Annotated in this window: 61 protein-coding genes and 1 pseudogene (2 of these 62 running past the window's edge); 6 read left to right on the forward strand and 56 right to left on the reverse strand. The window is 53.5% G+C overall.

The window, feature by feature from the left end; translation table 11 throughout:
• The 8 genes from MGLY_RS17140 to MGLY_RS17170 form a co-directional block, all read right to left on the reverse strand.
• Positions 1-405: the beginning of a molybdopterin-dependent oxidoreductase gene (locus MGLY_RS17140; RefSeq protein WP_211661965.1), read on the reverse strand. 1824 nt of this gene lie to the left of the window's left edge; the window shows 405 of its 2229 coding nt (coding positions 1-405); its start codon is at positions 403-405; the stop codon falls past the left edge of the window.
• A gap of 69 nt (positions 406-474) precedes the next feature.
• Positions 475-1224: a molybdopterin-binding domain-containing protein gene (locus MGLY_RS18080; protein ID WP_211661966.1), complete on the reverse strand. Its 750-nt coding sequence runs from the start codon at positions 1222-1224 to the stop codon at positions 475-477.
• Positions 1225-1599: 375 nt separating this feature from the next.
• On the reverse strand, positions 1600-2370 hold the full coding sequence (locus tag MGLY_RS17145) for a fumarylacetoacetate hydrolase family protein (protein WP_156275942.1): 771 nt from the start codon (positions 2368-2370) through the stop codon (positions 1600-1602).
• A 33-nt stretch (positions 2371-2403) separates the two neighbouring features.
• Positions 2404-3369 carry a fumarylacetoacetate hydrolase family protein gene (locus MGLY_RS17150; RefSeq protein WP_156275944.1) on the reverse strand — a complete coding sequence of 322 codons (966 nt, stop codon included), beginning with the start codon at positions 3367-3369 and terminating at the stop codon, positions 2404-2406.
• A gap of 30 nt (positions 3370-3399) precedes the next feature.
• Positions 3400-4401 (reverse strand): isocitrate/isopropylmalate dehydrogenase family protein, encoded by a 1002-nt coding sequence (locus tag MGLY_RS17155; protein ID WP_156275946.1) that lies wholly within the window; start codon positions 4399-4401, stop codon positions 3400-3402.
• A gap of 14 nt (positions 4402-4415) precedes the next feature.
• The gene (locus MGLY_RS17160) at positions 4416-4853 is read right to left on the reverse strand and encodes a tripartite tricarboxylate transporter TctB family protein (RefSeq protein WP_156275948.1); all 438 of its coding nucleotides are present in this window, start codon (positions 4851-4853) and stop codon (positions 4416-4418) included.
• A gap of 61 nt (positions 4854-4914) precedes the next feature.
• Positions 4915-5934 carry a tripartite tricarboxylate transporter substrate binding protein gene (locus tag MGLY_RS17165; RefSeq protein WP_156275950.1) on the reverse strand — a complete coding sequence of 340 codons (1020 nt, stop codon included), beginning with the start codon at positions 5932-5934 and terminating at the stop codon, positions 4915-4917.
• Between the two features lie 102 nt (positions 5935-6036).
• Entirely contained in the window at positions 6037-6930 is an 894-nt protein-coding gene (locus MGLY_RS17170) for a tripartite tricarboxylate transporter permease (protein WP_170291163.1), read from the reverse strand.
• A 271-nt stretch (positions 6931-7201) separates the two neighbouring features.
• Between MGLY_RS17170 and MGLY_RS17175 the strand changes: the two are divergent.
• Positions 7202-8448 (forward strand): annotated as a pseudogene (locus MGLY_RS17175) (IS110 family RNA-guided transposase).
• A 115-nt stretch (positions 8449-8563) separates the two neighbouring features.
• Here the strand turns inward: MGLY_RS17175 and MGLY_RS17180 are convergent.
• From MGLY_RS17180 to nadA, 5 genes are all read right to left on the reverse strand, one after another.
• Positions 8564-9127: a tripartite tricarboxylate transporter permease gene (locus MGLY_RS17180; protein ID WP_170291164.1), complete on the reverse strand. Its 564-nt coding sequence runs from the start codon at positions 9125-9127 to the stop codon at positions 8564-8566.
• A gap of 37 nt (positions 9128-9164) precedes the next feature.
• On the reverse strand, positions 9165-10142 hold the full coding sequence (locus MGLY_RS17185) for a GntR family transcriptional regulator (protein ID WP_156275956.1): 978 nt from the start codon (positions 10140-10142) through the stop codon (positions 9165-9167).
• A 267-nt stretch (positions 10143-10409) separates the two neighbouring features.
• Positions 10410-11243: a carboxylating nicotinate-nucleotide diphosphorylase gene (nadC, locus tag MGLY_RS17190; RefSeq protein ID WP_156275958.1), complete on the reverse strand. Its 834-nt coding sequence runs from the start codon at positions 11241-11243 to the stop codon at positions 10410-10412.
• A gap of 49 nt (positions 11244-11292) precedes the next feature.
• A complete protein-coding gene (gene nadB / locus MGLY_RS17195) occupies positions 11293-12918 on the reverse strand; it encodes an L-aspartate oxidase (protein ID WP_156275960.1) in 1626 nt (541 codons plus the stop codon).
• A 17-nt stretch (positions 12919-12935) separates the two neighbouring features.
• Positions 12936-13838, reverse strand: a complete 903-nt coding sequence (nadA, locus tag MGLY_RS17200) for a quinolinate synthase NadA (RefSeq protein WP_156275962.1) — start codon at positions 13836-13838, stop codon at positions 12936-12938.
• Positions 13839-13993: 155 nt separating this feature from the next.
• Here nadA and MGLY_RS17205 point away from each other — a divergent pair, with 155 nt between their 5' ends.
• Positions 13994-14203: a dodecin family protein gene (locus MGLY_RS17205; protein ID WP_083476461.1), complete on the forward strand. Its 210-nt coding sequence runs from the start codon at positions 13994-13996 to the stop codon at positions 14201-14203.
• Between the two features lie 38 nt (positions 14204-14241).
• Here the strand turns inward: MGLY_RS17205 and hepT are convergent, their stop codons facing one another.
• From hepT to MGLY_RS17265, 12 genes are all read right to left on the reverse strand, one after another.
• Positions 14242-14664, reverse strand: a complete 423-nt coding sequence (hepT, locus tag MGLY_RS17210) for a type VII toxin-antitoxin system HepT family RNase toxin (protein WP_156275964.1) — start codon at positions 14662-14664, stop codon at positions 14242-14244.
• Positions 14657-15103 carry a type VII toxin-antitoxin system MntA family adenylyltransferase antitoxin gene (gene mntA, locus MGLY_RS17215; protein ID WP_156275966.1) on the reverse strand — a complete coding sequence of 149 codons (447 nt, stop codon included), beginning with the start codon at positions 15101-15103 and terminating at the stop codon, positions 14657-14659. The genes hepT and mntA overlap by 8 nt, the downstream gene beginning before the upstream one ends.
• 87 nt (positions 15104-15190) lie before the next feature.
• Positions 15191-15586: a secondary thiamine-phosphate synthase enzyme YjbQ gene (locus tag MGLY_RS17220; protein WP_156275968.1), complete on the reverse strand. Its 396-nt coding sequence runs from the start codon at positions 15584-15586 to the stop codon at positions 15191-15193.
• A gap of 115 nt (positions 15587-15701) precedes the next feature.
• Complete coding sequence (locus tag MGLY_RS17225) at positions 15702-16382, reverse strand: helix-turn-helix transcriptional regulator (protein ID WP_156275970.1); 681 nt, start codon at positions 16380-16382, stop codon at positions 15702-15704.
• A gap of 147 nt (positions 16383-16529) precedes the next feature.
• Positions 16530-17585 carry an Ldh family oxidoreductase gene (locus tag MGLY_RS17230; RefSeq protein WP_156275972.1) on the reverse strand — a complete coding sequence of 352 codons (1056 nt, stop codon included), beginning with the start codon at positions 17583-17585 and terminating at the stop codon, positions 16530-16532.
• Between the two features lie 16 nt (positions 17586-17601).
• On the reverse strand, positions 17602-18879 hold the full coding sequence (locus MGLY_RS17235) for a TRAP transporter large permease (protein WP_156275974.1): 1278 nt from the start codon (positions 18877-18879) through the stop codon (positions 17602-17604).
• 17 nt (positions 18880-18896) lie between these two features.
• A complete protein-coding gene (locus MGLY_RS17240; RefSeq protein WP_156275976.1) occupies positions 18897-19400 on the reverse strand; it encodes a TRAP transporter small permease in 504 nt (167 codons plus the stop codon).
• A 74-nt stretch (positions 19401-19474) separates the two neighbouring features.
• Positions 19475-20521 carry a TRAP transporter substrate-binding protein gene (locus tag MGLY_RS17245; RefSeq protein WP_156275978.1) on the reverse strand — a complete coding sequence of 349 codons (1047 nt, stop codon included), beginning with the start codon at positions 20519-20521 and terminating at the stop codon, positions 19475-19477.
• 173 nt (positions 20522-20694) lie between these two features.
• The gene (locus MGLY_RS17250; protein ID WP_156275980.1) at positions 20695-21864 is read right to left on the reverse strand and encodes a UxaA family hydrolase; all 1170 of its coding nucleotides are present in this window, start codon (positions 21862-21864) and stop codon (positions 20695-20697) included.
• Positions 21865-21881: 17 nt separating this feature from the next.
• A complete protein-coding gene (locus MGLY_RS17255; RefSeq protein ID WP_156275982.1) occupies positions 21882-22169 on the reverse strand; it encodes a UxaA family hydrolase in 288 nt (95 codons plus the stop codon).
• 164 nt (positions 22170-22333) lie between these two features.
• Positions 22334-23533, reverse strand: coding sequence for a threonine synthase (locus MGLY_RS17260; protein WP_156275984.1), 1200 nt, complete (start codon positions 23531-23533; stop codon positions 22334-22336).
• Positions 23534-23625: 92 nt separating this feature from the next.
• Positions 23626-24015 carry a RidA family protein gene (locus MGLY_RS17265; protein ID WP_156275986.1) on the reverse strand — a complete coding sequence of 130 codons (390 nt, stop codon included), beginning with the start codon at positions 24013-24015 and terminating at the stop codon, positions 23626-23628.
• 261 nt (positions 24016-24276) lie between these two features.
• On the opposite strand from MGLY_RS17265, the gene MGLY_RS17270 reads away from it, so the two are divergent.
• Together MGLY_RS17270 and MGLY_RS17275 are read left to right on the forward strand one after the other, a co-directional pair.
• Positions 24277-24555, forward strand: a complete 279-nt coding sequence (locus MGLY_RS17270; RefSeq protein ID WP_246187378.1) for a UxaA family hydrolase — start codon at positions 24277-24279, stop codon at positions 24553-24555.
• 2 nt (positions 24556-24557) lie between these two features.
• Positions 24558-25718 (forward strand): UxaA family hydrolase, encoded by a 1161-nt coding sequence (locus MGLY_RS17275; protein WP_156275988.1) that lies wholly within the window; start codon positions 24558-24560, stop codon positions 25716-25718.
• Positions 25719-25808: 90 nt separating this feature from the next.
• Here MGLY_RS17275 and sigF read toward each other — a convergent pair whose 3' ends face one another.
• The 23 genes from sigF to MGLY_RS17390 form a co-directional block, all read right to left on the reverse strand.
• A complete protein-coding gene (sigF, locus tag MGLY_RS17280) occupies positions 25809-26615 on the reverse strand; it encodes an RNA polymerase sporulation sigma factor SigF (protein ID WP_156275990.1) in 807 nt (268 codons plus the stop codon).
• Positions 26616-26634: 19 nt separating this feature from the next.
• The gene (gene spoIIAB, locus MGLY_RS17285) at positions 26635-27081 is read right to left on the reverse strand and encodes an anti-sigma F factor (protein ID WP_156275992.1); all 447 of its coding nucleotides are present in this window, start codon (positions 27079-27081) and stop codon (positions 26635-26637) included.
• Positions 27081-27470 carry an STAS domain-containing protein gene (locus MGLY_RS17290; RefSeq protein WP_246187379.1) on the reverse strand — a complete coding sequence of 130 codons (390 nt, stop codon included), beginning with the start codon at positions 27468-27470 and terminating at the stop codon, positions 27081-27083. The genes spoIIAB and MGLY_RS17290 overlap by 1 nt, the downstream gene beginning before the upstream one ends.
• Before the next feature lie 30 nt (positions 27471-27500).
• A complete protein-coding gene (locus MGLY_RS17295; protein WP_156275994.1) occupies positions 27501-28736 on the reverse strand; it encodes a D-alanyl-D-alanine carboxypeptidase family protein in 1236 nt (411 codons plus the stop codon).
• A gap of 68 nt (positions 28737-28804) precedes the next feature.
• Positions 28805-29968, reverse strand: a complete 1164-nt coding sequence (locus MGLY_RS17300) for a phosphopentomutase (protein WP_170291251.1) — start codon at positions 29966-29968, stop codon at positions 28805-28807.
• Positions 29969-30000: 32 nt separating this feature from the next.
• Positions 30001-30888 (reverse strand): site-specific tyrosine recombinase XerD, encoded by an 888-nt coding sequence (gene xerD / locus MGLY_RS17305; protein ID WP_156275998.1) that lies wholly within the window; start codon positions 30886-30888, stop codon positions 30001-30003.
• 119 nt (positions 30889-31007) lie between these two features.
• Positions 31008-31250 carry a hypothetical protein gene (locus MGLY_RS17310; RefSeq protein ID WP_156276000.1) on the reverse strand — a complete coding sequence of 81 codons (243 nt, stop codon included), beginning with the start codon at positions 31248-31250 and terminating at the stop codon, positions 31008-31010.
• A 20-nt stretch (positions 31251-31270) separates the two neighbouring features.
• Entirely contained in the window at positions 31271-31885 is a 615-nt protein-coding gene (gene spoIIM / locus MGLY_RS17315) for a stage II sporulation protein M (protein ID WP_156276002.1), read from the reverse strand.
• 65 nt (positions 31886-31950) lie between these two features.
• On the reverse strand, positions 31951-32487 hold the full coding sequence (locus MGLY_RS17320) for an NUDIX domain-containing protein (RefSeq protein ID WP_156276004.1): 537 nt from the start codon (positions 32485-32487) through the stop codon (positions 31951-31953).
• A gap of 123 nt (positions 32488-32610) precedes the next feature.
• Positions 32611-33384: a sporulation transcription factor Spo0A gene (gene spo0A, locus MGLY_RS17325; protein WP_156276006.1), complete on the reverse strand. Its 774-nt coding sequence runs from the start codon at positions 33382-33384 to the stop codon at positions 32611-32613.
• 108 nt (positions 33385-33492) lie between these two features.
• Entirely contained in the window at positions 33493-34815 is a 1323-nt protein-coding gene (gene spoIVB, locus MGLY_RS17330) for a SpoIVB peptidase (RefSeq protein WP_156276007.1), read from the reverse strand.
• Positions 34816-34974: 159 nt separating this feature from the next.
• Positions 34975-36651 (reverse strand): DNA repair protein RecN, encoded by a 1677-nt coding sequence (gene recN, locus MGLY_RS17335; protein WP_156276008.1) that lies wholly within the window; start codon positions 36649-36651, stop codon positions 34975-34977.
• Positions 36652-36655: 4 nt separating this feature from the next.
• The gene (gene argR / locus MGLY_RS17340; RefSeq protein ID WP_156276009.1) at positions 36656-37114 is read right to left on the reverse strand and encodes an arginine repressor; all 459 of its coding nucleotides are present in this window, start codon (positions 37112-37114) and stop codon (positions 36656-36658) included.
• Complete coding sequence (locus MGLY_RS17345; RefSeq protein WP_156276011.1) at positions 37011-37970, reverse strand: NAD(+)/NADH kinase; 960 nt, start codon at positions 37968-37970, stop codon at positions 37011-37013. The genes argR and MGLY_RS17345 overlap by 104 nt, the downstream gene beginning before the upstream one ends.
• 20 nt (positions 37971-37990) lie before the next feature.
• The gene (locus tag MGLY_RS17350; protein WP_156276012.1) at positions 37991-38800 is read right to left on the reverse strand and encodes a TlyA family RNA methyltransferase; all 810 of its coding nucleotides are present in this window, start codon (positions 38798-38800) and stop codon (positions 37991-37993) included.
• Positions 38793-40715, reverse strand: coding sequence for a 1-deoxy-D-xylulose-5-phosphate synthase (dxs, locus tag MGLY_RS17355; RefSeq protein ID WP_156276014.1), 1923 nt, complete (start codon positions 40713-40715; stop codon positions 38793-38795). Before dxs ends, MGLY_RS17350 begins: the two co-directional genes overlap by 8 nt.
• Entirely contained in the window at positions 40712-41299 is a 588-nt protein-coding gene (locus tag MGLY_RS17360) for a CNNM domain-containing protein (protein ID WP_156276016.1), read from the reverse strand. The genes dxs and MGLY_RS17360 overlap by 4 nt, the downstream gene beginning before the upstream one ends.
• 867 nt (positions 41300-42166) lie before the next feature.
• On the reverse strand, positions 42167-43060 hold the full coding sequence (locus MGLY_RS17365; RefSeq protein WP_156276018.1) for a polyprenyl synthetase family protein: 894 nt from the start codon (positions 43058-43060) through the stop codon (positions 42167-42169).
• Positions 43041-43292 carry an exodeoxyribonuclease VII small subunit gene (gene xseB / locus MGLY_RS17370; RefSeq protein WP_156276020.1) on the reverse strand — a complete coding sequence of 84 codons (252 nt, stop codon included), beginning with the start codon at positions 43290-43292 and terminating at the stop codon, positions 43041-43043. Before xseB ends, MGLY_RS17365 begins: the two co-directional genes overlap by 20 nt.
• Positions 43293-43362: 70 nt before the next feature.
• Positions 43363-44574 carry an exodeoxyribonuclease VII large subunit gene (gene xseA / locus MGLY_RS17375; protein WP_156276022.1) on the reverse strand — a complete coding sequence of 404 codons (1212 nt, stop codon included), beginning with the start codon at positions 44572-44574 and terminating at the stop codon, positions 43363-43365.
• Positions 44574-45416 carry a bifunctional methylenetetrahydrofolate dehydrogenase/methenyltetrahydrofolate cyclohydrolase FolD gene (gene folD / locus MGLY_RS17380; RefSeq protein ID WP_156276024.1) on the reverse strand — a complete coding sequence of 281 codons (843 nt, stop codon included), beginning with the start codon at positions 45414-45416 and terminating at the stop codon, positions 44574-44576. The genes xseA and folD overlap by 1 nt, the downstream gene beginning before the upstream one ends.
• A gap of 330 nt (positions 45417-45746) precedes the next feature.
• A complete protein-coding gene (gltA, locus tag MGLY_RS17385) occupies positions 45747-47138 on the reverse strand; it encodes an NADPH-dependent glutamate synthase (protein ID WP_156276026.1) in 1392 nt (463 codons plus the stop codon).
• Positions 47129-47968 carry a sulfide/dihydroorotate dehydrogenase-like FAD/NAD-binding protein gene (locus MGLY_RS17390; RefSeq protein WP_156276028.1) on the reverse strand — a complete coding sequence of 280 codons (840 nt, stop codon included), beginning with the start codon at positions 47966-47968 and terminating at the stop codon, positions 47129-47131. Before MGLY_RS17390 ends, gltA begins: the two co-directional genes overlap by 10 nt.
• Positions 47969-48142: 174 nt before the next feature.
• Between MGLY_RS17390 and MGLY_RS17395 the strand changes: the two genes are divergently transcribed.
• Complete coding sequence (locus MGLY_RS17395) at positions 48143-48964, forward strand: MFS transporter (protein WP_170291165.1); 822 nt, start codon at positions 48143-48145, stop codon at positions 48962-48964.
• The gene (locus MGLY_RS17885) at positions 48961-49314 is read left to right on the forward strand and encodes an MFS transporter (RefSeq protein ID WP_170291166.1); all 354 of its coding nucleotides are present in this window, start codon (positions 48961-48963) and stop codon (positions 49312-49314) included. The genes MGLY_RS17395 and MGLY_RS17885 overlap by 4 nt, the downstream gene beginning before the upstream one ends.
• On the opposite strand, the gene MGLY_RS17400 is transcribed toward MGLY_RS17885, so the two are convergent.
• The 8 genes from MGLY_RS17400 to MGLY_RS17435 form a co-directional block, all read right to left on the reverse strand.
• The gene (locus MGLY_RS17400; protein ID WP_156276030.1) at positions 49311-50264 is read right to left on the reverse strand and encodes a Kae1-like domain-containing protein; all 954 of its coding nucleotides are present in this window, start codon (positions 50262-50264) and stop codon (positions 49311-49313) included. The genes MGLY_RS17885 and MGLY_RS17400 overlap by 4 nt on opposite strands.
• 3 nt (positions 50265-50267) lie before the next feature.
• Positions 50268-50672 (reverse strand): transcription antitermination factor NusB, encoded by a 405-nt coding sequence (gene nusB / locus MGLY_RS17405; RefSeq protein WP_156276032.1) that lies wholly within the window; start codon positions 50670-50672, stop codon positions 50268-50270.
• Positions 50673-50688: 16 nt separating this feature from the next.
• Entirely contained in the window at positions 50689-50916 is a 228-nt protein-coding gene (locus tag MGLY_RS17410; protein WP_054935380.1) for a DUF2273 domain-containing protein, read from the reverse strand.
• A 13-nt stretch (positions 50917-50929) separates the two neighbouring features.
• Positions 50930-51466 carry an alkaline shock response membrane anchor protein AmaP gene (gene amaP / locus MGLY_RS17415; protein WP_246187518.1) on the reverse strand — a complete coding sequence of 179 codons (537 nt, stop codon included), beginning with the start codon at positions 51464-51466 and terminating at the stop codon, positions 50930-50932.
• 18 nt (positions 51467-51484) lie between these two features.
• Complete coding sequence (locus MGLY_RS17420) at positions 51485-51898, reverse strand: Asp23/Gls24 family envelope stress response protein (RefSeq protein ID WP_062284865.1); 414 nt, start codon at positions 51896-51898, stop codon at positions 51485-51487.
• A 93-nt stretch (positions 51899-51991) separates the two neighbouring features.
• Positions 51992-53338, reverse strand: a complete 1347-nt coding sequence (accC, locus tag MGLY_RS17425; RefSeq protein ID WP_156276036.1) for an acetyl-CoA carboxylase biotin carboxylase subunit — start codon at positions 53336-53338, stop codon at positions 51992-51994.
• Between the two features lie 93 nt (positions 53339-53431).
• Entirely contained in the window at positions 53432-55285 is a 1854-nt protein-coding gene (accB, locus tag MGLY_RS17430; RefSeq protein WP_246187381.1) for an acetyl-CoA carboxylase biotin carboxyl carrier protein, read from the reverse strand.
• Positions 55286-55570: 285 nt separating this feature from the next.
• A protein-coding gene (locus MGLY_RS17435) for an HD domain-containing phosphohydrolase (protein WP_156276038.1) crosses the window boundary here: on the reverse strand, positions 55571-57671 show its 3' portion. The gene runs 89 nt beyond the window's last position; the window shows 2101 of its 2190 coding nt (coding positions 90-2190); its start codon lies beyond the right edge, outside the window; it ends in the stop codon at positions 55571-55573.

The raw sequence follows: 57671 nt of genomic DNA on the forward strand, positions 1-57671 counted from the left end.
GCCGTCATTGGTCCACCCCAGGTCTTCCGGGCGCAGTAGTTTACGATAATTAGGGTGCCCCGGATCGATGATTACCAGGTAAGTGCTGTTGGTATAGCTATAATAACCTTCTTTTTGCGCCGCAGCCATATTGGGTATGGCCAGGTATTTATAATCCAGACTATTGTTGGCAAACATCCAGCAGATCATGGCCATGATCAAAGCGCCGTCAGTAGTAGGCTTAATGGGCACCCATTCCGCCTTTTCTCCCGGCCCTACCGCACCGCCAGACATCACCGGGTCGACCACCGCAAATTTTAATTTCCCCTTAACTTTTGCAGCTGTTGTTCTCCTAGCGATAAGCTGCATCGGCCTGCCGCTAAACCCCGGAGAAGCTCCTATAAATAAGACAAATTCGCTGTTCAAAACATCGGGCTTGAAAAACGCCCCGCTATTGTTTGCTACTGCCTTCCAGGCAGGACTTTTGGCCCCGCCTCAGGTAGAACCATGGGTAAAATAGTTGATAGAGCCAAAAGCCCTCATAAATCTTGAGGCGAAGACCATCCTACCATCATCCCTGCCGCCAAAAAACACCAGCTGGTTAACTTTAGGGCCCAGTTCCGGCCGGTTGGGATCAATCAGGGTATTAAAATCCCTGACATGCCTCAAGCCTTCAATTTCCTGATTCTCGCCGATTTCGCTAAATAACTTCCCTCCTTCAATAGTTTCGTTAACAGCCTCTTCCCAGGTAATTGGTTGCCATTTACCTTCACCCCTTTTGCCGGCCCTTTTGAGTGGTACTAACAAACGCATGGGATCTTGATGGGCCTGAAGAGTCGCTAATCCTCTAGCACATAAAGTGGCCCTCGCGGTATTACCTTTTCCCTGATAATTGCTGAAGGCCAGATATGCTTCGGTAAGGGGAGCTTCGTATGGCAGATGTGGTTCACTATTAAGGGGATTATAAGGGTTGCCAAATACCTGTAAAATCTCACCCGTGCTGGCATCAATTTTCACTCTATTTCCGCAACAACTATAACACCCCAGGCACGCACTGTGACGCATAATTATACCTGCTGCCGGCATAACCTGGCCGTTCTTGGTGTTTATTAAAGCTTCCGGCTTCTGGCCGCTCTGTTTTTGCGGCAGTTCCGGGAAGGGCTCGGGCCTTCCAGCTGCACGAGCAGCCTGCTCCAGCCCTAATCCTCCTGCCCCGGTAATTCCCGCCGCTAATAATAATTTCAAAAACTCGCGCCGTCGCAATCGGACTTACACCTCACCAACTATAATTCATATTTTGAACAATCTTGCTGACTTGGTACTGATTATTAGGGGGCTCCGTTTTTTATACTTAAAATTTTCTATGGTATTTTTAACCACATAATAGACATCTTTAATTACACATCTAGTTTATGCTTGTAGTTACTAAAGATAATACATCCATATACCCCTAGATGGTAGTTATTTCTTTCACTATCCATGGTTAATTATAGCAATAACGTAACAGGAAGTCAATGATGAAAAGATAGCTATCGAAGGGATTTTGCAGTAGAATTCATATAAATAAAAAGACGAGAAGGTAATATACCTCAGGTTAGCAACCTTCCCGCCTTTTTATCATTACGGCGCAGCAACCTTATTAACCAGGCTCCCTATATTTTCCACCCTGATCTCAATGGTATCGCCTACCTCCATGGGGCCTACTCCTTCCGGAGTACCGGTCATGATTATATCTCCGGGTAAAAGGGTCATCACCTGGGAGATAAAACTCACCAGGAAGGGCACAGAAAAGATCAGCTGGGAGGTGCGGCCGTCCTGCTTCAGTTCGCCGTTTAAAAAAGACTGGACGCGGAAGTCAGAGACGTCTATCCCCCGCACAATATAAGGCCCAAGGGGTAAAAAAGTATCGAAGCTTTTGGCCCTGGTCCACTGGCCGTCTTTCTGCTGCAGGTCCCGGGCCGTAACGTCATTCCCAACGGTATAACCGAAGATATACTCCCCAGCTTCTTCTTCCTTAACATTATGGGCCTCCCGGCCGATGACCACTACCAGCTCCGCTTCGTAATCAAGGCGTTTGACCATGGGCCAGTAAATTATATTTTCATTAGGGCCAATAACGCTTGTCGGCGGTTTAATAAAGATAACCGGTTCTCCCGGCACCTCCATAGTCAATTCGGCAGCATGGCGCCGGTAGTTCAAACCCACGCAAACGGCCTTGCTGGGCTGGCAGGGTGACAGCAGCCTGACTTCGTTTAAATTATATTGCTGTCCATTTTCCCGGTACGCCCCAAAAATATCGCCTTCCAGGGCGATAATCATGTCCCCTTCTAAGCGACCATAGAAGACTCCTTCACCCACAGTAAAGCGGACAAATTTCTCGACTTTTTCCATATATGTTGCCTCCTCTAAGCTTTAAACCTTATTTTAAAAAGAAATATCTTCTTCGGCTACAATTTTGTTGCTTAAGCGTCCAAGGCCAGTAATTTCAATAGTGCAAATATCCCCTACTTGCATATAGGTTGGAGGTTTACGATCTTTTGCCAGTCCACCCGGCGTGCCAGTGGCTACAATATCTCCCGGTTGCAACGTAAAGATCCGGGAGAGGAAAGATACCAGGGTAGGTACATCATAAATAAGTTCTCGTGTATTGGAATCCTGCAGTAAACGCCCGTTGACCCAAAGTTTAACATCTAGGTTGCCCGGGTCAGGTATTTCATCCCTGGAAACAAGGTAGGGGCCACAGGGGGCAAAATTATCAAAGGTTTTACCCCTGACTACCTGTTTGTCCAGGGCCGTTAAGTCACTGGCGCTGACATCGTTAAAGATCATATAGCCAGCTACATAATCAAAAGCCTTTTCAACAGGTACGTTGCGGCCTTTTTTGCCGATGACGAAAGCCAGCTCTGCTTCGTAGCCCAGGCACTGGGTCATTCTCGGGTAGATGATCGGGTCATCCGGCCCGCAAAGGGCATTTTTGTATTTGGCAAAGATCCGCGGCTCAGGGGGGATCGGCAGGCCTGTCTCCCGGATAAAATCATGATAATTATGGCTCAGGCACACTATGCGCATGGGGTTCTGCACCGGTGCCCCCAGTTTAACTTCGCTGCGCTGGAAGATCAGGCGTTTACCAGAAGAGCTTAGATCCTCCAAACTAAAATCCTGGACCTCATCAAGGGCAGCCCGGGCAGCTTCCCAGGAGCGGCCACCGCCACTTAAAAATTCAACGCTATCGGGAGGAACAAGGGCCTGGGCCAGTTCTTTAGCGCGTTGTACTCCCTTACGGGTCAGATGGGTTTCATAGGCGTAGTTCAGATCTACTACCCGTTCCTCATTGGTCACGGCCCCTAAGCGGTAATCCCGCTCACCAAATTGATACATTACTAGCTTCATTACATATTTCCTCCTTATGAATAAAAATAATTAATTTAGCGCTGCAATGATAGCCGCGGTCATCTCTGCCGTCGTGGCCCTTCCGCCCAGGTCCCCGGTAAGAACCTTACCTTCCCTGAGGACCTTTGCGACGGCCATTTCAATAGCCCTTGCTGCTTGAGTTTCGCCTAAGTAATTAAGCATCATTGAGGCTGTAAGAATTTCCCCCAGCGGGTTGGCTATACCGCGGCCGGCTATATCAGGAGCAGTGCCATGAACAGCCTCGAAAAGGGCTACCTCCGGACCAAAATTACCGCCAAAGCCCAAACCCAAACTACCTGCCACCCCGGCAGCCAGGTCAGCAAGAATATCGCCGTAAACATTAGGAGCTAAGATAACATCATAATCCAGTGGAGCTTTAACAAGCTGAAAACACATATTATCGATCATCCGGTCGTTAAATTCTAGTTCAGGAAACTCCGCCGCCACCCGTCGCGCACTCTCCAGGAAAAGACCATCGGTAAGCTTAAGGATGTTAGCCTTGTGAGCCACTGTAACTTTGCGCCTGCCCATCCGGCGGGCATAGTCCATGGTAAAGCGGGCAACTTGCTCCGAAGTAGCCCTGGTAACAAATTTGAGGGCTACAGCCGCATCAGGGCCGACTTTCTGCTCTGCTCCTGCAAAAGTATCCTCTGTTGCTTCACGGACAACGATTATATCCACCCCTTTATAGGGAGAAGGAACGCCGTCAAAATAGCGGGCCCGCCGCACCTGGGCAAAAAGTCCCAGTTTACTGCGCAAGGTTACGTTAGGACTTGCCCACCCCCTGGCAACCAGATTGGTTAGCGGTCCCTTAATGGCTACTTTGTTGCGCTTAATTGAAGCAATGGTATCTTCCGGTACTGCCTCACCCACCATTTCTACTGCCATTTCTCCGGCCAGCATTTCTTCCCACTCGATGGCTATCCCTGTCGCCTCAACCACTTGGCGTGCTGCCGGAATCACTTCCCGACCAATGCCGTCACCAGTAATCAACGTTACCCGATGAGCCATAATTTTACCTCCCCTTACGGTAATGGAACCTTTAAGACCTGGCCAAATAAATAATAGGTAGCTAGAGAATAACCTGCTGCTGCGCTAATTAAAACCCACCAGTTGCGTACACCCCCCAGAAGCATTAAGGCTATAAGAAAGAAAGTAGTAGTTAAGAGATAACTGGTCGCATCAAAAAGCAGGATATAAATAATACTAAAAGCCAAGGTTCCAATAATGTACAAAAGCATTTTGCCTGCTTCTTTTTTATTTTCTTTTTTTATTTCCCCCTTTCGCCAGGACAATATTAATTGAGCAACGGCAAAAGCAAAAAGCAGGACACTGACAAGGCGGGGATAGAAAGCAGGCCCGGGATCAACGGGATTTATTTCTTGTTTAAAGGTTGCCAGGGAATAAAAAATTATCGCCAGTATAGCCATTCCCGCGCTAATACCCATTTCGCCATAACGCATTTTGATACCACCTGCCTTATCCAGGCCGGCAGCCAGTCAAGCTGCCGGCCTTTAGCAACTTTTACTTTTCCTTAACTTTTTGCAGTAACTGGCCAATTAGTTCATAGTCCTTGCGAGCGTAAGCTGCAAAGTCATCGGGACCCATAAAACCATCAGGCTGCTTATTTTTGGCCATGTACTCTTTAAAACCGGGTTCAGCCACTGCTTTCTTTATAGCATCAACTATTTTGGCTTTAACATCGGAAGGTAACCCTTTTTTTGCTATAAAACCACGGTATTGGGTCATGGTAATATCGTAGCCTAACTCCTTAAGTGTAGGCACTTCCTTCATGTGTTCCATACGCTGGTCACCGCTTATGGCCAGAACCTTTATCTGACCTGCTTCGACATATTGATTTACCGTGGCTGGAGCCGTACTGATTACCTGAACGTTGTTGCCTAACAGGTTAGTTACCGATTCCGATCCTCCTCCAAACGGAACCCATGTTATCTCGATACCGGCTTGTTCCGCTAACTGCAAAATCATTAAATGTAAAGCCGAACCTGTTCCCTGGCCGCCTATTTTAAGCTTGCCAGGATTTTTCTTGGCAAAATCAATTACATCATGCATTGTTTTAAATGAACTATTCGCTTTAACTGCTATGGCGTAAGGCTCTTTCTGGACGTTGGCTATGAACTCAAAATCGTCAATAGAGAAATCCTTTTTGAGTTCCGATTGTAATGCTGCTATCTGGGAAGCTGTAACTGAAGCTATAGTATAACCGTCTGCAGGTTCAGCTTTCAGAGCAGCAAACATCACTCCACCCCCGCCGCCTGGCTTATTAACAACAACCATGGGTTGACCCAGATATTTTTCGGCATAACGTGCCACTTCCCGGGCCATAACGTCGGCGGGAGAACCCGCGGTGGAAGAGTTAAGTACGGTTATAGGTTTGTTGGGGAAGGTAGAGGCAATTTTTCCAGTTTCTTTGGATGCTTCTTTAGGCGCCTCGGCAGGTTTGGAACCAGATGAACAACCTGCCAGTAAACTTGCAGCCAGTACCAAAGAAACAGTCAATCCCAGCCATCGCTTTTTTAACATGTTCTATTCCCTCCTCTAGTTTTTTAACCACGCTTTATCTTATTTTTTACTTAATTTCATAATTTATTTCATGTCCCCCACCTCCCCTTTAATTGGCAAGCTTTAACGGCCTGCTTTCTTCATTCCGCGAAAGAATTGATAGCCTATTGAGATGACTGAAATCAATAAGATTATTGACGCTATAGGCCTGCTTATAAATATAGCTAAACTTCCATCAGAAATAATTAAAGCCCGACGAAAGGAGGTTTCGATCATCTCCCCCAGGACGACTGCGAGAACTACGGGAGCAACAGGAAAATCATACTTCCGCATGATATACCCTATAATTCCAAACAGTAACGCTAACCACACGGTAAAAAGGTTGTTTGATTCCGCATAAGCAGCAAAAATAACCATGGCTAAAACTATGGGAGTTAAAATATTTTTCGGAACGGTTACTACTTTTGCCCAAAGTTGCGTACCCATTAAACCCATAGCTAACATCACAATATTGCCTACAAGCAAACTGGCAAATAAGCCATAAACCAGATCAGGTTCTTTGACAAAGAGCAATGGTCCGGGCTGTAATCCCTGAATTGTAAAAGCGCCTATTAAAATAGCTGCTGCTGCCGAACCTGGTATACCTAAAGCCAGGAGGGGAACTAAAGCTCCACTGACAACAGCATTATTGGCCGCTTCCGGGGCGGCAACTCCTTCCAAAATGCCGGTACCAAACAGTTCTGGATGTTTAGAAGCCCGTTTTTCTTCGCTATAAGCGATGAAAGAAGCAACAGCTTTCCCAGCCCCGGGAACTATACCAATTAAAAAACCTATAACTGTTCCCCTCAACATAGCCATATGGGTACTTAAATATTCTTTGATAGTAGGCAGAGCTCCGGAAATTTTTTGATAGGTAACGCTTCCCTCACCTATTTCTTCCATGGTCATCAATACTTCAGAAATAGCGAACAGGCCAATTAAAACTGGTATCAGGGGAATACCCTCAAATAAATTCATACTAACCGGCCATGTCTGGAAGGCACAACCAATCATGAAAATAGAAAGAAGTGATTACAAACATCTGATTTTCTGCTACATTGGACTTATCAGGGACAAAGGTTGAGTACATTTTGATGGTATAACCTCGAGTACTAACCTAACCTGATTGCCTTTGAGCACAGCCAATTGTCGCCCCTTGTTCTTAAGGACTTGGGAACAGCACGGGTGTTAAACTTCTTACTTTCTCGGGCAATCATCCCTGAAATCCAATGAAGCAGGAGGAGTTCTTATGCAAGACATCTTGGAAACCTGCTGTGGTTTGGACGTCCATAAAGATACCGTGGTTGCCTGCCTATTAAAAGGCAATATTGGCGAGGAACCGACAAAAACCATCCGCACCTTTTCCACCCTTCTGCCCGGGCTTGATGAACTGAAAGCCTGGCTGGAAGCAGAGAACTGCCGCCATGTGGCCATGGAAAGCACCGGGGTTTATTGGCAGCCTGTATATAACGTCCTGGAAGAAGCCTTTGACGGCAGTATGGTTTTGATTGTTGCCAACGCCCGGCACATGAAAAACGTTCCCGGTAAAAAGACTGACATGAAGGACGCTGAATGGATAGCTACCCTTTTACGCGCCGGATTGTTGGAAGGAAGTTTTATCCCCTCCAAACCTATCCGGGAACTCCGTAATCTAACCCGGTACCGCAAAAGTATTATCGAAGAGATTGCGTCGCAAAAGAACCGCATCGAAAAGCACTTACAAAGCTGCGGTTTCAAGCTCTCCACCTTCCTCACCGATATCTTCGGGGTATCGGGCCGGGCGATTATGGATCACCTTTGCCGTCACGGGAAGATATCCGCCCGGGAAGTAGAGACTTTGGTAAAGGGTCGTGCCAAGAGTAAGCTTCAGGAAATCAAGCAGGCTGTCAATGGCAAAATGGATGTTCACCAAAGGGAGTTCCTCAAGCTTTTGCTGGGCTGGCTGGATCAGCACTACGAGCATCTTCGATTGGTAGAGCAAAAGCTGGAGGAAAAACTTAATCAATACCAAAGACAACTGGAACAACTGGACGGCATCCCGGGGATTGACAAAACCGCTGCCGCCGCTATTCTGGCGGAAATTGGCATCGATATGAGCCGCTTTAAAACTGCGGAACATATCTGTTCCTGGGCGGGCTTAAGCCCCGGCAATAATGAAAGTGCAGGAAAAAAAAGTCCACTCGCACCACCCACGGTAACACCTATCTAAAGCGAATTCTTTGCGAAGTTGCCTGGTCCATCACCCGGGTACGCGACAGCTATTTATCGTCCTGGTACTGGAAGGTCAAGCAACGCCGCGGGGCCAAGAAAGCCCTTATCGCTTTAGCCAGAAAGCTCCTGGTAATCATTTACAACTTACTAAAAAACGGTACAGACTACGACGAGACTGCATTTGAGAAAGCCAAACAAAAGCAAGAAAGGTTTCGGATCAAGAAAATTATTGCTGAGGCCCGGAAGCTGGGACTCGAGGTAAGGGAAGTCGCCCAGGTCGTTTAACACTATACCCTCAAAAAGGATTAACCTGGCTGATGCAAGTTCATGCATCTGCTAGCTTATTATTGCCTTTTTACGCCCTGCCTGGTAGGGTTATTTACTTGATGAAGATCATTTGTTAGGTTATTTTCGTGTTAAAAATATACCTGCTGGTCCCACTGACGGGGTCTATACCTATGGTGGTAATCAAAAGGCCAAAGAATACCGCAATAAAACCTTTAATCCAGGACTTCCCCCCCAAGCTAGCCACCATAGTAAGACCAAAAATACCCAGGGCAAAATATTCCGGAGGCCCAAAACTCAGAGCTATTCTAGCTAAAGGGATGGAAATTAATATCAGAGCTATTGTACTGGTGATTCCCGCATAGGCAGAAGCCACAATAGATACTCCTAGGGCCTTGGCAGGTAATCCTTTTTTAGTTAGCTGGTAACCATCGAACGTCGTCGGTGTAGAACCGGCTTCTCCAGGGACGTTAATAGTTACGGCTGTAATCGACCCACCGTACTCGGCCGCGCCATAGAGGGCTGTTAAGAGCACCAGGCTGGTCAAAGGAGGTAAATTGAAAGTAAAGGGTAAAAGAAGGGCTATTGCCATACCCGCACTCAAGCCAGGCAAAGCCCCGACCAGATAACCTATAATTGAGCCCGCTATAATTGCAACAATATTCTGCCACTGTGTCAACAGGCTAAAGCCTGTGATTAAATTGGCCAGCACCCTTTCACGCCTCCTTTATCGCATGTTCATTTGCTGCAAGCATGTTTTTCAACATATTTAAGCTGGCCCGGTCAAGAACATTTTCATAGATTAAAACCTTTTGTTCCGGTTTAAGCAGAGTTTCCACACTTTTGTAAGCAGCGCGGGAAATAATTAAATATTCGGCTTGCCTGATATAATTTTCATATTCAGGATCATCAAGGCCACAGGAAACGAGTTTTTCAAAGTTAATACCAGCATCAATGATTGATTGAGCAACTTCTAAAGCACCATGCCTGCGTACCATAACAACTGTTATTTTGGCCTTGGTCGGCCACCTGGAAACTGAGAGCATAAGGTCCATGTAGGGTCCGGCAGTTACCCCGACAATATCTACCGTTTGGTTGTGTAATAACTTTTTAACTTCATGCAAATGGGTAAAGGTGGTCACCACTAATGCAGCGCCTGCAATTACTCCTTGAACAGCAGGATTCCCTTCCCTGAGTTCCTCTAAAAGGTAGGGAATAACCTTTATGTTCACCTCCTTCTCGATATCGTTTTTGTAAGATTCCAGTACCGGTTGATTGCACTCGACAAAAACAAGGTAACGCCCGCTGGGCGGAAGGGGGGCAGCATCATGAGTATTACCGACAAGAGAAATGGCGGCAATCAAATCATCAGGTGAGTAACCCATTTCCCGGGCTTGTCGGACAGTATGGCGCGCCAAGTCCATTAGAGCTTCACTGGGTTGTGTAATTTGACTTGACCGGGTCTTAACAAAAATACCCGCGCCCTGTCTAATCTCAACCAGGCCATCTCGGGCCAGCATTTTAAGGGCATTATTAATCGTCTGGCGGTTAACATGTAAAAATTGGGCCAGTTGCCTGCTGCTGGGCAGCCTGGTGCCCGGGGCAAACTGTCCTGACAAGATTAAATAGCGAAGCTGTTGTTCGATCTGGAGGAAAAGGGGGATCTCGCTATCCCTGTTAACAACTAATTTCATGTTTGCTTTCCTCTGACATAGTGGTTTGCTGGTATATTGGTTTATTCTTGTGTACCAGTATACCACCAATATATTCTTCTGTCAAGATGGAATTCAAATAAATTGTGCCTATATTTTGTAACTAAAATCCATAACGCTTGTACTGCAACTAGTTTTCTGTAAAATCAATAGCCTGGTGATATGTTCTTCCCTGCATACCACCAGGCCTTTAAATATCATCAAAGAGATTAGTCGGGAATAATTATACTCTACTATAACTACTATACTCTAGCATAATTCCAAACTCACGTCCAGGGCAGCGACGCTATGGGTCAGGGCGCCAACGGAAATATAGTCGACGCCGGTAGCCGCTACTTTCGCTACCCGGTCCAGAGTTATGCCGCCGGAAGCCTCTACTAAGGCCCGGCCGCCAATCACTTCTACGGCCCGGCGCATCTCCGGGAGAGACATGTTGTCCAGCATAATCAGCTCCATCCCAGCGGCCAGGGCCTCTTCGACCTGGGCCAGGTTTTCAACTTCCACTTCAATTTTCGTCGTCAGGGGAATGGCCCGGCGGATCCTGGCCACCGCCGCGGTAATACTCCCGGCCGCTTTAATATGGTTATCCTTGAGCAGGACGGCATCCCCCAGGTCCAGGCGGTGGTTGACCCCGCCCCCCATGCGGACAGCGTATTTATCCAGGAGGCGCAGGCCGGGAACGGTCTTGCGGGTATCGCAAATTTTAGCTTTATAGGGCTTAACTTGCTCTACATAACGGGCCGTCAGGGTAGCGATGCCCGACAGGCGCTGGAGAAAATTTAAAGCCACCCTTTCAGCCCCCAGGATGGCCACCAGAGACCCCTCTACCCTGGCTACCCTTTGCCCGGCGGGAACCTGGCTACCATCGGTTACCAGGGGTGTAAAGGTACAGCCCGGGGGTATCATCTGGAAGGCCAGCCCGGCTACCGGCAGGCCGGCAATAATCCCCTCCTGGCGGGCGATGATTTCCCCCCGGCCGCGGTCGGCAGGGGTAAAAAGGGCGCTGCTGGTCAGGTCTCCCGCGCCCAGGTCTTCTTCCAGGGCTCTTTTGACTATTTCTGTAACTGCGAGCAAATTGAGCATATTAGAATCGCCTCCGGGGATAGGTGGAAAGTGATAATTGAGTTGCGCTTCAATTGCCAGGAAATTGTTGGAGCGGGACTTCCATAGCTTCCTTCTCCCTGGCCAGCACCAGCCGCTTGCGGTAGGCGGGATCGGTTTCCGGGAAGTCCTCGCGGTAATGAGCGCCCCGGCTTTCCCGGCGCCAGGTGGCGGCAGTAATAATTAAATGGGCCACAGTCAGCATATTGCGGATCTCTGCCGCTAGGCGGTCCCGGGCTGGATAACCCAGTAACGGCCACCAAGATTCCAGGGTGCTGGCAGCCTCTTGTAAGCCCTCCCCATTGCGAATTAAACCTACCCGCTGCTGCATAATTTTCTGGACGGCCAGCCAGTTGCCGGTATCCTCCCGGCCGCCCTCTTTTAGCGTGTTGTATTTTAGCCGTGGACAAGGGGATGGCTTGAGTTCCTGGTTTAAAAGTTCGGCGGCAATCCGCCCGCCAAAAACCAGGCCTTCTAGCAGGGAATTGCTGGCCAGGCGGTTGGCGCCGTGGACCCCGGTACAGGCCACTTCGCCGCCGGCATAAAGGCCGGTAATATTAGTCCGCCCGTTTAAGTCCGTCCGCACCCCGCCCATAAAGTAATGGGCCGCCGGTGCCACGGGCAACCATTCCTTTAGCGGGTCTAATCCCAACTCCCGGCAGGTGGAGGTGATGGTGGGAAAACGGCTTTCCACCAGTTCGCCCTCGAGGTGGGTCAGGTCCAAATAAACGTGGCCGGACCCGTGCCGGGCCATCTCGCTGGCTACCGACCGGGAGACGACATCCCGGGGGGCTAGCTCCCCCAAGGGGTGGTAGGCAGGCATAAACCTTTCGCCGGCTTGATTGCGTAAAATCGCCCCTTCGCCCCGGACGGCCTCAGAAATCAAGAAACCGGGTGCGCCGGGGTGCACCAGCACGGTAGGGTGAAACTGGTAGAACTCTACGTCCATGACCTCAGCCCCGGCGCGGTAGGCCATGGCCACGCCGTCGCCGGTAGCTACTGCCGGGTTGGTCGTAACGGGGTAAAGTCGCCCGGCGCCGCCGCAGGCCAGGACCACGGCACCGGCCATGACGGCTTTAATGTCCCCTTCCCCGGTTAACACCAGGGCGCCACAGCAACGGCCTTCAACAACCAGCAGGTCCAGGGCCATGGTCCCCGGCCACAGCTGAATGTTTCTGGCTCCTGCCGCTCTGGCAGCCAGGCCCTGCCAGATGATAGCCCCGGTGGCGTCGCCGCCGGCGTGGAGGATGCGCCGCCGGCTATGGGCTCCTTCCTTACCCAGGGCTACCTTATCGCCTTCACGATCGAAGGGTATACCCCATTCAATCAGCTCCTGCACTCGTCCAGGCCCTTCTGTTACCAGCACCCTGGCGGCAGCAGGGTCCCCCAGGCCGGCAGCCGCTGTTAAAGTATCTTCCAGGTGTAATGCGGCAGAATCTTCCTCATCAATGGCAGCGGCAATTCCCCCTTGCGCCAGGTCGGTAGCACATGCCGCCGGGTTATCTTTAGTTACCAGGACCACCCGAAAGCGTCCGGCTATCTTTAAAGCTGTATAAAGGCCGGCAATGCCGCTGCCGATAACCAAAATATCGGTCTCTTCCCGGGGTAAACCAGTAAGATTAAAATTGACGAGATAACGGGGAACTTCCCAGCCCATACAGTTACCAGCCTCGCCTATCTTATTGCCAGCATCCGCTCCAGGGCGCGGTAGGCCCGGCTGCGGGTGGTTTCCGGCACCTGGACTACCGGCTGCATCTCCCGTAAGCAGCGGGCTATCTTCTCCAGGGTGGTAAGCTTCATATTGGGGCAAACCAGCCCCGGGGACAAGAGATAAAATTTTTTCTCCGGATTATCTAGCTGTAGGCGGTGGAGAATGCCCATCTCCGTACCGATCAGAAACTCTTTCGCCCTGCTTTCCCGGGCATACTTGAGAATAGCTCCAGTACTACCCACAAAGTCGGCCGCCCGGGTGACTTCCGGCCGGCACTCGGGATGGACCAGGACTTCGGCCTCCGGGTGGGCCGCCCTGGCCCTTTCTAGCTCTTCGAGGGTCACCCGGTAATGGGTAAGGCAGCCGCCATCCCAGGGGATTATCTCTTTGTCGGTAAACCGGGCGACAAAACTGGCGAGATTCCGGTCCGGGACAAAAAGTATTCTCCGCTGGGGCAAGGACTGAACGACCGCCACGGCATTGCTGGAGGTACAGCAAATATCGCTTTCGCCCTTAACATCGGCTGCAGTATTCACGTAACAGACTACTGCGGCATCCGGATATCTGGCTTTAGTCTCCCGCAGGGCCTCGACATCAATGCTATCAGCCAGGGGACAGCCGGCCTGGCTATCCGGCAGGAGGATTATTTTTTCTGGTGCCAGAATGCTGGCACTTTCCGCCATAAAGCGTACCCCGGCTAAAACTACCACCTTTGCCCTGGTAGTGGCAGCATAACGGCTGAGGGCCAGAGAATCGCCCACAAAATCAGCTATATCCTGGACGGCATCCTGCTGGTAATTATGGGCCAGGATTACCGCCTGGCGTTCTTTTTTTAGTTTTTCTATTTCTTGCACCAGTTCCGACATGGGTTCTCCCCTCTTTTGTCTTATCAGCTGTCTTGTCATTTAAGATTATTATAAATCCCGTTTATTACCCCGTCAAGAAAGGGATTATTGTACCTGGCCGGGGAATAATAAAACTAACAGTAAATGATTTAAATTATAAGGAGGGAGGTTTTCCTTTGCACGTTAAAGTAGTAGAACTGGTGGGCGAATCGCCCCATAACTGGAAGGATGCTGTCCAGCAGGCAGTGGCTGAAGCCAGCCGGGAGGTAAAAAACATCTCTGGCGTCGAGGTTTATAACCTGACTGCCAATGTTAGAGACGGCAAACTAACCGAATTCAAAGCCAATGTGAAAATCGCTTATGCCGATCACAGCGCCGATCTATAAACATGGAAGCCCCGGGAATCGCCGGGGCTTTATATCAGCTAAAAACTCCAACCCAGGTACTTAACAATATAGCGGGCATACTGACGAAAATCATCAAGGTGGTGGTTCATGATATCGGCCACTTTTTCCATATCTACCTTGCCATATTCATGGACCAGAATTTTTCTAAATCCTGACATACCGGAAATATCCCGGGCGAATTTTTTAGGTAAAACCCCTAGTTCGGCAAGTTCACCAAAAATATTGCTGTATTCATCTACAATAATTCCTTCTTCAGCCAGGATATGCGTACCTATATCCAGTACAACCTGGATGCTGAGTTGCAAACCATGTTCTACGATCCAGGCTAGTTCCATATTTTTTCCCAGGTCAGGAGCCTTAACATGTTTATACTTCTCAAGTTGAGCTAGATAACTTTCCAACTGTTGCAATTTTCGATTGATAACGGCCGCATCAACCATCCCTTGCACCCCCAAAGCGTCCTTCGGCCAATCTCTTACGTAGGTACTGCTCCTGAATCTTCTGCACGGGCCGGAAATCAAGATAATCCCGCATGGTTTTTTCGTGGAAAGTTATCCGAACCCGGGTATCGCGGCATAATAGGAGTTTTCCATCCCGCAGGACACGAAAACGCAGGGGTAAAGGTGCTTCATTAAGGATAACAAAATCCAGCAGTTCCCGCAGCTCCTGCCTCATGGCAACAAGCAACTCACTTTTATAACCATAGTGACCCACCGGCGGTAAACGGAGTTCATCCAGAAAAACGGCCACGTCTACATCACTCAGTTTATTCGCCGTTCCCCGGGCGTGGGAACCAAAGAGATAAGCAAACATAATTTCTTTTCTCGTTATCAGGGCCTCCCGCAAGCGTTCTTCCAGCGAAAGGGAAGTATTCTCCATTTAGCTCACCGCTTCGTTCCTACTATTATCTTGCGTTACAGGTATATTATACCATCGGCCTTCCGAAATGTCGAGCAGTCTTTATCGCTATCCCTGCCATACCTTGATATGCACCTTGCGCCGGCGGGGACCGTCGAATTCGCAGAAATAAATGCCCTGCCAGGTACCGAGCACCAGGTTGCCGTTATGGACAATCACCGTCTTGCTGCTGCCCATGAGGGAGGTTTTGATGTGAGCCGGCGAGTTGCCTTCGCCGTGGCGGTATCCTCCCACTGGAACTATCCTGGCCAGAGCTGCCAGGATATCGGCCGCCACATCCGGGTCGGCATTTTCATTGATGGTCACCCCGGCCGTCGTGTGGGGTACGTAGACCATGCAGAGGCCTTCCTTTACACCCGCCTCCTGTACTGCTCTAGCTGCCAGGTGGGTAATATCAACCATGGCCTCTTTACTTGGCGTCTGGAGATCAAAGGTAAAAAGCATCCTGTCCTTCCTCCTGAAAATTGCTGCCGGAAACCATGCCGTCTTTTTCTTAAGGGCCTGATCCCCAGCCCGCACCCCCATCGCCACTATCCAGGTCAACCCTGGTTTTGTTGCCCTATAGCACGGCCCGCCGGTTACCTTTAAGGGCCCGGGCTTCCTCCAGGTAATTATAAATGGTATACTTGGAAACTGCCAGGGCCTGGGCGACCACATCCACCGCCCCCTTGACCAGGAAAATACCCCGGTCATCGAGCATTTCCACGGCCTTGACCTTTTCTTCCTTGGTCATGACCGGTACCGGTTTGCCCAGTTCCTGCAGGACGTTTTCCACTACGTTGTCAACCACTTCGTTAATGTCCCGGGCAAACTGCTCCTGGGTACGTTCAAAACCTGCTTCCGCCAGGTCCTTTAGCTGGCAGAAGTCTTCTAAAATATTTTTAGCCAGCTGGAACTCAGTAAGATCAAAGTTAATACAGAGGCAACCAATGATCTTGCCGCTGTTATCACGGATAAAAATGGTTGATGATTTCAATACCTTACCGTCCTTAGTCCGGTTAAGATAGCCGATTAAATCCTTGGTGGCGTCGCCGTAACGTTGCAGGGCTTCCAGCACCAGGTTGGTAACCGGGGCGCCGATTTCTCTATTAGTCACCGATCCGGCTTTGAAAATAAGGGAACTGGACGGCTCGCTGAGATCATGCAGAACAACTTCACAATTTTTACCAAAAGTTGCTGCTATACCCCTGGCTACAGGTTTCATGGCCTCCAGGGCCGGGTGAATTTGGTCGCTTGCCATGGTTACCCCCCTTGTTAACCTTTATGCTTAGTATTATACAAAAAAATACCTTATTTGTTGAGATGTTTAAGGAATAATTACTTGATGACTGCCAATAAGAAGAGCAATATTAGTTAAAAAAAAGCGGCTGACTCGCCATACCAGCCGTTATATAATACCGTACTCCTGGCCTAAGTGCTTCAACCCTTCTAAAGTTGTATCCTCCAGGTATACACCTTCTTTAAGGTGTTTTTCCCTCTCCCTAGCTCCTCTTTCTCCAGGAAGGAGTATTTTTTTAAAGCCAATAGCCAGGGGGGAATTTTTTATCATCCGAACAAACTCCTCTAAGCGCTCGTAAAATTCATCCAGGAGCATGAACTTAGTTATATCCAGTGCCATGACTAAATGCCCTGTATCCAAGGGCTTACTGAAGTCTGGTGGGACTAAAGAACCGACCTTTGTGGCAAAAGCAGCGCCGGTTAATACGCCCGCCAGAATATCTACCATTACTGCGAGACCGTATCCCTTATGTTCTGACATGGGCAGTACAGCACCGCGTAAAGCTTCAATAGGGTCCGTAGTAGGTTCGCCATGATCGTTTATCGCCCAGTCTCGCGGAATAGGTTTCCCCTCACGTGCCGCCAAAATAATGTTACCGCGGGCCGTCTTACTTAACGAGAGATCAAGTACTAACGGTTCTTCATCCTTGCGGGGTACGGCAATAGCAAACGGGTTGTTGCCCAGGATGGGCTTATAACCTCCCCAGGGTGCCATTACGGGTGAGGTATTCGTAAAAACTATACCGATCATGTGGTGGTAAGTTGCCTGTACAGCAATAACTCCTAGCGCTCCCAGATGGTTGCTATGCCTTACTCCAACTATGCCCACACCATAATCTTTAGCTTTAGTTATGGCTAGATTTAAAGCATGCCGGCCTACTACAGGCCCAAAGCCATTATCCCCATCAACCACAGCAACGGCACCTGCATCATTCAGTACTTTAACTTTTGCCGCCGGGTTCAATACTCCCTGCTTAACACGCTCCAGGTACATACCGAGCCGGGCGACACCGTGGGTATGGACACCGCGGAGATCGGCTTCGATTAAGGCCTCCACAAGTATCTGGGCATCTTTTCCTGGCACTCCCGCCTTTTCAACAATAGCCCGACAATAAAAATCTAAATACTGAGCCATCACCGGATTACTTAAGAACTCCCTAGCCACTAATATAACCACCCTCTTAATGCATTCCTAGCAAATTCGGGATTAACATTACGACACCAGGCATGTACGTCAAAATCAAAGCCCCTAAAATCATAATGAGTAAAAACGGCATGATGGCAGGTGTTAGTTTTTCAACAGAAACGTTGCTTAACCGGCTTGCCACAAATAGCGATAGGGCAACTGGCGGGGTTATCTGTCCAAGGCCTAATACCATTGTCATAACGACACCGTAAAAAACAGGATCAACTCCTAACTTTGTAATAACCGGCAAAAGAATCGGTGCCAGGATTAAAATAGCAGGTCCTTGGTTCATAAACAGTCCTGTAACTAAATAAATGATGTTTAATAACAGCAAGACAATAAACGCATTAGATGAGAAGGTCAATATCTGTTCAGTCAAAGCTTGAGGTATATTCTGGTTAGTCATAAACCAGCCAAAAATCGTAGCAGCTCCAGCGACTAACATAATAGTTGCGGTACTTTCGGCAACATCATAGGCAACTTTAATCAACCTTTTCAGGTCAAGCTCACGGTAAACAAACGCGCCTACAAATAAAGCATATACGGTCGCGACTACTCCAGCTTCTGTTGGAGTAAACACCCCGCCATAAATACCTCCCAGGATGATAACAGGAACTAAAAGGGCCCAAAAGGACTCTTTCAACGCTTGTAATAGTTCATTAAGGTCCGCTCGCTTCTCTGAACGATAACCTATCTTTTTAGCTATCAGGTAAGCAGCTACCATTAGAAGTAGCCCGAGAATAACCCCTGGCATAATTCCGCCCATGAAAAGTGTAGCTACCGAAACATTAGCCGTAACGCCATATAAAACCAGCGGGATGCTCGGCGGAATCAATATACCCAGAATTCCAGCAGCTGCAGCTAAGGCAGCAGAATATTTGACATCATACCCTCTTTTCGTCATCTCAGGTATAGTAACAGAACCTATGGCAGCTGTAGTAGCCGGGGCAGACCCTGAAAGAGCACCGAAAAACATACAGGCAAGTACTGTTACCAGAGCCAGACCGCCTGAAATATGACCGACTAATGCCGAAGCAAATCTAACCAGGCGTTTGGCCATTCCTCCATGTTGCATAACTGCCCCAGCCAAGATAAAGAAAGGAATGGCCAGTAAAGGATAACTATCCAGGCTGGTAAACATTTTTTGAGTAACTACCATCAAGGGAATGTCAGCCAGATAAAGACCCGCAATAACTCCAACAATCAGAGCTATAGCTATAGGAAGACCTATAATCAACCCTACAGCAAACGTAACAAGTAATGCTTCTACCATCGGTTTTCCTCCCCTGACTAGTTTGCTGCACTCTTCGTTTGTTCAGCATCTCGAGACTGCATAATTTCCATTACCTGTTCCAGGAGAAAAACTGCCATAAAAAACGCACCCAACGGTATTACGACATAAGGATAAGCCATAGGAACCTTTAAGGCATCCGATTTTTGCCCCATATTCATCACCATTAATTGCCATCCCTGGATTATTAGTAGTCCACAGAACGCTAAAAAGATTATATATGCTAATATGTTAACCAGTTTCCTAAATCTCACGGGTATGGCATTTATTACTAAGTCCATAATTATGTGGGCCTTCGTTCTTACAGCAGCAGCACTGCCTAAAAACGTTAACCACACAAATAGATACCTTGCTAATTCTTCCCCCCAAGGTAAGGGTAATTTTAATACATACCGAAGTACCACCTGGAGGAAAGTCACTCCTGTCAAGACCATAACAATGGCCACAAGAAGTAATCGTAGAATTTTAAAAACGTAATCGTTACATTTTTTAATCCAGTACAAAAATTATACCCTCCCTTTTGAACTTGCCACGGGCGGTGCAGAACTACTCTCTGTACCGCCCGTGGCAAACACTTTTAGCTGGCTTTTTGCGCAGCTTCAACCAGATCCTTGCCAATCTTTGGCACCCAGGCATCGTATATGGGCTTAACTGCTTCTATAAACTTGGATAAATCTTTTACTTCGTTAACCTTTACCCCATACTTTTCTTCCATGTTTTGGCGATATTCTTCAGCTTGCTTACGAGCCACTTCTCTCTGGTACTTCATAGCTTCCTGGGCACTTTCTTGTATAACCTTTTGCAGTTCAGGAGAAAGTTTATCAAACTTGGCTTTATTCATTATGAGCACCGCTGGAATATACGTATGTCGAGTAAGGGAAAAGTACTTCTGTCCGGCTTCGTAAAATTTTGCTGCCATGAAATGAGCCTCTGCAGCCTCAGCACCATCTACTGCCCCTTGAGCCAGAGCTGTATATAATTCACCCCAGTCAGTGGTCATGGGTAAGGCACCCAGGGCCTTAAAGGTTTCCGTATACACTTGATTCGGATAGACCCTTAATTTAAGTCCTTTTAGATCCTCTAAAGTATTAATAGGCTTGTACTTATTAAAGACGTGCCTGAAGCCGTTTTCTCCATAAGCAAGTAGCTTAAACCCTTTTTCTGCAGCCGCCTTCTTTATAGCATCGCCAACTGGTCCATCCATAATAGCGTCTGCCTGCTTGTAATCCTTGATTAAGAAGGGCAGGTCAAACAAGTAAGCTTGAGGAACCCACCTGGAAAGATCGGGGCTACCAACTAATTCCATATCCGCCGTACCAACTTTTACTCCTTCGGTTCTATCACGGGTCCCGCCGAGAACTCCGCTAGCATATACCTCGATCTTTATTTGCCCCTTGGATTTTTCCTGTACTAACTCAGCAAACTTCTTCAAACCAATCTGAAAAGGATGATTCTCAGGTTGACTATGCCCCACCTTAAAAACATAGGTAGCCTGTCCTCCATTTCCAGCTTTTGCGCTTTCTTGTGAGCTACTCTTTTTACCGCAGCCAGATATCAGTAAAACCATCAAAAGAAAGATGCTTATTAGCTTTCCAGCCAACGAAAAGGACTTTACTGATAACATTATACCTCTTCCTCCTCATTATAAATATTTCACAAACCTAAGATGTACAACGCGATGGGATAAGCTACTCAAAACTTAGCTTCACATCTCCCTCCTCTTTCCAAAAAACAAAGTTGGTCTACTAACTTGTCTTCACAGAAAATGCCAGCCCCCTTTCAAGAAAGTATTCCACCCTAAAGACTTATACCTATGCGGTGAATAGCAAAGCCTGTCATCTCTTTTAGAATTTCCGACTTTGTCATCTTACCCGAGAGCACTTCCAATACTTCGTTGTAAATAAGGTCTGCTGCCTCTTGAATGCCCATGGTACCCGACAAAATTCCGCTCAAATCCAAATCGACAGTGTCCTGCATTAGTTGGTACGAAGTGTTGTTACCCGTAATCTTAATTGTGGGCATGATAGGGTGAGATATAGTATGGCCACCACCAGTTGAAAATACCAAAACTTGCGCCCCGGCAGCAGCGATACCAGTAATCGACTCGCTACCATGGCCCGGGGTATACATAAGGTACACACCGGGAACCCTTCCCGGCCTTTCACCGTAGCCAATAACATCTTGAATGGGGGCAGAACCGCTCTTCTTGGCACCGCCAAGAGACTTTTCCTCGATGGTACTTATGCCACCAGCGATGTTGTCCCCAGTAGGCTGCGAGCCACGGATATCCTCTCCAGTAGCTAGAATACGTTCTTCATAGCTCTGGATAGCCTTATAAATCTTTTGCACTACTTCTGGAGAAACGGCTCTTGAGGCCAGCCATTCCTCGGCACCCATAAGTTCAGGAAGCTCCGCCAAAATGGAACGGCTACCCTCCCTAATAAAGCGATCAGAACAAATCCCCAAGGCCACATTGGAAGATAAGCCTGATGTAGTATCCGAGGTGCCGCAGTTAAGTCCCAAAATAAAATTTGACACCTCAGCTTTTTCTCTCGTCAGGGTAGAAAGTTTTCGCATGATATGCATGCCTTTACGCGTGGCTTCGGCTACTGCATTAATAGCACCCCCAACGGCCCGGATGTTCACTGTTTCTACTGGTTTACCAGTCTTGGAAATTTCGTGTGCTATATCATGAATGTTACAAAGTTCTTCCCTGAAATGAACTATTACTACTACTCCGCCAACATTCGGATTTTTTCCCATACCACAAAGAATATCAAAAGTCATTTTCAGATCGCTTTTCGTCTGGGAACGTCCAAGAGGATGGGTAATAGGAATGGCTCCATAGAGAGAATTAGCTACCCGTTCGACTACACTGTTGGCATAAATTGTAGCCGACAAAATTAACAGATAATTTCTTGCCCCTACTGTCCCATCAGGACGAACATATCCCATAAAACTACCCATGGCACCACCTCCTCTTCTTAACCAAAATCGCCTCTCCCTCTCATAGATTCGATATTATGTACATGAACATGTTGCCCAATCTCTATATCTTGTGTAGCCCGGCCAATACTCAGGCCGTACTTCACGCCCTTCCTTATGGGCTTAATAGCAATTTTGTGCCCATAAGGAATATCTGCTTGGACTGTGATTTCTTTAATTTTTCTATATGTTTCCACCTGTATTGCCGCGCCTTTCTTTACTCCGTGGCTTAAAATAGTTGCTACATTATCTTTTTCCTCATCAATAACCCATGCTATTTTTGTCATTCTCTTATCCTCTTTTCTTCTAGATAACACTTAGACGTAGCAACATGTATGTGGTCCGACCTATGATGATGAGAAAAGTATTCGACATTTTTTCCATTTTTCCTCTCGATTATATTAAATTTTTTTGTATGATATACTTATTTTTTTGGAATAATATCTCCTTACTAAATCTCAGCTTCTTTCTCCAATACCGGCAGGTCTAACTCTACCATCTCCGGGTACTTCAGGCCACTACCGGTGTTTAGAACGACCACCTTTTCATCGGGCTTCAGGAAGCCGCTGGCCAGCAGCTGCTGCGCCCCGGCTACGGCGGCAGCACCTTCGGGACAAATAAACATACCCTCGGTCCTGGCGACAAGTTTTACCGCTGCCAGGATCTCATCGTCGCTAACACTTACCGCCGTACCACCGCTTTCGTAAACCGCCTCTAGTACCAGAAAATCACCTAAAGCCTTGGGCACCCGGATACCGCCAGCAATAGTCTGCGCACCGTGGAAAAACTCCGACTCCTTCTTGCCTTCCTGGAAAGCCTTAACAATAGGAGAACACCCTTCTGCCTGGACGGAAATCATCTTGGGTAAGGGTCCTTTAATCCAGCCAATGGCCTGGAGTTCTTGCAGGGCTTTCCAGATGCCGATGATACCCACCCCGCCGCCGGTAGGATAAAGGACGGCATCGGGTAGCTCCCAGTTAAATTGCTCGGCAATTTCTAAACCCATAGTCTTCTTGCCTTCTATGCGGTAGGGCTCTTTTAAAGTCGAAGCATCAAACCAATCGTATTTCTTCACCCCCTGAGCAATAATTTTTCCGGCATCGGATATGAGGCCTTTAACTAGATAAGTCCGAGCACCGCTGACAACGCATTCTTTTTTGGCCAGGTCTGGGGCATCAACCGGCATCACTATAATCATTTCCATACCAGCTTTAGCGCCATAAGACGACCAGGCGCCCCCGGCGTTGCCTGCCGTGGGCATGGCAATTGTTTTTATACCCAATTCCTTAGCTCTGGAAACGCCGACGGCGGCACCCCGGGCCTTAAAAGTCCCGGTTGGATTTAAGCCTTCATCTTTGATATAAAGTTGCTTAAATCCAAGCTCCCGCCCCAGGTTGTTGGCAGCAAAGATAGGAGTAAAACCCTCTCCCAGGGAAATGATATTTTCTTCCCGCTCCAGGGGCAAAAACTCCCAGTAACGCCAGAGGTCGGCCCGCCGGCCTTTTAAGTCTTCTTTTTTCACTTCCTTCCCCAAACGTTCCATTTCATAGCGCACCAGCAATGGTGAACCACACTGGCAAAGATTATGAATCTCCGTTGCTGAATAAGTACTATGGCACTTCGGGCATTCCAGGCAACGAACAAAGCCCATTATTTTTCCTCCTCCTTGACCGGCTATACATTTTTCCAAATAAACTAGTGGCTATTATAGCCAGGCAATATTCTCATCCACCTCCATCTCACTTATTTTTCAACCACCGCCACTGCTTCAATTTCCACCAGCACATCTTTGGGTAAGCGGGCCACTTCCACGCAGGAACGGGCCGGGGGTTCCTTGGTAAAATAGCGGCTGTAAACCTCATTAATCGTACCGAAATCATTCATATCTTTAATGTACAGGGTTGTTTTGACAACGTCATCCAGACCGGCGCCGGCTGCGGCTAAAACTGCTTGTAAATTAGCCATCACCCTGGCCGTCTGCTCTGCGGCCCCGCCACCTACAATCTGGCCGTTGGCTGGGTCAATGGGGATCTGGCCGGAAGTAAAAATAAAATTACCAGCTTTAATGGCCTGGGAATAGGGGCCAATTGCTTGCGGCGCCTCATCAGTTGCAATAACATTTTTAAGCGGCATAAACATCATCCTTTCAAGTCTGCTCAGTGTATCTTTGGTTGGTAATTATTATTCGCCATTACTATAAATTTTCCTGCTGCAACTTAAAATTTTTTTGTTATATTTACTTGTATTTTTTATGGATATCTACTCTTAAATTTTGCCTTGACACTATTAAGGGGAGGTCGTACAATAAAAGTGGTCCTACCACAGACCTCACACTTAATGCCTTCCAGGTGAGGCCTATTATATCATTACATTTCCAGAGAGGGGGAACCTGTAGTGGAAAAATTCTTTGTCCATGACATGCGGGATACCGTTGGCGTGGCCGTGGCCGATATCCAGGCCGGCGAAACGGTAACCGGGTGGGTAATGGAGGACAACTCCATTGTCAGCGTCAAGGCCCTGAGCGACATCAAACTCGGCCACAAGATTGCCCTCAAGGACATCGCCAAAGGTGAGACGGTAATTAAGTACGGCGAACCCATCGGCAAAACCGTAGCCCCCATAGCGAAAGGTGAGCATGTCCACGTCCATAATTTAAAGACTACGAGGTGGTAAAAATGACCAGCGCCAAATTCATGGGCTATCGCCGGGAAAACGGCAGTGTCGGCGTCCGTAACCGGGTAGTTATTTTACCATTAGATGACCTTTCCAATGCTGCCGCCGAAGGGGTAGCCAAACTCATTGATGGTACCATCGCCCTGCCCCACCCCTATGGCCGTCTCCAGTTCGGCGAAGACCTGGAACTCTTCTTCCGCACCTTAATCGGCACCGGCTCTAACCCCAATGTGGCGGCCTGCATCGTTATCGGCATTGAACCCAACTGGACTAATCGCGTGGTGGAAGGCATCGCTAAAACGGGAAAACCCGTAGCCGGCTTTGCCATTGAACGCTACGGCGACCTGAAGGTCATCGAAATGGCCTCCCGTAAAGCCATTGAATTTGTCCAGTATGCTACCGAATTGCAAAAAGAGGAATGCGATATCTCCGAACTGGTCGTCAGCATCAAGTGCGGCGAGTCCGACACCACCTCTGGATTAGCCTCCAATCCTTCCATAGGTAACGCTGTCGATCGCCTGGTCGATATGGGTGCCACCGTTCTCTTCGGCGAGACTTCCGAGCTTACCGGTGGCGAGCACCTGGTAGCCGCCCGTTGCGCCACCCCGGAGATCCGTGAACAGTTCATGCAGAGCTTTAAATCCTACAATGACTTTATTATTTCCCAGGGCGTCGACCTCTGCGGCTCCCAGCCCACCGAAGGCAATATCGCCGGCGGCCTGACCACCATCGAAGAGAAGGCCCTCGGTAACATTCAGAAAATCGGCAAACGGGCCCTGATCCAGGGTGTCCTGCAGCCGGCCGAAGCCCCCAAAGGAAAAGGTTTGTGGTACATGGAGACCTCTTCTGCCGGCGCCGAAGCCATTACCCTTTTCGCTGCCGGCGGCTCGGTCCTGCACTTCTTCACCACCGGCCAGGGCAACATCGTCGGCAATCCCATCATCCCAGTAATTAAGATTTCGGCGAACCCGGTAACGGTCAGCACCATGAGCGAGCACATTGACGTCGACCTGACAGGTCTTCTGCGCCGGGAAATGGACCTCGACGGTGCCGGCACCGCCATCCTGGACATGTTTATCCGTACCCTGAACGGCCGCTATACCTGTGCCGAAGCCCTGAGCCATAAGGAATTTATCCTCACCAAGCTTTACCGTAGCGCGTAGTTTGTCAGGTTTAAATTTGCAAAGGCAAATTTCCGGCCTGAAAAGAAAAAGTGGGGGGCTTGTTCATGCCTCCCACTTTTTCTTCTACCTTCATTCGTTTTCTTGATCCCCTGCTTGCAAGCTACTGTTTCCCTCCGCCTGCAACAGTTCCCTGATTTTCTGCAGGGCCTGGCGCTCAATACGGGAAATCTGCACCTGGGACAGCCCCATGCGGGCCGCCACTTCAGCCTGGGTTTTATCCTGGAAAAAGCGCAAGACCAGGACCCGCCGGTGTTTCTCCGGAATCTTACGCAGCACTTCCTTCAAGGCAATTTTATCCAGCCAGGCCGGCTCTTCTCCTTCTTCTGCGGCCAGCTGGTCCAGGACATAGATAGGGTCGCCGTCATCCTGGTAAATGGTATCGTGGATGGACCCCGGCATCTGGACGGCTTCCAGGGCAGCGACTATCTCCTCCCGGGATAGATCCAGGGCTTCGGCTATTTCGCCAATGGCCGGTTCCCGGCCCAGTTTTTTAGCCAGTTCCTCCCGGGTGCGGTTGACCTTAAAGGCCGTCTCCTTTAAAGAGCGGCTTACCTTGACGGTACTGTCATCGCGTAAAAATCGCCTGATTTCCCCCAAAATCATGGGCACAGCATAGGTGGAAAACCGCACCTGGTAGCTCAGGTCAAATTTATCAATGGCCTTGATCAGGCCAATGGTGCCGATCTGGAAGAGGTCTTCCAGTTCATAGTTGCGATTTTCGAAGCGCTGGACCAGGTTAAAAACCAGCTTGAGATTGCAATTAATCAACCGCTCCCGGGCTTCTTTGTCCCCTGCCTTGGCCCGGCGCAACAGCTCTTCCGTTTCAGCCTCGGACAGGAGGGGAAAGCGGGGCAGGTTCATTTCCGACAGGCGCATGCTTTTGTCGCCACCTTAACTACTTTCCAATCTCTCCCTTGAAGGCTTTAAACATTCTCACCCGCGTTCCCCGGTTGACCTCCGAGGTCACCTCCAGTTCATCCATAAAGGACTGCATAAAGGCGAAACCCAGGCCCATCCGCTCGGGATCGGTGGAGTAGGCCGGCTGCATGGCCAGGGCAACATCGGGGATACCGCAACCCTTATCCTCCACGGTAATTACCAGCCCTGCCTCCGTGCGTTCCACAGCCACCCGCACTATGCCCCGGGGTTCTCCATTATAGCCATGGATGATGGCATTGGACACCGCCTCGGAAACGGCAACTTTAATCTCTTCCAGTTCATTCAGGGTCATGTCCACCTGGGCGGCAAAGGTAGCCACAGCTACCCTGGCCAGCCCGACATTTTCCGGTAGGCTTAAAAACTCAAGGGCCATGCTGTTTTTAACTTGCGCCTCACCAGCCATCAGTCAACCCCTCCCGCAGTTTCCGGCCCATCGGGATGGATGGTCATAATTTTACTAAGGCCGGATATTTCCAGCAACCGCCTTACCTGGGGTTGGGGCCGGCAAATGACCACCCTGCCCCCCTGCTTCTTTAAACGCCGGTAACGGCCCAGGATTACTCCCAGCCCTGAACTATCCATAAAGGTAACTCCTTCCAGATCCAGCAGCAATACTTCCGGACGGGCGTGATCCAGGCTGGCTTCCAGTTCCCGGCGCAAAGCGTCAGCGCTTTCCAGGTCAACCTCTCCCTTGACCCGCACCCAGAGTTCTTTACCTTCCATGCTAAAGAATACCTGCAAAGGAAAAACCCCCTCGTTACAGATCTCCGAAGGGGTTAATTCGCTCTTCACCGGCCTTCTTCCTGCTAAATAATGGTAAAATTATTGTCGAATGGTGAAAACAGCCCGGATTGCCCTGGTAATCTCCTGGCCCAGGGATGCCCTGGCTACCGCTTCGCCGGTCACCAGTTCGACGTGGTCGATCTCTTTACCATCCCTGCAGACCGTCACCTGGCCGATCTTCTGCCCCTCTTTTACGGGTGCATTTAAAAGTGGTGATAAATCTACGCTGGCAGTTACCTTTTCGGCCTTGCCCCGGATGCGGTTGACCCGCGCCCCAACTTTAGCCGTGGTGATGGTTTTGACCTGTTCCAGCCGGCCTTTGCCTACCGGTACGGTGGCTACTACCTGGCCGGGCCCGTAGAGCTGCTGGAAGGCCCACTGTTTATAGGCCCAGTTATAAAGCTTCATGGAATCGGTGAAATGACCATTAGGTGTCTCCACGCCCATGACTACGGCGATTAATCGCAGGCCGTCCCTTTCGACCGTTGATACCAGGTTCAAGCCGGCGGCGTCAGTAAAGCCGGTTTTAAAGCCGTCGGTCCCCGGGTACCAGTAGAGCATTTTATTGGTATTATCCAGGATCGACAGGGGCTCCTTGCGGAAGGTGTAACGCTTAATGGAGGTCCACTCCCTGATTTTGGGGTACTTCAAGGCATAACGGGCAATAACAGCCATATCGTAGGCGGAAGTATAGTTTTGCTCATCATGGAGGCCATGGCAGTTGGCAAAATGAGTATTTTTCAAGCCCAGTTCTTTGGCCTTAGCATTCATCATGGCCACAAAGGCCTCCTCCGAACCGGCCAGGTGTTCGGCCACGGCCACTGCCGCGTCGTTGGCCGAAGCCACGGCGATGGCAATGAGCATCTGCTCGAGGGGGAAAGTCTCCCCGGCAGCCAGGAAGACTTCCGAACCGCCAAAACTTTCGGCCCGCTCGCTGGTCTGTACCGGTTCATCCAGCCTGGCCTGGCCATTGGCCACCATATCCATGGCTACAACCATGGTCATCAACTTGGTCATGCTGGCCGGGTAGTAACGGGCATGGGCATTCTTCTCCCAGAGGACCTCTCCCGTCTGGGGGTCCATGAGGATGGCCCCCTTGGCGTCCAGGGTCAGGCCTGCTGCTGCCTGATTGCCTGCAGCAGCCTGCGCCGGTTGCGCATCCGCCGGCAGGGCCCCGGCCGCGTCTGTTGTCCCCGAACTTGCAGCCAGCAGCAACCCCGGTAGCAAGCTTAGTCCCAGGATGACCGCCAGTGATAGAATTCCTGTCCTACGCACCCCACCGCCCCCTCGCCAGGCCGGTTCTCATTTAACTTATATTAGCGATGGGGGGAAAATATGAGCATTTATTTCATCAACATAGAAGCAAAGCTCTCACCGGCCAGATCATACGGTACACCCAGTAGTTCAGCCACTGTGGCGCCCAGGTCGGCGAAGGTGGACCGGACACCCAGATCTACCGGCTGGATGCAGTTGCCGTAGACCAAAAGGGGTACATACTCCCGGGAGTGATCGGTGCTGGGGGTTGTGGGGTCGCAGCCGTGGTCGGCGGTAAGCACCAGGACATCTTTTTCATTTAAAGCCTCGAGCAACTCCGGCAGGCGCCGGTCAAAGGCTTCCAGGGCCGCGGCGTAGCCGGCCACGTCGTTGCGGTGGCCATAGCGCATATCAAAGTCCACCAGGTTGGTAAAGATGAGGCCGCGATTGCTTTCCCGGATAAAGTTACGGGTCTGGTCAACACCATCCATATTATCATGGGTATGAATCCAGCGGCTGATGCCCCGGCCGGCAAAGATGTCTTTTATTTTACCCACCGCCATAACCTGGAGGCCGGCGTTCATGACGGCATCCAGCAGGGTGGGCCGGGGCGGCTCCAGGGAAAAATCCTGCCGCCGGTCAGTGCGGAAGAAATGCCCCGGTTCCCCGACAAAGGGCCGGGCAATTACCCGGCCTACCGCATGTTCATCCGTCAGCAGTTGCCGGGCAATTTTACAGTAACGGTAGAGTTCCTGCACGGGGATGACGTCTTCATGGGCCGCAATCTGGAAGACACTGTCGGCCGAGGTGTAAACAATGGGATAACCGGTGCGTATATGTTCGGCGCCCAGTTCCTCAATAATAACCGTACCTGAGGCCGGTTTGTTGCCCAGGACCTTGCGGCCGATAGCCTTTTCAAAGGGCTCGATAATTTCCGGCGGGAAGCCGCGGGGATAAAGGGGGAAGGGCCGCTCTAAAATCAGGCCGGCCAGCTCCCAGTGGCCGCTGGTGGTGTCCTTGCCGGCCGTCCGGGAAGCCATTTTACCATAGGCGGCTGCCGGGGCGGCTACCGGGGCAATCCCCTTGAGGGGGAGAATATTGCCCAGCCCCAGCCGGGCCAGGTTGGGCAGGTGCATTTCTACCGCAGCGGCAATATTCCCCAGGGTATTGCTGCCTTCGTCGCCATATTTGGCGGCGTCAGGCAGTTCTCCTACACCAACGCTGTCCAGAACGATGACTATGACGCGATCAATGACCATTGCACCTATTGCCTCCGCAAATATTCTCACGCCCGCGGGTGGGTCCGGTCGTACACCTCGCGGATCTTTTTCCTGGTAAGATGGGTGTAGATCTGGGTCGTACCAATGTCGGCATGACCTAGAAGCTCCTGGACCGAACGCAGGTCGGCGCCATTTTCCAGCAGGTGGGTGGCAAAGGAATGGCGCAGGGTATGGGGCGTAATCTCCTTTTTCAAGTTGGCTGCCCGGGCATAACCTTTAAGAATCTTCCAGCAACCCTGGCGGGAAAGGCGCCGGCCGTGCTGGTTGACAAAGAGAGCCGGTTCCGCCGTCTTTTTGATTAGTTTCCCCCGCCCGTTCTCCAGGTATGTCCGCACGTGGAAACAGGCAACCTGGCCCAGGGGAACCACCCTTTCCCGGGACCCCTTGCCCAGGCAGCGGACAAATTCCCCCTCCAGGTTAACCTGATCCACATTGAGGGCCACCAGTTCCGAAACCCGCAGGCCTGTGGCATAAAGCAATTCCAGCATGGCTTTATCCCTTAAACCCGCCGGCGTATCCGGGCGCGGCTGGTTGAGGAGCCTCTCAACCTCCTCCACCGTCAACACCTGGGGTAGTTTTTTTAGTTGCCGGGGGGATTCCAGGTTGGCCGTAGGATCGCTTTCCACCAGGCGTTCCCTTAATAAAAAGTGGTAAAAGGATTTCAAGGCCGCCAGGTGCTGGGAAATTGTAGCCGGAGACCGGCCTTCCTGCTGCATTTTTATCAGGTAGGCTACCAGTAAACCATGGTTAACCTCCCGGAAAGATTTTACCCCGCCATTTTCCAGGTAATGCAAAAACTGCTGCAGGTCGCTGTTATAGGAAGCCAGGGTGTTTTCCGCCAGCCCCCGTTCTACCACCAGGTAGTAAAGGAATTCATCCACCAGCTCACGCACGGCGCACCACCATTCCCCTTAAGTTTACCAGATTATTTCCACATGTACAGGTAAAAGTCCTCCATCAGCGCCAAAAAAAGCCATAAAAAACCCGCCTGCTAGAGGCGGATATTTTCCCTTTATTCACCCCGGTAAAAGCTCCTTAATTTCTCTAATAAACCCTCCAGGCGGCCGGTATCCCCGGCTGCCGGAGCAGCAGCCGGTTGTTCCTGTTGCCGGACGGCAGCCGGGGTGTTACTTTGCCTTGCCAGGTTGGACCGGCCACTGCCAACCATCTGTCCCAGCAAGACGGCGGCCACCAGTACGGCGGCCAGCAGCCAGACAAGCTTTTGCCGCCATTTACTAATGGTAACTACAATCATCCCCTATCCCTCCATCCCTTTTAAAAATAATTAAGTACCACCCTGGCAAAAACCGGCGCCAGGTAAACCTCTACCAGTCCCCCGCCCACTACCAGCAGCGTGACCAGCAACATGAAAAAGGAATAAGCTAAAAACCGCGGTAAAATACCCGTTTCACTTAAGCTTCGCCCCCGCAGTAAACCGGTGGAGAAGGAAATACCCAGCATCGCCGCCACAAATAGGGCCGGGATCTGGATAAGATTGGGCGGCAGGATGGCCATTAGCGACAGGGCCACTCCCTGGAAGGCCTTCTGCTGCACCAGAAAGCCGACGGTGAAACCCAGGATAAAGCCCTTTAAAAAGACAATGGCTACAATCAAAGGTATACCAATTACCGTTAAGCCTAAAAACCATACCAGGCCGGTCTCTTTGAGGGCATTGATAATGGCCTGGTAAACCCCTTTATACCCGCTTAAATCGTTAGCGTTAAATTGTTTCAAGACGTTATCCAGGTAGGCGGCCAGCTGGATTACCTGCTGTTGCTCCAGAAAGTAAATTGTAACCGTTCCGGCAATAATTCCTCCCAGGAAAAAGAAAAATATAACCAGATATATGCCCAGGTTGTCCCTGATGTGCCTGGCAAGGGCCCTTTCCACCTCACTCCCTCCCCGGCCGGTATGTCAAATATCATCCCCTAGATAGTTATGCCGCCGGAGAATATTTATGCCTGTACGGTACGAGCAGCAGCCAGTAAACCGGCAATACTCTTGGCATCCTGGATAGTACCCTTAAAGATCTGGGCCACGGCTTCAGGCAAAGGCAGTCGCACAACTTCTAGAAATTCATCGGCATCGGCTTCTTCCCGGTGGGGTTTAAGGCCGGTGGCCAGGAAAAGATACATGATTTCATTGGAAAAGCCCGGGGTAGTGTAGAAGGTTAAAAGCAGCTGCCATTCAGCTGCCTTGAGGCCCACTTCCTCGGCCAGCTCCCGCCGGGCGCAAAGTAAGGGTTCTTCCCCGGCATCCAGTTTGCCGGCCGGGATCTCCAGGGTTACCCGGCCAATGGGATAACGGTACTGGCGAACAAGATAAACGTTTTTTTCTTTATCCAGGGCGATAATGGCTACTGCGCCCGGGTGTTCAACAACTTCGCGGCTGGCTTCTCGGCCATCCGGCAGCCGTACCCGGTCCCGGCGCAGGTTTAAAATCCGGCCTTCATAGATGCGTTCGGAAGTCAGCAGTACTTCAGTAAGGTCCATTTTTTATCTCCCTTCGAAAGTATAGTTATGCCAAAAACCCACCCATAAGCCGCCTCCCGTTATGTGTTAATAATATTAAGAAACTGGCGTTAGCGCCAGTTTCCCCCCTAACCTCCTGCAGGTTTAATTTATCTTGGCCCCTATTCTCAGTTTATCGGCGATCATGGCAATAAATTCCGAGTTGGTCGGTTTGCCCCGTTCTACATTAATAGTATAACCGAAGAATTTATTCATCATCTCCACGTTGCCCCGGTCCCAGGCCAGCTCGATGGCATGGCGGATGGCGCGCTCTACCCGGCTGGGAGTGGTCATAAATTTACGCGCCACCAGGGGATAAAGTTCTTTCGTCACCGCACCCAGGAGGCTGATGTCATCTATGACCATCAGGATAGCTTCCCGTAAGTATTGATAACCCTTAATGTGGGCCGGCACCCCCATCTGGTGGATGATCCTGGTTACTTCAACATCCATATTACGGCCACCGCGGTTTGCCTGGGCTGGTGCTGCCGGCAAGGCCTGCCCGTTGGCCAGCTGGCGCAAGCGGTTGCCAAGCACTTCCAGGTCAAAGGGTTTAAGTATGTAGTAATCAGCTCCCAGCTCCATGGAACGCATGGTCATGTTCTCCTGGCCCAAGGCCGTCAGGATGACTATCTTCGGCCGCGGTTCGTAGTTTAAAGCATGGAGCTGTTCCAGGACACCAATGCCGTCGAGATGGGGCATGATTATATCTAGAATCACCACGTCCGGCTCCTGTTCCCGGATAAGTTGCAGGGTTTCATGGCCATTGTGGGCTATCCCCGATAAAATAAAATCCTGCTGCTCATTAAAGAATTCCTCCAGTACTTCACAAAATTCCCGATTATCATCGGCAATTAATACTTTAATAGGTTCTTTCATTGTATTTCATCCCGCCTCCTAAAGCCCCATGTCATTTTTTAGGCGAGATAGTTTTCGACGTCAACAGGGGATAATCCTTCCAATCGCATAAATAGGCAAAACTTTTGGTTATCCAACATTTACTTCCATTATATGTAAATCTCCAGGGGATTCGACAGCAGTTCCCCTGGTTGGTGAGACAAGATCTGTTTCCTGGATCATCCATTCGGCCAGCACTCCATACCCCCTGGTAGGATCGTTAATAAACACATGGGTTACGCCCCCCACCAGTTGCCCATCCTGGAGAATGGGACTGCCGCTCATACCCTGGATAATGCCTCCCGTTAAGGCCAGTAGCCGGGGATCGGTTATACGTAGGACCAGCCCCCTGCCACTGGCTCGCTGGTGGGGCATAACCCGTTCAATTTCCACCTGAAACTTTTCTACCTTTTCTCCCTCAACTACGGTTAAGATCTCGGCCGCTCCCGGGTGCACCGTCTCCGCCAGGGCAACCGGCAAAGGCGAGGTAAAAAAACCGGGAATATTACCCGTTATTGTTCCAAATATGCCAACTGTGGTATTCTTCTGGATTATGCCACTAAAGCTGCTGTTTTCCAGGAATACACCTATTTTTTCCCCCGGCTGGCCCCGCCTCCCCTGGTGTATCCCCTGGATGGCTGCCGCGACAATCCGGCCACCGCTGATATTCATTCCCGCCTGGCCATCGCTGCCGGTAACGATATGCCCTAAAGCGCCAAAGATACTCTTGTCCTGGTCATAAAAAGTTAACGTCCCGACACCGGCGGTACTATCCCGGACAAAGATGCCGATCCGGTAACGACCCGTCTCCTGGCAGTACAGGGGACGGACATTCATGCTGAACAGGCGTTCATCCCTCCTGACCGTTAAACTTAAAGGGCGATTGGCCCGGCCGGCAGCATCGATCAGGGAGGCCACTTCCTGGTCACTGCTTACCTTCTGGCCATCAATAGCCACGATGGTATCACCTGTTTCCAGCCCGGCCTGCCGCGCCGGGTAAAGCATGTTGCCCTGGCCGTCCCTTACGGCTGCCTGGCCCACTACCATTACCCCTTCTGTTTTTAGCAGGACACCAATGGCCTGGCCGCCGGGAAAGACGCTGACCGGCTGGACCATCTGCACGGTAATATTTTTTAAGGGAATGAGGCCAAATAATTTTAATTGTAACTGCCACCAGCCCGGGCGGCCCTGGCCGGCGGTACTGGTTTGATCAAGGCTGTTAACCTGTATTTCTACCTGCCGGGCCAGGCCTGGCGGTAGTTCCCAGTTCAACTTAAAAGGCGTTGCCGTAGACAGGCGTTGCATCTGGGGCAGAGAAAAAAAGCCGCGTACTGGCGGGAGCATTCCTCCATACAATAACACTGCCGCCAGCACCAGGCCGAGAACCTGGCGCCCCAGGCGTTTCAAGGGCACCACCTCCCATTCCAGGGATTTTGTTTTTGCTTCTAAACATAAAATAACCCCAGGCCATTGCTTTTATGCTGTTAAAAACGACCTGAGGAGGAGATATAGCCTGCATTAGGAAGCGTTCAGGGGATAATTTACGATTTTTAAATGTAAATAACATAAATTTCATTTTTTGGCCCGGGCCTGTTCTAAAAGAGCGACCGCATGCTCCCTGGCAATCGGACTCGCTTCCCCGGATAATAACCGGGCCAGTTCTTCCACCCGGGCCTCGCCCTGTAATTTTTCTACCCTGGTAAAGGTACGCCCGCCCTGGACAACCTTGGCCACCCGGTAATGCTGCCCGGCAACACCGGCCAGCTGCGCCGAGTGGGTAATGCAGAGCACCTGGTGGCGCTGGCCAATGGCCGCCAGGGTTCTGGCCACCGCGCGGGCGGCAGCACCGCCCACCCCGGCATCGATTTCGTCAAAAATCAAAGTTGGTACCGCATCGACACCGGCTAAAATACTCTTGCAGGCCAGCATTACCCGGGCCATTTCCCCGCCCGAGGTAATCTGGGCTAGGGGACGGCTCCCTTCCCCGGGGTTGGGCTGGAAGAGAAAAGTTATCGTATCCATACCTGCGGGTCCCGGCCGGGAGGCTTCCGTGCAGGCTATCGTTACCCGGGCCGCCGGCATGGCCAGGTCGTGCAATACAGAGGTTATCTCGGCAGCTAATTTTTGCGCTGCCTCCAGGCGCTGCCGGCGTAAACGCAGGGCTGCTTCCCGGTACCTGGCTTCAGCGGCAGCGATTTCTTTTTCCAGGGCCGCAGCCCTGGCCACCCTCTGCTCCAGGCCCTCTAAAGCCGCTGCCGCTTCCGCCTGGTAGCGCAAAATGGCCGGAATATCAGCCCCATATTTACGCTTTAAGTTTTTAATCAATTCCAGGCGTTCCTCAAGCTGTTTTAATCTTTGCGGGTCGTAGTCCAGCTTTTCCCCGTAACGGCGGATGCCGCGGGCTACCTCTTCCACCTGGGCGGCGGCAGCTTCCAGCAAATTCTGCCAGGGTTTAAGGGCAGCGTCAATGGCAGCCATGGCCTCCAGTTCTGCCGCCGCCTGGCTGATACGGTCATAAGCCGCCCTGCCTTCTTCCTCAAAAAGGGCGGCGTAAATCCCTGCTGCCCCCTCAGCCAGCCTGGCAGCATTATTTAGGATCTCCCGTTCCCGGAGTAATTCTGCATCTTCACCCGGGCTTAAATTGGCGGCGGCTATTTCCTTTAGCTGGTAAGTTAACAGGTCGCGCTGCCGTTCCCCTGCCGCGGCGTCGCCGCCGAGTTCCGCCAGATCATTTTGTAAATTTTGCCAGGCCAGGTAAAGTTCTTTGACTTGAGCCCGCAGCTCCGTTAAGCCCGCCACGCCGTCAAGCAGGTCCATCTGAGAGGCTGGCCTGAGAATGGACTGGTAGGCGTGCTGGCCGTGGATATCTACCAGCATCTGGCCAATTGTCTGGTACATACTTAAAGTGAGACTGCGGCCATTAACCCGGCAGCTGTGCCGGCCGCTGCGGCTGATTTCCCGGCTGAGTAAAAGGCTCCCGTCAGCCTCCACCGGCACACCAAACCCGGCCAGGATTTCTTCCAGTCCCGGTATGTTAGCAGCCTGGAAGAGCCCGCGCACTACGGCCCGTTCGCACCCGGCGCGAATATACTCCGCTGAAGCCCGCGCCCCCACCAGAAGCCCTACGGCATCGACAATGATGGACTTGCCGGCGCCGGTTTCTCCCGTGAGTACTGTTAGCCCCGGTTCCAGGTCCAGCTGCAGGGATTCGATCAGGGCAAAATTTTCGATTTGCAGTTCCTGGAGCATGGCCTCACCCTTCCCTGAGCTCCTCAAAGCGCTTTAAAACCGTAGCCACAGCTCCTTTGGGTTTAACAATGACCAGGATGGTATCATCCCCGGCTACCGTCCCGATGATCTCCGGCCAGGCCAGGCTATCCAGGCAGGAGGCAACGGCATGGGCCGTCCCCGGCAGGGTGCGGATTAAAATCAAATTCTCACTGTCGTCTACTTTAACCACGGAATCTTCAAAGAGGCGCTGCAACCGGCCGTAAGCATTGACCAGGGGCTGTCCTGGCGGTGCCACGTAGTGATAGAGGTTCTCCCCTGCCGGCACTTTCACCAGGCCCAGTTCCTTTATATCCCGGGAAACGGTAGCCTGGGTCACTTTAAGGCCGTGCTGGTGCAATTCCCGGGCCAGCTGTTCCTGGGTAGTTACCGGCTTGCTGGCTATAATTTCCAGAATCAACTGCTGGCGCCTGGCTTTCGTCATACTGCCGGTTCCCCCCTTCCCGCAATTTTTCCCGTACCAGGCTGTAAAAGGTGTTATTTTTTAAACGTATCAGGCACGTAGGTACTCCCGCCCGGGTAACGGTAATGACGTCCCCGTTTTCCAGGTGCCATCCCTGCTGGCCGTCAACAGTAAGCATGACTTCCGCTCCCTGGGCGTGGACATGGACCCTGATCTGCTGTTCCCCGGGTACAACCAGGGGCCGGCTGTAAAGGGTATGGGGACAGATGGGTGTTAAAATCATCACTTGCAGTTCCGGTGATACCAGGGGGCCACCGGCCGACAGGGAATAAGCCGTCGAACCCGTAGGTGAGGAGACAATGAGGCCGTCGGCCGGGTAAGTATCCAGGTAAGCCGGGCCAATATAAACCTCCAGGCGGAGCATGCGGGAAAAGGCACCCTTAGTAATTACCACGTCATTTAAGGCCTGGCAGTTTAACGCCTGGTCTGGTCGCCTGACGGTACCGTGGAGCATCATCCGCTCTTCCAGGCGGTAATCACCGGCCAGGAGCTTATCCAGGGCGGGATAAAGTTCAGCCAGTTCAATTTCTGTTAAAAACCCCAGGTGGCCCAGGTTGACGCCGAGAATGGGCGTGGCGGCACCGGCAACTATCCGCGCCGCCCGCAGGAGGGTGCCATCACCACCTAGAGCTAAAAGGCAATCGGCACCTGCCAGCTCTTTTTCCGGTACGCCTTTTTCCGGGCAACCCAGGGCGGCAGCTTTGCTGGTGGATACCACTGCCCGCACGCCCCGGCCTTCCAGGTAGTCCATGAGTTCCAGGGCTACTTCCCTTACCCTCGGCTTATCCAGGTTGGCCACCATGCCAATCCGCTGCAATAGTCTCCCTCACTTCAAATCTAACGCACTTCCTGGTGGGCTTCAGCTACTACCTGTTCAATCAGGGGCTGCCATTCTCCTGGTGCTAGGCCCTGGCCTTTTAAGCCCAGCCAGAGGAGAAATTCCAGGTTACCCTCCGGGCCGCTGATGGGGGAACAGGTTAAACCATAGATTTTTAAACCCAACCCGGCTGCCCCGGTCATTACTTCTTTTAAAACCTCCCGGTGCACGGCCGGGTCGCGCACAACTCCCTTTTTACCGACCCGGCCCGGGCCGGCTTCAAACTGGGGCTTGACCAGGGCAATAATCTCCCCCTCCGGTTTAAGGCAGCGGAGGACGGCCGGGAGGATTTTCGCCAGGGAAATGAAGGCCACATCAATAGTGGCCACGTCAACCAGCTCCCCCAGGGTAGCCCGTTCCAGGTAACGGGCGTTGGTCCTTTCCAGGACAGTTACCCGGGGATCCTGGCGGAGCGACCAGGCCAGCTGGCCGTAACCGACATCAACGGCATATACCCGGGCGGCACCGTGTTTAAGGGCACAGTCGGTAAAGCCACCGGTGGACGCGCCTACATCCAGGATTATTTTATCGCGTAAATCAATATTAAAAACCTTTAGGGCCTTCTCCAGCTTTAAACCGCCGCGGCTGACGTAAGGCAGGGGCTGGCCGGTGAGGCGTATCTCCGCCTCAACCGGGACCCTCTCCCCGGGCTTGTCTACCGGGACATTGTTGACCAGCACCTCGCCAGCCATAATGGCCGCCCGTGCCTGCTGGCGGCTGGCAAACAGTCCCCGCTGCACCAGCAGGAGGTCTATTCGTTGTCTAGCCACCGGAAATCTCCCTGGTACCCAATTTATGCCTGGTAAGCATCGGCTCTTCCTCCAGCACCTGCTGGACGGCCTTGATGATCCCCGCCGGCGTCAAACCTAAGTGTTCCCGTAAAACGGCCGGTTTACCCTGGGGGACAAACTCGTCCTTAACCCCCAGGCATTGCACCCGCGTCCTCTCCCTGCCGTTAGCAGCCAGCAATTCCAGGACGGCACTACCAAAACCGCCGGCCAGGACGTGTTCCTCAACCGTCACCAGGCGGCCAGTCTTAGCGGCCCAGGTGAGAATTAGCTCCGCGTCCAGGGGTTTAACAAAGCGCGGGTTGATGACTGCCGCTTCAATACCCCGGGCGGCCAGTTCTCCAGCGGCGGCCAGGGCGGCGTAAACCAGGGGGCCCAGGGCCAGGATGGCTACATCCCTGCCCTGGCGCAGGACCTCCCCTTTGCCGATAGGCAGGGTCTGGGCCGCACCAGTTAACGGTACACCCACACCGGCACCCCGGGGGTAACGTAAGGCTGCCGGCCCGTTGTGCTGGATGGCTGTAACCAGCATGTGCCGCAGTTCCTGCTCGTCTTTGGGAGCCATGATTACCATCCGGGGTATACTGCGCAGCAGGGCCAGGTCAAAGAGGCCCTGGTGGGTTTCCCCATCTTCACCCACCAGCCCGGCCCGGTCAATGGCCAGAACTACCGGTAGTTCCATTAAGGCAATATCATGGATGACCTGGTCAACGGCCCGCTGCAAAAAGGTGGAGTAAATGGCCACTACCGGTTTTAAACCCGCGGCCGCCAGGCCGGCGGCCATGGTGAGGGCATGCTGCTCGGCAATGCCGACATCAAAAAAGCGTTTCGGGAAGCGCCGGGCAAAGGGAATGAGCCCGGTACCCTCGGGCATGGCCGCCGTAATGGCCACCAGGCGGTTGTTTTTTTCCCCCTGGCGTACCAGTTCGGCGCCAAAAACGGAGGTATAAGTCGGCGGTCCCCCCGCAGTTAAGGGTTCGCCTGTATCCGGGTCAAAGGGGCCGACGCCGTGGAAGCGGCCGGGATGGGTTTCAGCCGGCCGGTAACCTTTGCCTTTGGTAGTAATTACATGGACCAGAACCGGCCCGCGGGTAGCACGGGCGCGTTGCAGTACTTCTTTGAGCCGGGCAATGTTGTGGCCTTCAATGGGACCCAGGTAGGTGAAACCCAGTTCCTCAAAAAGCATTCCCGGGACGACCAGGTATTTAAAGCTATCCTTCATCCGCTCAATTATCTTTAAAACCCGGGGGCCCACATGGGGCAGGCGGTTGAGGAGGTTTTCCAGTTCTTCCTTACCCCGGGAGTACATGGGATCCGTCCGCAGGCGGGAAAGGTAGGCCGCCATGCCCCCTACCGGGCTGGAGATGGACATTTCATTATCATTGAGCACCACAATCAGGCTGGCCTTCAGGTGACCGGCATGATTCATGGCCTCAAAGGCCATGCCACCCGTCAGGGCACCATCACCAATGACCGCCACTACCTGGTAATCCTCACCCTTTAAATCCCGGGCCAGGGCTATACCTAAGGCGGCCGAAATAGAGGTGCTGCTATGACCTGTATCAAAAGTATCATAGGGGCTTTCGGCTCGCTTGGGAAAGCCGCTCAAGCCTCCAAACTGGCGCAAAGTGCTGAACTGGGAGCGCCGGCCGGTGAGCATCTTGTGCACATAGCACTGGTGGCCCACGTCCCAGATGATTTTATCCCGGGGTAAATCAAAAACACTGTGCAGGGCCAGGGTCAATTCCACTACTCCCAGGTTGGGCGCCAGGTGGCCGCCGGTGCGGGCCACCGTCCGGACCAGTTCCCGGCGTATTTCCGTGGCCAGCAACTCGAGTTCCTGGTTATTCAGCTTTTTCACATCAGCCGGTTCCTTGATTTTATCCAGCAGGTTCATGGCCGCCGTCCTTTCTGGGGTGCATGGTTAAAGGGGCGCCACCCGGTTAGTTTTTCCACACCGTACAACACCCGGCCCACAAAAAAAATTATGTCATTGGCCTGGTGCAAGGCAAATCCCTTGCCCAGGGCTTTGCCTCCTACAGTCACAGCCGAGATAACGGCCGTCATGAGGGTACTGACCAGCAGGTCTTCCGCCCCATGCTGGCCTGCCAGGCGTAAGATAATAACCGCCCCAACCGCACCGCTTAAGGTACTGCAAACGTCCCCCACCACGTCGGTGGAAAAGCTGGCCACCCGTTCGGCGTTGCGCAGTAAACCCAGGGCCTGGCGGGCACCGGGGATCTTTTTGGCCGCCCGGGCATGCAGGGGCGCCTCACTGGCCGCCGCCGTGGCTACGCCAACTATATCAAAGGCAATACCGGCCAGGATAATTAACAGCAACAGGGTAAAGGATAAAATTATGGAAGTTATTCTACCCAGAAATACCTGGGAACCATAGCCTACGGCCAGGGCTATAAAAAAAGTCCCCCCGCCCATGGTCAGGGCATTTTTCCAGGAGGAACGACCTTGTAATCTGGTCAAAATGTTTCCGGCCTCCTACAAAGGGAGCCCCCTAGAGGCTAACACCCCCTGCAGCAAATTGACCTCTCACTTCCCCAATATAGGGGTGGGTGGCAGCTGGCCGGATAAATGTTATGGCTTAGGTCCAGTAGGTTTTCCCGGCACCCTACCACGCGTCGCCGCTATGGCGGTTTCCCTTTAAAGGGTGCCCTGCGCCGTCGCCGGAGGCAGGACTGGATTACCACTTAGCACATACTTTAATCCCCGGCCAGCCTTACCGGTGGTAAACAGTCTAGGAGTTTTCCTCGACAAGCCCGGCCATCTTCTAGCCTCTTTTGCAGTAGTGGTTTCCGCTATGGTCAACAGGTCTTCGGCGAAGACCTTGACAGGTGCTTTCCACCCGCATCCACCACTACCGCTCAAGGCAGGCTACGCTGCAGCCAGCACCCTCCGTACCGACTGCAGGTTTCTACCCCAGGCCATAGTATTTGCCCCTGCCGCAGGAACTTTCCCACGTACCTGGGTCTCCACGGAGGGAGGGTCCACGCCTACATGCCATTGTAGATCGCCCCCCCTCCTTAACTCCCAGTACCAACCCCCGACTGGGCGTCGGCAGCCAGCACCAGGAACTTCATCGGTGTGCCCTTGACGGATTTTTAGGCCCGTCTTCAAAGATGGTGGTCTTGACTAGAATACTGCGCCACCCACCAATATAGGGTAGGCAAAATTTTTTAGTTGGCAGGATGTATTATAAGGTATTTATCTTTAAACGGCAAGCACCACAGTCAGAAACCCCTGGTAGCCTTATGCCGTCTATGGTGCTGGCCGGCAGCCAGCACCGGTATGCCTTTCCCCCCTGCCCCGGACACCTTTATGCTAAGCGTATGACTATCCTTGCCGGTTAAGAACGTAACCGGCCAGGAGGAATAAAGGTTCGGCAGCCGGGCCCAGGGACCGGGCTAAACTTTGCGCCTCGGCACAGAGTTCCCTGGCTATCTCCCGGGCCTTTTTCAGGCCTAAGCAGGCCGGGTAGGTTGCCTTGCCCCGGGCTACATCCATCCCGCCTTTTTTACCCATGCGGGTAAAATCGCCCTCAATATCGAGAATGTCGTCGGTTATCTGGAAAGCCAGCCCCAGGTTTTCGCCATAGCGCGTAAGTATGTCCAGCTGTTCCTCACCGGCACCAGCCAGGATACCGCCCAGGCGCAGGCAGGCGCGGATGAGGCTACCGGTCTTGTGGGTGTGGATGTAATTAACTATTTCCAGGGTCGCCGGCTGGCCCTCGGCCTCCATGTCCACTACCTGGCCGCCAATCATCCCCTGGCTACCGGCGGCGGTGGCCAGTTCCCCGATGGCCTGGAGAACTTTCGCCGGCGGGATGCCGGCCGGCACCTGGCTCAAAACGGCAAAGGCCTGGGTGAGGAGAGCATCCCCGGCCAGTAGGGCGATGGCCTCACCGAAAACTTTATGACAGGTGAGCCGGCCGCGGCGATAGTCATCATTATCCATCGCCGGCAGGTCATCGTGGATGAGAGAATAGGTATGGATGAGCTCCACCGCGCAGGCGGCCGGCAGCAGGGGTTCCGGGGGACTGCCTGCAGTCTCGCCCGCCGCCAGGACCAGGATAGGCCTTAACCTCTTACCTCCGGCAAAAAGGCTGTAGCGCATGGCCTGGTGAATGGCCGGCGGATAACTCCCCGCCGGCGGCAGGCTCTTTTCTAAGGCTTCCTGGACCAGTTGCCGGCGGGAGGCCAGGTAACTTTCAAGCTCCGTAACCCTCACCCCCGGGTAGAGAGATTTCCTTCAGTACTACTTCGCCTTCCTGGACCAGGAGTGCCTGGAGTTTGCCCTCGACTTCCTGGAGGCGCTGCCGGCACAGGCGCACCAGCCTGATCCCTTCCTGGTAATAGGCCAGGGAATCTTCCAGGGTCAGGCCTTCTCCTTCCAGGGCCCGGACGATACCCTCAAGTTTCTGCAAGGCTTCTTCAAATTTCAGCTGTTCGCCTTCAGGCATGCTTGGGTTCCTCCCAAAGGGCCGTTATTGGCCGGGCTTTTACCACATTTACATGTCCGCTAGAGATACCTTAGCCACCGTCCACATGCTCCACCTGGCACTGGAGGCGGCCCTGGCTTAAGACTACTTCCACCCTTTCCCCGGGAGCCACCTCCAGGCTGCGCCGGATGGGGGGGCCGCCGCCGGGACGCCGGCAGACGGCATAGCCGCGGCTCAAGATGGCCAGGGGGCTGGCGGCCTCCAGGCGGGCCGTTAACAACTGCAAGGCCTGTTCCCTGGCCCCGGAATGGCGCTGCCAGGAAGCCAGCAGGCGCTGTTCCAGCCCGTCCAGGTATTGCTGGCGATAATACAGTTCCTGCTGGGGCCGGGCCATGCCCCGGCTTTTAACCAGGCGTTCGAGCCTGGCTCGCGCCATCTGCAGGCGGTGCTCCAGGCCCCGCCGGGTACGGGCAGCCAGGATATTCAGGCGCTCTTCCAGTTCGGTCTTTACCGGGACGGCCAGTTCGGCGGCCGCCGAAGGCGTTGGTGCCCGCCGGTCGGCCACCCGGTCGGCCAGGGTGAGGTCCGTCTCGTGTCCAACGGCAGCAATAACCGGGACCGGACAGGCATAGATGGCCCGGGCGACGATTTCGGTATTGAAGGCACTCAAGTCTTCGGCTGAGCCGCCGCCGCGGCCGATGATAATCACGTCGACCCCGCCCAGTTTGCCCAGGAGTTCCAGGGCCCGGGCCAGTTCCAGGGGGGCAGTGTCACCCTGGACGGTAGCCGGGGCCAGTACCAGGTCAATGCCGGGGAAGCGCCGCCGGCTGACGGTAACCATATCCCGCAGGGCGGCACCGCTGGGTGAGGTCACCAGGCCCACCCGGCGCGGCAGGAGGGGCAAGGGCCGTTTACGCTCGGCGGCAAAAAGTCCTTCCCGTTCCAGGCGGGCCGCCAGCTCCTGGAGGGCGAGGCTGGCCATACCCACTCCAGCCGGGAAGATTTCGGCCACATAAAGCTGGTAAACGCCGTCCCGGGGATAAATGGCTACCTGGCCCCTGGCTATTACCTCCAGGCCGTCCTGGAGGCGCAAGCTTAAGCTCCGGCTCCGGCCCTGGAACATGACGCAGCGCAAAGCAGCCACCTGGTCTTTAAGGGTAAAATAGAGGTGACCCGACACCGGCCGGCGTAAGTTGGAGATCTCCCCCTTGACCCAGACGTTGGCCAGGCGGCCGTCATTACCTATTAGGCGTTGCAAATAGGCGGTGAGTTCCCTCACCGCCAGGACCCGCTGCCCGGACACTAGCGCCGGGCCGCCTCGACTGTATTTTTCAGCAGCATGGCAATGGTCATGGGACCGACTCCCCCGGGCACCGGGGTAATCCAGCCGGCTTTTTGGGCGGCGCTCTCAAAGTGGACATCCCCCACCAGCTTTTTCTCGCCCACGCGGTTGATGCCCACATCGATGACTACCGCACCTTCCTTGATCATGTCGCCGGTGATTATCTCTGGCTTGCCTACGGCAGCCACCAGGATATCGGCCTGGCGGCACTCCTCGGCCAGATCTTTGGTGCGGGAGTGGCAGATGGTTACCGTGGCGTGGCGGGCTAACAGCATCATGGCCATAGGCTTGCCGACGATATTGCTGCGGCCAACGACAACTGCCTTTTTACCTTTGGGATCAATCCCGGTCTTGTCCAGGAGGACCATGCAGCCATGGGGCGTACAGGGGTAAAAGCACTTATCGCCAATGACCAAGTTGCCGACATTAGCCGGGCTGAAACCGTCGACATCCTTTTCCAGGGCAATGGTGTCGATGACAGTTTTTTCGTCGATATGACCGGGCAGGGGAAGTTGTACCAGGATACCGTGAATCTGGGGATCGTTATTGAGCTGGGTGATTAACTCCAGGAGTTGAGCCTGGGTGGTTTCCGCCGGCAGGCGGTGGACTACCGAGTAGATGCCGACTTCTTCGCAGGCGCGGTGTTTGTTGCGCACATACACCTGGGAAGCCGGGTCGTCGCCGACCAGGACGACGGCCAAACCGGGAGTAATCCCCTGCTCTTTTAACCTGGCTACTTCCTGCTTGACTTCTTCCCGTACTTCGGCGGCAATCTGCTTGCCGTCCAGGATTTGGGCTGGCATGGGGTAAAACCTCCTTTAGGATGTAAATAGCATACTGCCTGGCAGGTGTATGACCCTTCGCCGCTCAGAAGCTACGCGCCGACAGGACAACGGCTCGGTTCGGACCGTTGCAACGCCGCCTGCGGATTGCCAATGAACAGGCTCCCTATTTGAGGAATTTTAGTTTTTCTATGAGGTTCAGCTACTTTTCCCTCAGAGGCGCGCTCAGGCGTCCTCGGCGGCGGCAACGGCAACCTCACCTCGCCTGTCCTGTTACCGGCGCTCCGCTATTCGCGGCTCCGGGACATACACCTGCTTTTGCTATCGCTCGTACTTCTAACCTCCCAAATACTACTTCTCCCGCAAATACTTGTCGATGGCCCGGGCGGCGGCTTTGCCGGCTCCCATGGCGAGGATGACGGTTGCCGCGCCGGTGACGATGTCGCCACCGGCAAAGACGCCCTGCCGGGAGGTGGCGCCGGTAGCCTCGTCGGCGGCGATGGTACCTTTGCGGGTGAGTTCCAGGCCCGGCGTGGTCCTTAAGACCAGGGGGTTGGGGCCCTGGCCGATGGCCATGACCACTGTATCTACTTCCATATCATACTCGGAACCAGGGATGGGCACCGGCCGCCGGCGGCCGGATGCGTCCGGCTCGCCCAGTTCAAAGCGCTGGCAAGTCATGCCTGTCACCACACCCCGGTCGTCCCCGTAGATTTTCACCGGGCTGGTGAGGAGGTGGAACTGGACCCCTTCCTCTTCCGCGTGCTCTACTTCTTCCTTGCGGGCCGGCATTTCGGCTGCCGAGCGGCGGTAAACGATATAGGATTCTTCTGCTCCCAGGCGCAGGGCGGTACGGGCCGCATCCATGGCCACATTGCCGGCGCCGATAACAGCCACCCGCCTGCCCACCTTGATGGGGGTGGCATAGCGGGGGAAGAGGTAGGCCTTCATCAAGTTGGTCCGGGTGAGGAATTCGTTGGCCGAGTAGACGCCCAGGAGGTTTTCCCCGGGTATCCCCATGAAGTGGGGCAGCCCGGCCCCCGTACCGATAAAGACGGCGTCGTAGCCGCCGGCGAGGAGCTCGTCCACAGTGGTAACCTTGCCGACCACGGCATTGGTCCGGATCTCTACCCCCAGCTGGCGGATGGAGTCGATCTCCTGCTGGACGATCTTTTTCGGCAGGCGGAATTCAGGGATACCGTACATCAGCACGCCCCCGGGCACATGGAGGGCTTCAAAGACCGTCACCTGGTGTCCCATCCGGGCCAGGTCGGCCGCAGCGGTCAAGCCGGCAGGACCGGAACCTATTACTGCCACCTTAAATCCGGTAGCCGGTGCCTTGCTCACTACCGCCGCCTCGCCTTTAGCCATCTGGTAATCAGCGACAAAGCGTTCCAGGCGGCCGATGGCTACCGGCTCATGCTTCTTGCCCACGGTACAGTATTTTTCACACTGGTTTTCCTGGGGGCAAACCCGCCCGCAAATGGCCGGCAGGTTGTTCTTTTCTTTTATTTTAGCAATGGCCCCGTCAAAATCTTTCTCCTTGATCAGGCTGATAAAGGCCGGGATGTCCACCTCTACCGGGCAACCCTGGCGGCAGGGAGCCTTTTTACACTGGAGGCAGCGCTCGGCTTCGGCCAGGGCCATCTCTGCGGTATAGCCCAGGGCTACTTCATTAAAGTTACGAATACGCTCCCGGGCATCCTGAGAGGGCATGGGGGTTTTGTGGGGTATTAATGGCATCCGCAGCCACCTCCCTCATGGAACTTGAGAATCCTTTCTTCCTCTTCTCTATACATGTTCATCCGCCGCAGGGCCAGCTGCCAGTCAACCTGGTGGCCGTCAAATTCCGGCCCATCTACGCAGGCAAATTTGGTCTCCCCGCCGACGCTGACCCGGCAGGCGCCGCACATACCGGTACCGTCCACCATAATGGGATTCATGCTGACAATGGTGGGTACCCCAAAGGGCCTGGTAGTTTCCGCCACGGCCCGCATCATGACCACCGGGCCGATACCCCAGACCCGGGCTACCTTACCCCTTTCTTCCAGGATCTGCTTCAGCAGGTCCGTTACAAAGCCGTGGTGGCCATAGCTGCCGTCATCGGTGGCCACCAGCAACTCACTGGAAACGGCCCGCATTTCGTCTTCCCAGATAAGCAATTCCTTTGTCCGGGCACCAATAATAGCAATTACTTCATTGCCGGCTTCCTTCAAGGCGCGGGCTATGGGATAAACCGGGGCCACGCCGACACCGCCGCCAACACAAACGACCCGGCCGTAATTGGCAATCTCCGAGGGCTGTCCCAGGGGACCGACAAAGTCGGCGAGAGCATCCCCCGCCTCCAGGGTACCCAGGCGCCGGGTGGTGTAGCCTACTTCCTGGAAGATAGTAGTAATGGTGCCCCGGGTGCGATCAAAATCGGCGATTGTTAAAGGAATGCGTTCCCCCTCTTCGTCTATCCGGAGAATAATAAATTGTCCGGCCTGGGCTTTGGCAGCCACTTCCGGAGCTTCAATCTCCATGAGCTTGATGACTGGCGACATGACTTCTTTCCGGACAATACGGTACACTAACTGCCTTACCCCCTTTAGTTGTCCATACCGCTATTGAGCGCCGTCAAAAGCGGTACAAATGCAGTACACAATTTAATAACTATTCGCCATTAAAACCCATATTCCTGCTAATAATCCTTGACCGTTACCCTTCCAGGGTTTAAGATATGATGAGACTGGAGGGTTAAACAAGTGCAAAAACGTATCCTTTACCTGTTAAGCCTGGGGCACCTGGTTACCGATATCAACCAAGGCCTGCTGCCCATCTTCCTGTCGGTATATAAAGAACAGGTTAGCCTGACCTTTACGGCCGCCAGCATCATTCCCGCCCTATCTACTATCAGTTCTTCCGTGATCCAGCCCCTTTTCGGTTACCTGTCGGACCGGTACCAGCTGCGCTGGCTCTTGCCTGCCGGCTGCCTGTTAGCCGGCCTGGGTATGGCTGTCTTCGGCCTGGTACCCAACTACTACTTACTTACAGCCATCGTCTTTATCAGCGGCCTTGGGGTAGCTGCCTACCACCCGGAAGCTTCCAAGTCGGCCCATTATATCAGCGGTCCCCTGCAGGCCAGTTCCATGGCCGTCTTTTCCGTAGGCGGTAACCTGGGCTTCGGCCTGGGGCCAATAATCGCTTCTCTCATCCTCAGCCACGGTGGTTTAAAATCCTCCTGGCTGATTCTCTTTCCTACGGTTCTTACCGTCGCTTTACTGGCCCATACCATGCCGGCCATTGGTCGCGCCATGGCCGCCGGCCAGCGGGCAACTGCTGCCGGCAGGCAAAAAGAAAATGATAGTCATACTTCCCTGGCGGCCATTACCCTGCTGGTCCTGGTGGTCATCATGCGTTCCTGGCTGCATACCGGTTTAACCTATTACATCCCCTTTTACTACCAGCATTACCTCCATGGTGAGGCCGCCTTCGCCAGTACCATGCTCTCCATCTTTCTCATAGCCGGCGCCGTGGGTACTCTGGTGGGTGGGCGACTTGCCGATTACTGGGGGCCAAAAAAATGATCGTCGCCTCCATGCTGGTGCTTATTCCCCTGGTCCTGGCCTTCCCTTACGTCAAAGGGCTTTGGGTGGCCATATTGCTGGCCTTGAGCGGCTTTGCGGTAGTTTCTACCTTTGCCCCGGCCATTGTCCTGGCCCAGTCCTTGATGCCCCGGCACATCGGGGTGGCCTCCGGCCTGATGATGGGGTTTGCCATCGGCACCGGCGGCCTGGGGCTCCTCCTGCTGGGTGGTATTGCCGATGCCAGGGGTGTCCCCTTTGTCATCCACCTCCTGGCCTTTATTCCTGCCCTGGCTGCTGCCCTGGCCCTTCCCCTGCCCGACCTGCGCCGGCAACCGGCAAAGGCGCACTAAACTACCTCGCGGCCCAGGAGGGCCACGCCGATGGCATTGTCGGAACTATGTTCCGGGGCGGCAAAGTAGAGGCGGGCTCCTACGGCGCGGTGTTCCAGGCGGTGACGCAGGCGGCTGCGCAGGTAGGTATTGGCCGCCACCCCGCCCACGATTAAAATATCTTTAATCCCGGTAGCAATCACGGCCGGCCGCAAGACCCTCTCCAGGGTATTGGCAATACACTGCTCCACCGCCCGGGCGATGGCCGCCCGGGGAGCGCCTGCAGCCAGCAGGCGTTCTGCCTGGCTGGCCGGCCCGGAAAAACTAAAATTGTACCCCCGGACGGCTGAGGTCAGCCGGACCTTTTCTCCATCTTCTCCTCCGGCTTCCCGGGCCAGCAGTTCCAGCTGCGGCCCGGCGGGAAACTTCAGGCCCATGAGCACCCCGACCCGGTCTACAAGTTGCCCGGCATGAAGATCCAGGGTGCCCCCCAGTTTGCTAATATTAAAACCACCGGATTTACGGCTGACCTGGAGAATTTCGGAGGTCCCTCCCGACAGGTGGACGGCCAGAAAGGGACCGTCCGGCTGCCAGCCTGCCGACCACAGGCCCGCGGCAATATGCCCTTCCTGGTGGGTAGTGGCCAGGAAGGGTACCTGCAAGGCGGCTGCCAGTATCCGGCCCTGCCCGGCAGCTACGGTAAAAACCGGCATATAGGAGCCTGCCACGGGCCGGGGTCTGGTGGCAGCCGCCACTCCTTTGAGATGGGTTGCCGGCACGTCGGCAAAGGCTAAAGCCAGCAATTCCGGCAAGCTCTGGACATGATGAAAAACCGCCGTTCCCTGCTGCAGTCCCCTTTCCCCCGGGGGTACCGGCAGCAGGCGGCGGTGAGCTGTAAGTATTTCGCCGTCAACGCTGACGATGGCTACTGAACAGGTATAGGCACTGGTATCGATGCCGAGAATGGCCATTAGCTATCTACCCAGCTCCTTGCGGGCGGTGTCCAGCAAGCCGTTGACAAACCTGCCGGCTTCTTCGTCATTAAAAGTTTTGGCCAGTTCAATGGCCTCGTTGATAATTACGCTCACCGGGGTATCCGGGCAATATTTCATTTCATATAATGCCATCCTGAGGATGTTGCGGTCGACGGCCGCCAGGCGTTCCAGGCGCCAGCCCACTGCATACCTGCTGATTATGGCGTCGAGTTCCTGGCGGGCCGTGACCGTCCCCATTACCAGCTGCCGGGCAAAGGCTGCTGCCTGGAGTGAAAGTTGCTCATCAGCTAAGACTTCTTCCACGGCCCTTTCCGGGGCCATGCGACCCAGGTCAACGGCAAAGAGAGCCTGCAGGGCTTTGGCCCTGGCTGCCCTTCTACTCAAAGTACACTATTCCCCCTTACCAGCGATCGCCAAAGAAACGTTTCCAGATACCCTGCCACCCCCGGCCCTGATCAAGGCGGTGGCCGATAAGATAGCCCAGAGCTACACAGAGGCCGATGAAAAGGGCCTTCCCGAAGCCCCAGATGGCAGTTAAAAGCCCAAAAATAAGGCCCAGGCTGACGCCGATCAGCTTACCCCGGTGTTCCCGCCAGAGGTAGTCCAGCAAGTCGAGGATATTTTCCACCCGTCCATCTCCCCTATTCTACCCGGCGCAGGCCTTCCTGGTAGATACCGTTCACCCGCACCTGGACCTCGGGCACTTCCAGGCCGGCCGTGGCAACAATATATTCATGCACCTTTTCCTGGAGGGCTGCCGTCAATTCAGGTAGATTGCGGTCGGGGCTAACGGTAATATTGAGCTTCACGGCCAGCCCTTCCGGGAGAACTCTAAGGATGGGCCGCACTTCTCGTACCCCTTTCACCTGGCGGGCGGCCCGGGTGACCAGGTTTTCCAGGGCCGGCAGGGCAATGCTGGCCGTACCAAGGTCGGCAGATTTAATAACCGCCTGCTCTTCTCTTGCTGCTGCCGGGCGCACACTGGCCAGGAAGAAACGCAAGGCCAGCAGGAACAATACGGCAGCTACCAGGCCGGCTATGAGGCGGTAGTCCGGCCGCAGGAGACTTAGTTCAAAAAGGTCCAGGGGCACTGTCCAGCCGGCGATGACTGCCAGGGCAGCTACGGAAAGGGCCGCCACCAGCAAAGCAAAAAGGGCCAGTATGGCCCGCTCCAGCATTGACAAGTCACTACCCCCCTACCGGACCCGGCTGGTTTCTTCTTCTTTCTCTTCCTGGGGGAAAACTACGCCCTGGACGTGGACATTAACTTCTACCACCCGTAAGCCCGTCATTGATTCAATAGCCTTTTTTACATTCTCCTGCACCCTGATGGCTACATCCGGAATACGCACCCCGAAGTTGACCACTATGTACAGGTCAACAGCAGCTTCCTTTTCCCCTACTTCTACCTTGACACCCTTACTTAGATTCTTCCGGCCTAAAAGCTCGGCAATACCGCCGGCAATGCCGCCGCTCATGCCGGCTACTCCTTCAATCTCCGTGGCCGCCAGGCCGGCAATGATGGCTACCACTTCGTTGGTAATCCTGATAGTGCCGAGATCGGTCCGGTCCTGTTGTTCTAAAATATTATCCACTCTACCCACCTCCACTTGTTACTATATTATACCAGAGGCCGGTAGCCATCACAACTGCTTCCTGCGAAAATAGTTTTAAACTAATGCCAGCTAACTCCTGCCAGGACGTTAGCCGGCCAGCAAGCGACGCTGGATAAAGTTAGTGTAGATCTCACCCCGCCGGAAAAAGGCGTTGGCCATAATCTGCTGGTGGAAGGGAATGGTCGTCGGTATCCCTTCAATTACCATTTCTTTCAGGGCCCCCGTCATACGGTTGATAGCCCCTTCCCGGTCCGGCGCCCAGGCAATAACCTTGGCGATTAAGGAATCATAAAAAGGAGGAATGAGGTAACCACTATAAGCAGCGCTGTCCACCCGGATGCCAAAGCCTCCCGGTACATGGTAACGCTCAATCCTCCCCGGGGCCGGCCGGAAATTATGGCTGGGATCTTCGGCATTGATCCGGCACTCAATGGCATGCCCCCGGATCTGGACGTCCTCCTGGTGGATGCTCAAAGGTTCCCCCGCCGCTATCCTGATCTGTTCCTGGACCAGGTCGATACCGGTAACCGCCTCGGTCACCGGGTGTTCCACCTGGATGCGGGTATTCATTTCAATAAAATAATAGCGGCCATGCTTATCCAGCAGGAATTCTACCGTACCGGTGCTGTAGTAATCAACGGCCCTGGCGGCCTTTAAGGCAACCTCTCCCATTTCCCGGCGCAGTTCCGGGGTGAGGGCTACCGAGGGTGCTTCTTCCAGTATCTTCTGGTTGCGGCGTTGCAGGGAACAGTCGCGCTCGCCCAGGTGAATGAGGTTCCCTCCGGTATCACCTAAAATTTGAAACTCAATATGGCGGGGTTCTTCAATATATTTTTCCAGGTAAACCTGGGGATCACCGAAGGCGGCTTCAGCTTCCCGCTGGGCGGTTTGGATGGCCTGGCGCAGCTCCCGGGGGCCCTGGGCCACCCGCATACCGCGGCCACCGCCACCGGCGGACGCTTTAATCAAAACGGGGTAACCGATTTCTTTAGCTATGGCCAGGGCGGTATCCAGGTCTTTAACGACACCCTCTGAACCGGGTACTACCGGCACCCCGGCAGCAATCATGGTGGCCCGGGCCGTGGCCTTGGCCCCCATGAGCTGCATGGCCCTTGGCGAAGGGCCGATAAAGGTGATCCCTGCCGTGGCGCACATCTCGGCAAAGTAGGGGTTTTCTGCCAGGAAGCCGTAACCGGGATGAATGGCATCGGCACCACTCATCTGGGCAACAGCAATAATACTGGGGATATGCAGGTAACTGCGGTTGGCCGGCGCCGGCCCGATACAGACGGCTTTATCGGCAAGCCTGGTGTGCAGGGCTCCCCGGTCGGCCTCGGAATAGACGGCTACTGTTTCGATATCCAGTTCACGGCAGGCGCGGATAATCCGCACCGCGATCTCGCCGCGATTGGCAATGAGAACCCGCTTAAACATCTCCTATCCTCCGAAAAAAGCATACTTCTTAGCGGCAGTTTATGTCTCTATGCCGCCCAGGAACTAGCCCTTAGTATTTCAGCATCTTTGTTTCTACTCTTTCTTTAAATGGAACAGTACCTGGCCGTATTCCACCGGCTGGCCGTTTTCCGCGAGGATCCTGACGACCTGGCCGGCGGTTTCGGCCGTCAACTCATTCATCAGCTTCATAGCTTCTATTATGCACAGGGTCTGCCCCGGTTTAACCCTGGTACCAACCTCAACGAAAGGCGGCGCGTCAGGGGCCGGCGCCCGGTAGAAGGTGCCTACCATGGGGGCCCGGACTTCAACAATATCCTGGGGAGTCTGGGCCAGCGGTTTATCTCCCTGGGTCTCAGGCTTAGCATCCGTAGTCACCTGGACTGCCGGGGCCGGGCCGGCAGTCCCTCCCTGGTCACCGCCACGGCGGATCATGATTTTGACCCCATCGCTTTCCAGGTTAAGCTCGGTAATGCCTGTTTCTTCCAGGGCTTTAATGAGCTGGGTGATGTCCTTGAGATCCATTTTCTTTGTACCTCCTGCCTCGGCCTTAACCCCGGCCTGGGGTTTTAAAGTGCGCCGGCCCGGCTGCAACCGCCCGGCGCGGCGGTCCTCAAAAAATTTCCGGGCCACCTGGGGAAACAGCGCATAGCTGATGACATCTTCTTCATTCCGGGCCAGGTCGCCGATTTCCTGCCGGGCTTCTTCCAGGCGCGGCGGCAGGATGTCCGCCGGCCGCCCCTGGATAGGCTCTTCATCCCCGATGATCAACCGGCGAATTTCCTCACTTATAGGGGCCGGCGGCCGGCCGTAGAGGCCGCGGACGTAATTTTTAACTTCGCCGGGTACCATCTTGTAACGCTGGCCCAGCAGGACGTTGAGGACCGCCTGGGTGCCCACAATCTGGCTGGTGGGCGTTACCAGGGGCGGGTACCCCAGGTCGGCCCGTACCCGCGGTATCTCGGCCAGGACTTCATTGATGCGGTCGGCAGCCTTTTGCTCTTTTAACTGGCTCACCAGGTTGGAAATCATGCCGCCGGGGACCTGGTGCTGGAAGACCCACATATCGGTAATGCGGGTTACGCCGCGCTCATAGCCCAGCTCCCGGCGCAGGTCGTCGAAATAACGGGCGATCTCAAAGAGGAGGTTCAAGTCCAGGCCGGTATCGTAGGGCGTCCCGGCCAGCGCCCGGACCACCGTCTCTACCGGTGGCTGGGAAGCACCGAAGGCCAGGGGGACAGAGGCCGTATCGACCACGTCCACTCCGGCCCGGGCGGCCTCCAGGTAGGCACCTACGGCCAGGCCGCCGATATAATGGCTGTGGAGCTGGACGGGGACGTGAAGCTTTTCTTTAAAGAGCTTGACCAGTTCATAGGCATCAAAGGGAGCGAGTAAACCGGCCATATCCTTGAGGCAGATGGAGTCAACGCCCATGCTTTCGAGTTCTAGAGCCGTCTTTAAGTAGTGCTCGGTGGTATGGACCGGGCTGATGGTGTAGACCACCGTCCCCTGGACATGGGCGCCTTCCTTTTTAGCGGCTGCAATAGGGACTTCCAGGTTGCGTAAATCATTCAAGGCATCAAAAATACGGATAATATCAATTCCGTTGGCCACCGCCCTGGCAATAAAGGCCCGCACCACATCGTCGGGGTACAGCTGGTAACCTACCAGGGACTGGGCCCTGAGAAGCATCTGCAGGGGTGTTTTCCGGGCATATTTTTTCAGGGTCCGCAGGCGTTCCCAGGGATCTTCGTCCAGGAAGCGCATGCAGACATCAAAGGTAGCGCCGCCCCAGACCTCCAGGGAATGGTAACCGACGCTGTCAATTTTTTCAATGATCGGCAGCATATCGGCCGTGGTCATGCGCGTGGCCCAGAGGCTCTGGTGCCCGTCGCGCAGGGTGGTGTCGGTGATCTTTAGCTGGCTCAAAACTGCTCTCCTCCGTATAGGTAAGCTAGTCTCCCTAACATATTCATCTTTTGGCCGGCGGCGTTTAACAACTACTGGGGGTGGGTCCTCGCGACTATAGAAAAGCTCTGGTGTCATAACCAGAGCGGTGCTTGTCTTTTTGATCCAACCGCCTTGCCTTATTATATAAACACGTACCAGGCGGTGCAATATTTCTCGTGCAAGTATACAATATATTTGCCCTTGCTCTCAGAAGCCTTGAAAATCAAAGCTTCCGTCCTTCGATTTTTTTGCCATCCCGCCTGCTTATCCCGAACGGTCGTTGCTCTCCCCGCCATAGTATGACCCGGATCTGGTCAGAGCGGCCGCCTCAGTAAAAAAAGTATTTCGCCAAGCAAAGCTATCAGGGTGCCCCCCCCCCCGTATAGCAATATCTTCCATTTCCTCTTGCGGAATCCGTAAAAATGCCTCTACCACCCGGGGGTCAAACTGCCGGCCTGCACACCGTTTCAATTCCTCATATGCCTCCTGCGGGGTAAATGCCTGCCTGTAAGGCCTGGCGGAGGTCATGGCGTCGTAAGCATCGGCCACACGAATAATGCGCGCCAGAAGCGGGATCTCCTCTCTTGAAAGGCCAGCCGGATAACCACCACCCCCAAAGTCTTCGTGATGGTGCCGTACGGCTGCAATGACCGCCGCAGGGAACCGGGCCGGTTCCAGGATCCTGGCGCCTACTTCAGGATGACCCTGCATCTCTTTTCTTTCTTCCGGGGTGAGGGGGCCCGGTTTAAGAAGAATGTCCTCTTGTATGCCAATTTTGCCCAGGTCGTGTAATAGGCCGGCCAGGTAAACCTGTTCCTCCTCTTCAGCACCAAGTCCCAGCATACGGGCGCAGGAGCGTGCCCATTGGGCTACCCGGATGGAATGCCCCCTCGTGTATACGTCCTTGGCCTCCAATGCCGTTGCCAGCGCCTGTACGGTACTCAGGTAGTACTCCCGCAGGGAGGAGTAAAGGCAGGCGTTCTCCAGCGCCAGCCCGACTTGAGCTGCAACAATACCCAGATACTCAAGTTCCTCTTCCGACCAGCGGCGCGGTAAAGGAGAATAAACCGTCAATGTGCCCAGAATCTTTCCGCCCGCTTTCACCGGCACCACAACCAGGGCCCGCATCTCCAGCGCGTAGTAGGACAGGTGCCTGCCAGACCCGTTGGCGGCCAGGTCCTCCACTACCACGGCTTCCCCTTTTTGGAGCACCTCACCAAGCAAGTTATCCTCCGGCCGGACGCGGGCAACCCTTTCCTGCAACTTGGGGTTCATACCCAGGCTGGCCCTCAGCACCAGTTCGCCGGTATTTTCGTCAAGCACCCGCAGGGCACACCACCGTGCACCCAGCACATCCCTCACACTCGCCAGAGCCGATTCAAGCACCAGGTCCACATCAAGGTGGCTCGATAACACCTGCCCTACTTCGATCAGCCGTTCCAGCATCGCTGCCCTTTCCCGCACCTTCCGGAAAAGCCGGGCATTTTCCAGCGCCAGCCCCAGAATGGTGCCCAGGGTGGTCAAGAAGATGGCTTCCTCTCCGGTGAAGCGCTGCCCCCCCGGCTTGCCTGCTAAGGTGAGTACCCCCGTTACCTTGCCCCCAGCAGTAAGAGGTACTGCAACTGCCGGCCGCTTTTCTTCGGGCGTGCTTTCTCCGGGACGGCTGTCAAAGTGCGCGGCGACGGCTTCCCGCTCAACCGCGGCTATTATTTCCCCTGCAGGAATTACCCTTAATTCGTTGTACGGCTCCAGGGTAGCCGCCACCTCAAGAGTCGCCGCCCCTGGTTCCGCTTCGCCCAGCATTATCACCGACCCGCTGGAAGCACCAGTCAATTCCAGCACCGCCTGAAGTCCCTGCCGGGCAGCTTCGGCCACCTGCAGGCTGCCGGAAACATTTTTGCTGAATTCAAAGAGAACGCTGAGTTCGTCTGCCTTTTTCTGCAGTTCTTGCCTGGTGTACAGCAGCTGAGCCACGGTTTCCGTTACTGCCCCCATCATCTCCGCCGCAGTCCAGAGCCGCTCTTCAGACCAGAGGGGTACCGTTCTGGCCGCCGCCAAAAGCTCCTCCCGGTCAATGCCTGTTTCCCGGGCCAGTTGCGCCACTGCCTCTTCTGTAAGCGGCTGCAGAGCTGCACTGCCACCCACCAGTACCGCCACCGTTTCTCCCGCTACCCGGAGGGGGACTGCCAGGTGCACCAGCCCGGCATGGCAAATGTCGAGAACTGCTCTCCCTGCCTCCAAGGCAGCCCTGGTAGAGACAACACGTGCAGCCGCGCACCTGGCTCTTCCTTCTGGATCAGCATTAAGCAAGGCGCAGAAAGAGCACATGTTGGAGATTTCCGTGAGCGGTTGTCCATCCGGGCAG

Source organism: Moorella glycerini (assembly GCF_009735625.1).
In the GTDB taxonomy this organism is placed as follows: domain Bacteria; phylum Bacillota; class DSM-521; order Neomoorellales; family Neomoorellaceae; genus Neomoorella; species Neomoorella glycerini.

Bases quoted from the DNA above. Each gene is read 5' to 3' on its own strand.
- MGLY_RS17145 (WP_156275942.1), bottom strand. From the start codon at position 2,370: ATGGAAAAAGTCGAGAAATTTGTCCGCTTTACTGTGGGTGAAGGAGTC.
- MGLY_RS17150 (WP_156275944.1), bottom strand. From the start codon at position 3,369: ATGAAGCTAGTAATGTATCAATTTGGTGAGCGGGATTACCGCTTAGGG.
- MGLY_RS17155 (WP_156275946.1), bottom strand. From the start codon at position 4,401: ATGGCTCATCGGGTAACGTTGATTACTGGTGACGGCATTGGTCGGGAA.
- MGLY_RS17160 (WP_156275948.1), bottom strand. From the start codon at position 4,853: ATGCGTTATGGCGAAATGGGTATTAGCGCGGGAATGGCTATACTGGCG.
- MGLY_RS17165 (WP_156275950.1), bottom strand. From the start codon at position 5,934: ATGTTAAAAAAGCGATGGCTGGGATTGACTGTTTCTTTGGTACTGGCT.
- MGLY_RS17170 (WP_170291163.1), bottom strand. From the start codon at position 6,930: ATGAATTTATTTGAGGGTATTCCCCTGATACCAGTTTTAATTGGCCTG.
- MGLY_RS17185 (WP_156275956.1), bottom strand. From the start codon at position 10,142: ATGAAATTAGTTGTTAACAGGGATAGCGAGATCCCCCTTTTCCTCCAG.
- nadC (WP_156275958.1), bottom strand. From the start codon at position 11,243: ATGCTCAATTTGCTCGCAGTTACAGAAATAGTCAAAAGAGCCCTGGAA.
- nadB (WP_156275960.1), bottom strand. From the start codon at position 12,918: ATGGGCTGGGAAGTTCCCCGTTATCTCGTCAATTTTAATCTTACTGGT.
- nadA (WP_156275962.1), bottom strand. From the start codon at position 13,838: ATGTCGGAACTGGTGCAAGAAATAGAAAAACTAAAAAAAGAACGCCAG.
- hepT (WP_156275964.1), bottom strand. From the start codon at position 14,664: ATGGTTGATGCGGCCGTTATCAATCGAAAATTGCAACAGTTGGAAAGT.
- mntA (WP_156275966.1), bottom strand. From the start codon at position 15,103: ATGGAGAATACTTCCCTTTCGCTGGAAGAACGCTTGCGGGAGGCCCTG.
- MGLY_RS17220 (WP_156275968.1), bottom strand. From the start codon at position 15,586: ATGCTTTTTACCTTTGATCTCCAGACGCCAAGTAAAGAGGCCATGGTT.
- MGLY_RS17225 (WP_156275970.1), bottom strand. From the start codon at position 16,382: ATGGCAAGCGACCAAATTCACCCGGCCCTGGAGGCCATGAAACCTGTA.
- MGLY_RS17235 (WP_156275974.1), bottom strand. From the start codon at position 18,879: ATGGTAGAAGCATTACTTGTTACGTTTGCTGTAGGGTTGATTATAGGT.
- MGLY_RS17245 (WP_156275978.1), bottom strand. From the start codon at position 20,521: ATGTTATCAGTAAAGTCCTTTTCGTTGGCTGGAAAGCTAATAAGCATC.
- MGLY_RS17250 (WP_156275980.1), bottom strand. From the start codon at position 21,864: ATGGGTAGTTTTATGGGATATGTTCGTCCTGATGGGACAGTAGGGGCA.
- MGLY_RS17255 (WP_156275982.1), bottom strand. From the start codon at position 22,169: ATGACAAAAATAGCATGGGTTATTGATGAGGAAAAAGATAATGTAGCA.
- MGLY_RS17260 (WP_156275984.1), bottom strand. From the start codon at position 23,533: ATGGGCTTTGTTCGTTGCCTGGAATGCCCGAAGTGCCATAGTACTTAT.
- MGLY_RS17265 (WP_156275986.1), bottom strand. From the start codon at position 24,015: ATGCCGCTTAAAAATGTTATTGCAACTGATGAGGCGCCGCAAGCAATT.
- MGLY_RS17275 (WP_156275988.1), top strand. From the start codon at position 24,558: ATGACCAGCGCCAAATTCATGGGCTATCGCCGGGAAAACGGCAGTGTC.
- sigF (WP_156275990.1), bottom strand. From the start codon at position 26,615: ATGCGCCTGTCGGAAATGAACCTGCCCCGCTTTCCCCTCCTGTCCGAG.
- spoIIAB (WP_156275992.1), bottom strand. From the start codon at position 27,081: ATGGCTGGTGAGGCGCAAGTTAAAAACAGCATGGCCCTTGAGTTTTTA.
- MGLY_RS17310 (WP_156276000.1), bottom strand. From the start codon at position 31,250: ATGATTGTAGTTACCATTAGTAAATGGCGGCAAAAGCTTGTCTGGCTG.
- MGLY_RS17320 (WP_156276004.1), bottom strand. From the start codon at position 32,487: ATGGACCTTACTGAAGTACTGCTGACTTCCGAACGCATCTATGAAGGC.
- spo0A (WP_156276006.1), bottom strand. From the start codon at position 33,384: ATGAAAGAACCTATTAAAGTATTAATTGCCGATGATAATCGGGAATTT.
- recN (WP_156276008.1), bottom strand. From the start codon at position 36,651: ATGCTCCAGGAACTGCAAATCGAAAATTTTGCCCTGATCGAATCCCTG.
- argR (WP_156276009.1), bottom strand. From the start codon at position 37,114: ATGACGAAAGCCAGGCGCCAGCAGTTGATTCTGGAAATTATAGCCAGC.
- dxs (WP_156276014.1), bottom strand. From the start codon at position 40,715: ATGAACCTGCTGGATAAAATCAAGGAACCGGCTGATGTGAAAAAGCTG.
- xseB (WP_156276020.1), bottom strand. From the start codon at position 43,292: ATGCCTGAAGGCGAACAGCTGAAATTTGAAGAAGCCTTGCAGAAACTT.
- folD (WP_156276024.1), bottom strand. From the start codon at position 45,416: ATGCCAGCCCAAATCCTGGACGGCAAGCAGATTGCCGCCGAAGTACGG.
- gltA (WP_156276026.1), bottom strand. From the start codon at position 47,138: ATGCCATTAATACCCCACAAAACCCCCATGCCCTCTCAGGATGCCCGG.
- MGLY_RS17885 (WP_170291166.1), top strand. From the start codon at position 48,961: ATGATCGTCGCCTCCATGCTGGTGCTTATTCCCCTGGTCCTGGCCTTC.
- MGLY_RS17400 (WP_156276030.1), bottom strand. From the start codon at position 50,264: ATGGCCATTCTCGGCATCGATACCAGTGCCTATACCTGTTCAGTAGCC.
- amaP (WP_246187518.1), bottom strand. From the start codon at position 51,466: ATGCTGGAGCGGGCCATACTGGCCCTTTTTGCTTTGCTGGTGGCGGCC.
- accC (WP_156276036.1), bottom strand. From the start codon at position 53,338: ATGTTTAAGCGGGTTCTCATTGCCAATCGCGGCGAGATCGCGGTGCGG.